The organism is Marmoricola sp. Leaf446, from assembly GCF_001424755.1.
Classification (GTDB): domain Bacteria; phylum Actinomycetota; class Actinomycetes; order Propionibacteriales; family Nocardioidaceae; genus Marmoricola.
The window spans coordinates 299,443-355,495 of sequence record NZ_LMRF01000005.1; the positions used below are offsets into that span (position 1 = coordinate 299,443).

53 protein-coding genes, 3 tRNA genes and 2 pseudogenes (1 of these 58 cut by a window edge) are annotated in these 56,053 nt (G+C 72.6%); 23 read left to right on the top strand and 35 right to left on the bottom strand.

From position 1 onward, the window contains the following. Positions 1–1,280 (top strand): peroxidase family protein (locus ASG49_RS14105; protein WP_200936335.1); only part of this gene is annotated, 1,280 nt, incomplete at its 5' end. Positions 1,281–1,404: 124 nt separating this feature from the next. On the opposite strand, the gene ASG49_RS14110 is transcribed toward ASG49_RS14105, so the two are convergent. From ASG49_RS14110 to ASG49_RS14165, 12 genes are all read right to left on the bottom strand, one after another. Next, complete coding sequence (locus ASG49_RS14110; RefSeq protein WP_056542912.1) at positions 1,405–1,632, bottom strand: hypothetical protein; 228 nt, start codon at positions 1,630–1,632, stop codon at positions 1,405–1,407. Then, complete coding sequence (locus ASG49_RS14115; protein WP_056542914.1) at positions 1,629–2,615, bottom strand: LLM class F420-dependent oxidoreductase; 987 nt, start codon at positions 2,613–2,615, stop codon at positions 1,629–1,631. Before ASG49_RS14115 ends, ASG49_RS14110 begins: the two co-directional genes overlap by 4 nt. Positions 2,616–2,640: 25 nt before the next feature. Beyond that, positions 2,641–3,321 (bottom strand): HAD family hydrolase, encoded by a 681-nt coding sequence (locus ASG49_RS14120; RefSeq protein WP_056542916.1) that lies wholly within the window; start codon positions 3,319–3,321, stop codon positions 2,641–2,643. 99 nt (positions 3,322–3,420) lie between these two features. Next, positions 3,421–4,869: an ethanolamine permease gene (gene eat, locus ASG49_RS14125; protein ID WP_056542918.1), complete on the bottom strand. Its 1,449-nt coding sequence runs from the start codon at positions 4,867–4,869 to the stop codon at positions 3,421–3,423. Between the two features lie 99 nt (positions 4,870–4,968). Continuing rightward, entirely contained in the window at positions 4,969–5,943 is a 975-nt protein-coding gene (locus tag ASG49_RS14130) for an NADPH:quinone oxidoreductase family protein (protein ID WP_056542920.1), read from the bottom strand. 45 nt (positions 5,944–5,988) lie between these two features. Next, complete coding sequence (locus ASG49_RS14135) at positions 5,989–7,236, bottom strand: M15 family metallopeptidase (RefSeq protein WP_056542921.1); 1,248 nt, start codon at positions 7,234–7,236, stop codon at positions 5,989–5,991. 124 nt (positions 7,237–7,360) lie between these two features. Then, the gene (locus ASG49_RS14140; protein ID WP_056542923.1) at positions 7,361–7,939 is read right to left on the bottom strand and encodes a TetR family transcriptional regulator; all 579 of its coding nucleotides are present in this window, start codon (positions 7,937–7,939) and stop codon (positions 7,361–7,363) included. A 38-nt stretch (positions 7,940–7,977) separates the two neighbouring features. Then, a complete protein-coding gene (locus ASG49_RS14145) occupies positions 7,978–9,426 on the bottom strand; it encodes a fatty acid desaturase (protein ID WP_056542925.1) in 1,449 nt (482 codons plus the stop codon). Between the two features lie 203 nt (positions 9,427–9,629). Further along, positions 9,630–10,580 carry a type IV toxin-antitoxin system AbiEi family antitoxin domain-containing protein gene (locus ASG49_RS14150; protein ID WP_056542927.1) on the bottom strand — a complete coding sequence of 317 codons (951 nt, stop codon included), beginning with the start codon at positions 10,578–10,580 and terminating at the stop codon, positions 9,630–9,632. 207 nt (positions 10,581–10,787) lie between these two features. Then, a complete protein-coding gene (locus ASG49_RS14155; RefSeq protein ID WP_056542930.1) occupies positions 10,788–11,783 on the bottom strand; it encodes an alpha/beta hydrolase in 996 nt (331 codons plus the stop codon). Further along, entirely contained in the window at positions 11,780–13,327 is a 1,548-nt protein-coding gene (locus ASG49_RS14160) for an NAD(P)/FAD-dependent oxidoreductase (protein WP_056542932.1), read from the bottom strand. The genes ASG49_RS14155 and ASG49_RS14160 overlap by 4 nt, the downstream gene beginning before the upstream one ends. A gap of 57 nt (positions 13,328–13,384) precedes the next feature. Beyond that, the gene (locus tag ASG49_RS14165; protein ID WP_056542934.1) at positions 13,385–15,931 is read right to left on the bottom strand and encodes an ExeM/NucH family extracellular endonuclease; all 2,547 of its coding nucleotides are present in this window, start codon (positions 15,929–15,931) and stop codon (positions 13,385–13,387) included. A gap of 150 nt (positions 15,932–16,081) precedes the next feature. On the opposite strand from ASG49_RS14165, the gene ppgK reads away from it, so the two are divergent. From ppgK to ASG49_RS14185, 4 genes are all read left to right on the top strand, one after another. Then, complete coding sequence (gene ppgK, locus ASG49_RS14170) at positions 16,082–16,825, top strand: polyphosphate--glucose phosphotransferase (protein ID WP_056542937.1); 744 nt, start codon at positions 16,082–16,084, stop codon at positions 16,823–16,825. A 36-nt stretch (positions 16,826–16,861) separates the two neighbouring features. After that, the gene (locus ASG49_RS14175; protein ID WP_056542938.1) at positions 16,862–18,052 is read left to right on the top strand and encodes an acyl-CoA dehydrogenase family protein; all 1,191 of its coding nucleotides are present in this window, start codon (positions 16,862–16,864) and stop codon (positions 18,050–18,052) included. Continuing rightward, on the top strand, positions 18,049–18,978 hold the full coding sequence (locus tag ASG49_RS14180; protein ID WP_082534142.1) for an oxidoreductase: 930 nt from the start codon (positions 18,049–18,051) through the stop codon (positions 18,976–18,978). Before ASG49_RS14175 ends, ASG49_RS14180 begins: the two co-directional genes overlap by 4 nt. Before the next feature lie 91 nt (positions 18,979–19,069). Next, positions 19,070–20,197, top strand: a complete 1,128-nt coding sequence (locus ASG49_RS14185; protein WP_156384350.1) for a glycoside hydrolase family 6 protein — start codon at positions 19,070–19,072, stop codon at positions 20,195–20,197. 80 nt (positions 20,198–20,277) lie between these two features. Here ASG49_RS14185 and ASG49_RS14190 read toward each other — a convergent pair. Beyond that, positions 20,278–20,361: transfer RNA gene (locus tag ASG49_RS14190), tRNA-Leu, on the bottom strand. 119 nt (positions 20,362–20,480) lie between these two features. Here ASG49_RS14190 and ASG49_RS14195 point away from each other — a divergent pair. The 7 genes from ASG49_RS14195 to pknB are packed head-to-tail and all read left to right on the top strand — an operon-like array spanning position 20,481 to position 29,259. Then, positions 20,481–21,200 (top strand): DUF3662 and FHA domain-containing protein, encoded by a 720-nt coding sequence (locus tag ASG49_RS14195; protein ID WP_056542941.1) that lies wholly within the window; start codon positions 20,481–20,483, stop codon positions 21,198–21,200. A 7-nt stretch (positions 21,201–21,207) separates the two neighbouring features. After that, positions 21,208–21,699 (top strand): FHA domain-containing protein, encoded by a 492-nt coding sequence (locus tag ASG49_RS14200; RefSeq protein WP_056542943.1) that lies wholly within the window; start codon positions 21,208–21,210, stop codon positions 21,697–21,699. A 7-nt stretch (positions 21,700–21,706) separates the two neighbouring features. Further along, positions 21,707–23,146 (top strand): PP2C family serine/threonine-protein phosphatase, encoded by a 1,440-nt coding sequence (locus ASG49_RS19530; protein WP_082534143.1) that lies wholly within the window; start codon positions 21,707–21,709, stop codon positions 23,144–23,146. Then, positions 23,139–24,548, top strand: a complete 1,410-nt coding sequence (locus ASG49_RS14210; protein WP_056542945.1) for an FtsW/RodA/SpoVE family cell cycle protein — start codon at positions 23,139–23,141, stop codon at positions 24,546–24,548. Before ASG49_RS19530 ends, ASG49_RS14210 begins: the two co-directional genes overlap by 8 nt. Further along, on the top strand, positions 24,545–26,038 hold the full coding sequence (locus tag ASG49_RS14215) for a penicillin-binding protein 2 (protein WP_056542947.1): 1,494 nt from the start codon (positions 24,545–24,547) through the stop codon (positions 26,036–26,038). The genes ASG49_RS14210 and ASG49_RS14215 overlap by 4 nt, the downstream gene beginning before the upstream one ends. Then, positions 26,035–27,507, top strand: coding sequence for a serine/threonine-protein kinase (locus tag ASG49_RS14220; protein WP_056542949.1), 1,473 nt, complete (start codon positions 26,035–26,037; stop codon positions 27,505–27,507). Before ASG49_RS14215 ends, ASG49_RS14220 begins: the two co-directional genes overlap by 4 nt. A 6-nt stretch (positions 27,508–27,513) precedes the next feature. After that, complete coding sequence (gene pknB / locus ASG49_RS14225) at positions 27,514–29,259, top strand: Stk1 family PASTA domain-containing Ser/Thr kinase (protein ID WP_056542951.1); 1,746 nt, start codon at positions 27,514–27,516, stop codon at positions 29,257–29,259. Between the two features lie 4 nt (positions 29,260–29,263). On the opposite strand, the gene ASG49_RS14230 is transcribed toward pknB, so the two are convergent. After that, complete coding sequence (locus ASG49_RS14230; protein WP_056542953.1) at positions 29,264–30,058, bottom strand: DUF881 domain-containing protein; 795 nt, start codon at positions 30,056–30,058, stop codon at positions 29,264–29,266. An 88-nt stretch (positions 30,059–30,146) separates the two neighbouring features. Between ASG49_RS14230 and ASG49_RS14235 the strand changes: the two genes are divergently transcribed. Beyond that, positions 30,147–30,623, top strand: a complete 477-nt coding sequence (locus tag ASG49_RS14235; protein ID WP_235562090.1) for a cell division protein CrgA — start codon at positions 30,147–30,149, stop codon at positions 30,621–30,623. Between the two features lie 102 nt (positions 30,624–30,725). On the opposite strand, the gene ASG49_RS14240 is transcribed toward ASG49_RS14235, so the two are convergent. Both ASG49_RS14240 and ASG49_RS14245 read right to left on the bottom strand, forming a co-directional pair. Beyond that, positions 30,726–31,607 (bottom strand): rhomboid family intramembrane serine protease, encoded by an 882-nt coding sequence (locus tag ASG49_RS14240; protein ID WP_056542957.1) that lies wholly within the window; start codon positions 31,605–31,607, stop codon positions 30,726–30,728. After that, a complete protein-coding gene (locus tag ASG49_RS14245; protein WP_056542959.1) occupies positions 31,604–32,119 on the bottom strand; it encodes a peptidylprolyl isomerase in 516 nt (171 codons plus the stop codon). Before ASG49_RS14245 ends, ASG49_RS14240 begins: the two co-directional genes overlap by 4 nt. Positions 32,120–32,290: 171 nt before the next feature. Here ASG49_RS14245 and ASG49_RS14250 point away from each other — a divergent pair, with 171 nt between their 5' ends. After that, complete coding sequence (locus tag ASG49_RS14250; protein ID WP_056542960.1) at positions 32,291–32,941, top strand: hypothetical protein; 651 nt, start codon at positions 32,291–32,293, stop codon at positions 32,939–32,941. Positions 32,942–32,990: 49 nt separating this feature from the next. On the opposite strand, the gene ASG49_RS14255 is transcribed toward ASG49_RS14250, so the two are convergent. The 4 genes from ASG49_RS14255 to ASG49_RS14270 are packed head-to-tail and all read right to left on the bottom strand — an operon-like array spanning position 32,991 to position 35,981. Continuing rightward, on the bottom strand, positions 32,991–34,004 hold the full coding sequence (locus ASG49_RS14255) for a 1-acyl-sn-glycerol-3-phosphate acyltransferase (RefSeq protein ID WP_235562091.1): 1,014 nt from the start codon (positions 34,002–34,004) through the stop codon (positions 32,991–32,993). Beyond that, positions 33,998–34,831 carry a patatin-like phospholipase family protein gene (locus ASG49_RS14260; protein WP_056542962.1) on the bottom strand — a complete coding sequence of 278 codons (834 nt, stop codon included), beginning with the start codon at positions 34,829–34,831 and terminating at the stop codon, positions 33,998–34,000. The genes ASG49_RS14255 and ASG49_RS14260 overlap by 7 nt, the downstream gene beginning before the upstream one ends. Further along, positions 34,828–35,223, bottom strand: coding sequence for a DUF3817 domain-containing protein (locus ASG49_RS14265; protein ID WP_056542964.1), 396 nt, complete (start codon positions 35,221–35,223; stop codon positions 34,828–34,830). The genes ASG49_RS14260 and ASG49_RS14265 overlap by 4 nt, the downstream gene beginning before the upstream one ends. After that, positions 35,220–35,981: an SURF1 family protein gene (locus tag ASG49_RS14270; RefSeq protein ID WP_235562105.1), complete on the bottom strand. Its 762-nt coding sequence runs from the start codon at positions 35,979–35,981 to the stop codon at positions 35,220–35,222. Before ASG49_RS14270 ends, ASG49_RS14265 begins: the two co-directional genes overlap by 4 nt. 245 nt (positions 35,982–36,226) lie before the next feature. On the opposite strand from ASG49_RS14270, the gene ASG49_RS14275 reads away from it, so the two are divergent. Then, a complete protein-coding gene (locus ASG49_RS14275) occupies positions 36,227–36,805 on the top strand; it encodes a TMEM165/GDT1 family protein (protein WP_056542967.1) in 579 nt (192 codons plus the stop codon). Here the strand turns inward: ASG49_RS14275 and ASG49_RS14280 are convergent. The 5 genes from ASG49_RS14280 to ASG49_RS14295 form a co-directional block, all read right to left on the bottom strand. Further along, on the bottom strand, positions 36,802–37,293 hold the full coding sequence (locus ASG49_RS14280) for a GNAT family N-acetyltransferase (protein ID WP_056542969.1): 492 nt from the start codon (positions 37,291–37,293) through the stop codon (positions 36,802–36,804). The two genes, ASG49_RS14275 and ASG49_RS14280, sit on opposite strands and share 4 nt — an antisense overlap. Positions 37,294–37,305: 12 nt before the next feature. After that, on the bottom strand, positions 37,306–37,872 hold the full coding sequence (locus ASG49_RS14285; protein WP_056542971.1) for a GAF domain-containing protein: 567 nt from the start codon (positions 37,870–37,872) through the stop codon (positions 37,306–37,308). Between the two features lie 125 nt (positions 37,873–37,997). Next, a tRNA-Ala gene (locus ASG49_RS14290) sits at positions 37,998–38,073 on the bottom strand. A 12-nt stretch (positions 38,074–38,085) separates the two neighbouring features. Then, positions 38,086–38,211: a DLW-39 family protein gene (locus tag ASG49_RS19395; RefSeq protein ID WP_235562092.1), complete on the bottom strand. Its 126-nt coding sequence runs from the start codon at positions 38,209–38,211 to the stop codon at positions 38,086–38,088. 26 nt (positions 38,212–38,237) lie between these two features. Then, a complete protein-coding gene (locus tag ASG49_RS14295) occupies positions 38,238–38,711 on the bottom strand; it encodes a MarR family winged helix-turn-helix transcriptional regulator (RefSeq protein ID WP_235562093.1) in 474 nt (157 codons plus the stop codon). Between the two features lie 78 nt (positions 38,712–38,789). Here ASG49_RS14295 and ASG49_RS14300 point away from each other — a divergent pair, with 78 nt between their 5' ends. From ASG49_RS14300 to ASG49_RS19405, 4 genes and pseudogenes are all read left to right on the top strand, one after another. Continuing rightward, positions 38,790–39,296, top strand: a complete 507-nt coding sequence (locus tag ASG49_RS14300; protein ID WP_056542975.1) for a VOC family protein — start codon at positions 38,790–38,792, stop codon at positions 39,294–39,296. Further along, entirely contained in the window at positions 39,296–39,580 is a 285-nt protein-coding gene (locus ASG49_RS14305; protein ID WP_056542976.1) for a GNAT family N-acetyltransferase, read from the top strand. The genes ASG49_RS14300 and ASG49_RS14305 overlap by 1 nt, the downstream gene beginning before the upstream one ends. Positions 39,581–40,181: 601 nt before the next feature. Beyond that, positions 40,182–40,649 (top strand): annotated as a pseudogene (locus tag ASG49_RS19620) (hypothetical protein); the annotation flags it as partial. Positions 40,650–41,173: 524 nt separating this feature from the next. Continuing rightward, the gene (locus tag ASG49_RS19405) at positions 41,174–41,329 is read left to right on the top strand and encodes a hypothetical protein (protein ID WP_235562095.1); all 156 of its coding nucleotides are present in this window, start codon (positions 41,174–41,176) and stop codon (positions 41,327–41,329) included. Between the two features lie 131 nt (positions 41,330–41,460). Here ASG49_RS19405 and ASG49_RS19410 read toward each other — a convergent pair whose 3' ends face one another. From ASG49_RS19410 to dnaA, 10 genes and pseudogenes are all read right to left on the bottom strand, one after another. Continuing rightward, complete coding sequence (locus ASG49_RS19410; protein ID WP_235562096.1) at positions 41,461–42,303, bottom strand: hypothetical protein; 843 nt, start codon at positions 42,301–42,303, stop codon at positions 41,461–41,463. Positions 42,304–42,373: 70 nt separating this feature from the next. After that, a tRNA-Ile gene (locus tag ASG49_RS14320) sits at positions 42,374–42,447 on the bottom strand. A gap of 49 nt (positions 42,448–42,496) precedes the next feature. Then, complete coding sequence (locus tag ASG49_RS19535; RefSeq protein WP_082534146.1) at positions 42,497–43,297, bottom strand: DUF3566 domain-containing protein; 801 nt, start codon at positions 43,295–43,297, stop codon at positions 42,497–42,499. Continuing rightward, on the bottom strand, positions 43,297–45,975 hold the full coding sequence (gene gyrA / locus ASG49_RS14330) for a DNA gyrase subunit A (protein WP_056542982.1): 2,679 nt from the start codon (positions 45,973–45,975) through the stop codon (positions 43,297–43,299). Before gyrA ends, ASG49_RS19535 begins: the two co-directional genes overlap by 1 nt. A gap of 12 nt (positions 45,976–45,987) precedes the next feature. Further along, on the bottom strand, positions 45,988–48,156 hold the full coding sequence (gyrB, locus tag ASG49_RS14335) for a DNA topoisomerase (ATP-hydrolyzing) subunit B (RefSeq protein WP_304437959.1): 2,169 nt from the start codon (positions 48,154–48,156) through the stop codon (positions 45,988–45,990). A 228-nt stretch (positions 48,157–48,384) separates the two neighbouring features. After that, complete coding sequence (locus ASG49_RS14340; protein ID WP_056543174.1) at positions 48,385–48,948, bottom strand: DUF721 domain-containing protein; 564 nt, start codon at positions 48,946–48,948, stop codon at positions 48,385–48,387. Then, positions 48,941–50,071 (bottom strand): DNA replication/repair protein RecF, encoded by a 1,131-nt coding sequence (gene recF, locus ASG49_RS14345; protein ID WP_056542984.1) that lies wholly within the window; start codon positions 50,069–50,071, stop codon positions 48,941–48,943. Before recF ends, ASG49_RS14340 begins: the two co-directional genes overlap by 8 nt. Positions 50,072–50,092: 21 nt before the next feature. Further along, positions 50,093–51,013: pseudogene (gnd, locus tag ASG49_RS14350) on the bottom strand (phosphogluconate dehydrogenase (NAD(+)-dependent, decarboxylating)); the annotation flags it as partial. Between the two features lie 37 nt (positions 51,014–51,050). Beyond that, entirely contained in the window at positions 51,051–52,217 is a 1,167-nt protein-coding gene (gene dnaN, locus ASG49_RS14355) for a DNA polymerase III subunit beta (RefSeq protein ID WP_056542988.1), read from the bottom strand. 341 nt (positions 52,218–52,558) lie between these two features. After that, positions 52,559–54,025 carry a chromosomal replication initiator protein DnaA gene (gene dnaA, locus ASG49_RS14360; protein WP_235562106.1) on the bottom strand — a complete coding sequence of 489 codons (1,467 nt, stop codon included), beginning with the start codon at positions 54,023–54,025 and terminating at the stop codon, positions 52,559–52,561. A 436-nt stretch (positions 54,026–54,461) separates the two neighbouring features. Here dnaA and rpmH point away from each other — a divergent pair, with 436 nt between their 5' ends. The 4 genes in view from rpmH to yidC are tightly spaced (at most 18 nt apart) and all read left to right on the top strand, a layout consistent with a single transcriptional unit that may run on beyond the window. Continuing rightward, entirely contained in the window at positions 54,462–54,599 is a 138-nt protein-coding gene (rpmH, locus tag ASG49_RS14365; protein ID WP_056542990.1) for a 50S ribosomal protein L34, read from the top strand. Between the two features lie 18 nt (positions 54,600–54,617). Further along, a complete protein-coding gene (gene rnpA / locus ASG49_RS14370) occupies positions 54,618–54,995 on the top strand; it encodes a ribonuclease P protein component (RefSeq protein ID WP_056542992.1) in 378 nt (125 codons plus the stop codon). After that, positions 54,992–55,213, top strand: coding sequence for a membrane protein insertion efficiency factor YidD (gene yidD, locus ASG49_RS14375; protein ID WP_056542994.1), 222 nt, complete (start codon positions 54,992–54,994; stop codon positions 55,211–55,213). The genes rnpA and yidD overlap by 4 nt, the downstream gene beginning before the upstream one ends. A gap of 14 nt (positions 55,214–55,227) precedes the next feature. Next, positions 55,228–56,053, top strand: partial view of a membrane protein insertase YidC gene (yidC, locus tag ASG49_RS14380; protein ID WP_235562097.1) — the 5' portion only. The gene runs 194 nt beyond the window's last position; 826 of the gene's 1,020 nt are visible here — the first part of the coding sequence; its start codon is at positions 55,228–55,230; the stop codon falls past the right edge of the window.

Here is a 56,053-nt window from a genome sequence, read left to right on the forward strand (position 1 = left end):
GCGGCGAGGTCGACCCCGCCACGATGCTGAGCGGCCGCTCCCCCTCGCTCGACCTCGACAGCCTGTACGGCGCGGGGCCGGCCAGCGAGGGGTCCGTCGGCTTCTTCGCCCCCGACCGCGTGCACCTGCGCACCGGCGACACCCAGCGCGAGGGCGGTCTGAGCGTCAAGGCCGGCCGCGACCTGCCGCGGGTCGGCACCGGCGCGCTCAGCAAGGCGCGCCGGGCCAACATCCCCGACCTGCGCAACGACGAGAACCTCGCCGTCGGGCAGACCCACCTGGCCTTCATCCACTTCCACAACCGCGTCGTCGACACCCTGCCCACGGGCACCCCCGAGGCCGAGCGGTTCCGTCGGGCCCGCCGGCGCGTGACGCTGCACTACCAGTGGATCGTGCGCCACGACTACCTGCCGCGCATCTGCGACGCCGCCGTGCTCGACGACGTGTTCACCCGCGGTCGCCGGGTGTTCGAGCCCGACGCGACCGCGATGACGATGCCGACGATGCCGGTGGAGTTCTCCGTCGCGGCGTTCCGGATGGGCCACAGCATGATCCGCGACGCCTACAACTGGAACTCCGTCTTCTCCGACGGCGGCGGGTCGCTCGACCTGCTGTTCTTCTTCTCCGGCACCGGCGGCGACCTGGGCGGCAACAAGAAGCTGGTCAGCAGCTGGATCGCCGACTGGCGACGCCTCTACGACTTCCCCGCCGGCGGCCGCCCGGCCCTGTCCGCGCCCGACAGCGGCGTCAACCGCGCGATGCGGATCGACACCCGTCTGACCGACCCCTTGTCGTTCCTCCCGGCCGGCAGCTTCGGCGGCGACGACTCCACCCCGCCGATGCAGCACAACCTCGCCTTCCGCAACTTGGTCCGGGGCTCGCTGGTCCGCCTCGCCACCGGCCAGCAGATGGTGGCGCGCCTGCGCAGCGCCGGCGTCACCGTCGCCCCGCTCACCCGGGCGCAGATCATCAACGGCAAGGGCGGCGCCAAGCTCGACCACCTCACCGACGCCGAGCGCGACGTCGTCGCGGCCCGCACGCCGCTGTGGTTCTACGTGCTGCGCGAGGCCGAGCTCAACAATGGAAGGATGACCGGGGTCGGCGCCCGCATCCTCGCCGAGACCTTCCACCGCGTCATCGAGGGCAGCCGCACCAGCATCGTCCGCGAACCGGACTGGCGTCCCTCGATCAGCAGCACCAGCAAGGGCGACTTCACGATGACCGACCTGCTGTTCTTCGCCTTCGGCGGCACCAAGGCGGGCCTCGCGCCGGTCGGCTGAGCGGCAGCGTCCGGCGTACGACGGGATGAAACGGGCGCCGAGCGGGGGAAACTGCCCGCAGGATCGGACATCCCGGACGTCGACGGGCAGTTTCACCGGCTGGCCGGTGAAAATGCCCCCCGCGTCACAGCAGCTTGGCGACGTCCTCGCGCCCACCCCGGTCGTCGATGTGCTGGGCGAGGGTGTGGCGGGTCTCCTCGCTGACGTCGATGCCGGCCTCGGCGATGGCCTCGTCGAGCTCCTTGCGGATCATCTCGGGGGTGGCGGACTCCTCGTAGGAGTTCACCCGGTCGTAGACGGCCTGGAGGACCTCCACGCGGGGGTCGTCGGAGGAGGGGACGGACTGCGTCATGACGATGCCTTTCTGAGCTTCTCGAGCAGGGGCTGGGCCACCTCGGCGAGGAAGGCCTCCTGGGTGTCGCCGCCGATCTGGACGAGGGCGACGTCGGTGAAGCCGTTCTCCCAGAACGGCCTCACCGCCTCCACGATCGCGTCGAGGTCGGGCCCGCAGGGGATCGACGCAGCGACGTCCTCGGGGCGGACGTACTGGGTGGCGCCGGCGAACCCGGCGGTGGTGGGCAGGTCGGCGTTGACCGACCAGCCGCCGGCGAACCAGCGGAACTGCTCGTGGGCGCGCTCGACCGCCTTCTCCTGGGAGGGGTCCCAGCAGATCGGGATCTGGCCCACCGCCCGGGCCCGCTCGCCCACGCGCGGGGCGCCGTCGACGGCGTTCCAGGCGGTGACCAGCTCGCCGTCGGGCTCGGTCGCTACCAGGTGGTCGGCCAGCGGCGCGAGCGCCTCGATGGCGCGCTTGCCGCCGGCGGCGACGCCGATGTCCACGCCGCCGTCAGGCAGGTCCCAGATGCGGGCGGAGTCGACCTGGAAGTACTCCCCGCGGTAGTCGGTGAGCTCGCCGGTGTGCAGCTCGCGGATGATCTCGATCGCCTCGCGCAGCATCGCCTGGCGGTCCTGCACGGCCGGCCAGCCGGTGCCGACGACGTGCTCGTTGAGGTTCTCGCCAGTGCCCAGGCCGAGGGTGAAGCGGCCCTCGGCCAGCAGCTGCACGGTCGCGGCCTTCTGCGCCACGACGGCCGGGTGGTAGCGCACGGTCGGGCAGGTCACGTAGGTCATCAGCCCCACCCGCGAGGTCGCGTGGGCGACGGCGCCGAGCACCGACCAGGCGTACGGCGCGTGCCCCTGCGCCGAGAGCCACGGCGAGTAGTGGTCGCTCATCACCTCGAAGTCGAAGCCGGCGTCCTCGGCGCGCACGGCGTGCTCGACGAGGGCGCGGGGCCCAGCCTGCTCGGTCATCAGGGTGTAGCCGAAGGACGTCATCGTGGTCTCCTCATGGGGTTCGGGGTCAGGACGTGGCGACCGGGCGCAGGTGCTGCTCCCAGTCGAGGTCGAGCAGGTCGGCGGGCGTCCCGGCCACGTGCACGGCACCGGCCTCGGTCAGCTCGGCCTCGCCGAAGCCGCCCGAGCGCAGCGCGACGCAGGCCAGCCCGGCGGCGGTGGCCGCCTGCACGTCGTACGGCGTGTCTCCCACCATCACCGCGCGGGAGACGCCGAGCCGCTCCAGCGTCACCCGGAGCAGGTCGGGCTCGGGCTTGGAGGCCTCGACGTCGTCGTTGGTGACCAGCACGGCGACGTCGTCGCGCACACCGAGGGAGTCCAGCGCCTTCTCGGCGAACTGCGGCTCGCCCGAGCTCGCCAGCGCCACGTGCCAGCCGTCGGCGGCCAGCGCCCGGACCAGGTCGCGGGCCCCGGGCAGCGGGTCGACCTCGGCCTCGAGCTCGGCGTACTCCTCCTGCCACGCGTCGCGCAGGTCGTCGCCGAGCCGCTCCTCGACCTCGTCGCCCGCGACCTCGCCGACCAGCTTGTCGCCGCCCATGCCGACGGTGCGGTGGATCCGCCACAGCGGGAAGTGCAGCTCGTGGCGGTCGAAGGCACGCTGCCAGGCCACCGCGTGGTGGTAGGTCGAGTCGACGAGGGTGCCGTCGACGTCGAACAGGACGGCGGCGTCTCGCTGCGGGGAAGTGATCGCGGGCTCCTACGGCGGGGGGTCGGGGCCCCGACCGAGTACCCACCCGGGCCCGGCCTGCGCAGGCGGGTTCGACGCGGCTCGCACGCGCCGCCGCGGTCAGTGCAGGTCGGACTCGCCGCTCTCGATCGCGGCGAACTCCTCCTCGGGCGCGGAGGCGACGAGGTGGTGGCGGCTGTAGAACCAGAAGTACGCCAGGGCCAGCACGAACACCCCGGCGGTGATGCCGGCCGCGCGCTCGTCGACGAAGAACGTCGCGACCACGGCCACCACGCTCAGCACCAGGGCGACGCCGGTCGTCACGACCCCACCGGGCGTGCGGTAGGGCCGCTCGAGGTCGGGCTCGCGGCGACGCAGCATGATGTGGCTGAGGTTGAGCAGCACGTAGGAGACCGTGGCGCCGAAGACCGCGATGTTGATGAGCAGCGCGCCCGCGTCGGCGCCCATGTTGGCCTCCAGGACGCCCGCCAGCACGAAGCCGATGGTGCCCGGCACCAGCAGCGCCACCCACGGGGTCTTGCGCGACGACGTCAGCGACATCACCCGCGGCAGGTAGCCGGCCCGGGAGAGCGCGAACAGCTGCCGGGAGTAGGCGTAGATGATCGAGAAGAAGCTCGCCACCAGGCCCGCCAGACCGGCCCAGTTGACGAAGTCGGCCAGCAGCGAGCCCTCCCCGCGCACCGCGCGGATCGCCTCCGGCAGCGGGTTGTCGCTCGCCCGGATGGTCTCCGAGCCCGCCGATCCGGGGAGGATGAAGAGGATCAGTGCCGCGAACAGCAGCAGCGTCAGCATCGCCGCGATGATGCCGCGGGGCATGTCGCGGGCCGGGTTGTCGGTCTCCTCGGCAGCCAGCGGGACGCCCTCGACGGCGAGGAAGAACCAGATGCCGTAGACCAGCGCCGCCACCACGCCCGCGAAGCCCATCGGCAGGAAGTCGCTGGCCCCGGCCGCGCCGGTCGGGGCGATGTCGAGCATCTTGGAGGTCGAGAACGACGGCAGCAGCCCGATCAGCGCGGCCACCAGCGCCACGACGGCGACCGCGGTGATGGCGAACATCAGCTTGAGCGCCTCACCGACGCCGTAGAGGTGGATGCCGATGAAGACCAGGTAGGCGATCGCGAACACCAGCCAGCCGCTGGTCAGCCCGAACAGGCCGAGCGCCTCGACGTAGCCACCGATGAAGACCGCGATGGCGGCGGGAGCCACGGCGTACTCGATGAGGACGGCCATGCCGGTCGCGAAGCCGCCGAGCGGACCCATCGCGCGCCGGGCGAAGCCGTAGCCGGCGCCGGCGACCGGGAGCGCGGAGGACATCTCGGCGAGGCCGAAGACCATGCAGGTGTACATCAGCCCCATCAGCAGCGTGGCGATCAGCAGACCGCCCCAGCCGCCCTCGTCGAGGCCGAAGTTCCACCCCGCGAAGTCACCGGAGATGACGTAGCTGACGCCGAGGCCGGCCAGCAGCACCCATCCCGCGGCGCCGCGCTTGAGCTTGCGGTGCTCGAGGTAGCTGTCGTCGACCCCGCGCTCGTCGTACGTGGACGCCATCGTCGCCTCCTGGGCAGGGATCGGTACCGGGTCCCGAGCCTGCGCTGAGTCTGGGCCCGGGGGGTGGCCCGGTCAAGGACCCGACGCGGCCGGGTGCGGCTAGAAGGTGACGACCGACTTGCCGAGCGTGCGTCGCTCGGCGAGGTCGGTGAGCGCGCGGCCGAACTCGGTCACGTCGTACGTCGCCCCGATCGGCGGGTCGATGACGCCGGACTCCATCATCGGGAGCAGCTCGTCCCACTGCCAGCGCATGTAGCCGGGGCGGGCCATCGCGTAGGCGCCCCAGCCGACGCCGCGGACGTCGACGTTGTTGAGCAGCAGCCGGTTGACCTTGACCTGCGGGATGGTGCCGCCGGTGAAGCCGACCACCAGCAGCCGGCCCTCGGGGGCGAGCGAGCGCAGCGAGTCGGTCATCAGGTCGCCACCGACGACGTCCATCACCACGTCGACGCCGCGGCCCTCGGTGAGCTCCTTGACCGACTCGCGGAAGCCGTCGACGAGCACGACCTCGTCGGCCCCGGCGCGACGGGCGACCTCGGCCTTCTCCTCGGTGGAGACCACGGCGATGGTGCGGGCGGCGTACCCCTTCGCGACCTGGATCGTCGCGGTGCCGACGCCGCCGGCGGCGCCGTGGACCAGCACGGTCTGGCCCTCGCGCAGGTCGCCGCGCACGGCGAGCGCGAAGTGGGCGGTGAGGTAGTTCATCGGCAGCGCCGCGCCCTGCTCGAAGCTGAGCGAGTCGGGCAGCGGGAAGACGCTCTCGGCGCCGCAGGCGACCACCTCGGCGGCACCGCCCTGGCCCAGCACGGCCGCGACCCGGTCGCCGGCGGACAGGCCCGAGCCCTCGGGGGCCGAGCGCACCACACCGGCGAAGTCGACGCCGAGGGTGAAGGGGAGGTCGGGCTTGAGCTGGTACTCGCCCTTGCTCAGCAGCAGGTCGGGGAAGGAGATGCCCACGGCGTGGGTCTCGACCAGTACCTGGGGGCCGAAGGGCCCGTCGGCCTGCGGCTCCTCGACCTCCTCCACGGTGATGGCGTCGGGTCCGTCGAGGCTGGTGACTCTCACTGCGCGCATGCAGGGGAGGCTAGCGGTGGGCGGGGACGGCCGGTGGCCGGTGGGTCAGGCCTTGCGCAGCTTGGCCAGCTCGAAGTGCATCGGGTCGGTGTAGTTCCAGTCGCCGCCCCAGGCGAAGCCCCAGCGCTTGAAGATGGCCACCACCTGACGGTCCATCGCCCCGGCGATGCCGCGGTAGTTGTCGGCGGCGTTGAGGTCGATCGCGGTGCCGTAGGTGTGGAAGCTCAGGCCCCGGGAGGGGTCACGGCCGATGAACCGCGGCACGTAGCAGCCGTCGTAGGTGTAGATCTTGCTCGACAGGCCCTGCGTGACGACCTCCTCGAGCGCACCCTTGAGCTGCGGCAGCATCACCCGGTGGCCGGTCACGTCGCCGATGATCGGCATCTGCATCGAGCGGATGTTGGCCGAGACCCACCCGGGGTCGGGCGCCACCGAGCCGTCGGGGTTGGCGCGGTAGGAGAAGGACCCGACCGCCTGGGCGACCGAGCCGCCGGAGAGCACGACCGTCTGCTTGGCGTCGATGTCGAAGTTGGGTCCGAGGATCAGGATGCTCGCCCCGTCGCCGGCCGCGGCCTGCAGCTTCTTGCGGACCTTCTGGGGCGAGGTGGAGCCCAGGCCGACGAGCGCGGCGTTGCCGAGCTTCATGCCGAGCTCCTCGCCCCACCGCACGTTGACGACGGCGTCGATGCGACGGGCCACGGTCTCGGGCAGCAGGCCGGCGTAGGCGCCGACGTGGATCCGCTTGGAGTCGGAGTCGTTGCCGATCTCGAGGTAGCCGTCCTTGCTCTGCAGCTTGCGGCCGATCTTGGGCTCGACGGCGATCTCGCCGCCGGCGACGCGGTTCCAGACCTCCGGGGTCTGCGCGGTGCCGGCCATCGTGAAGCGGCGGAACGTGGCGGGGTCGACGGCGGCGCACGTCACCTGGGTGTCGTCGACGTAGAAGGACGCGAGCGCGATCGGCTCGACCTGCTGGACGCCCTCGATGTCGAGCATCTTCTCCACGGCGCCCTTCTCCAGCGGGCCCTCGCCGTAGACGAGGAAGTCCGAGGAGCGCAGCGCGCCCGTGAGCTTGCCGGGCGGGTCGACCGCCATGTCGGGCTCGGCGACCGGGGCGGCGTCCTTGCCGCTCCCGCCGCCGTCGCCACCGGCGGCGTCGGGGGTGGTCGGCGCCGACGCGCGGCGCTGGTCGTCACCGGCCGAGCTGCCGCAGGCCGTGGTGACCGCGCCCAGGCCGAGCATCGCGAGCAGCGGGCGGCGTCCCACACCGGCCCCGCTCTGGTGCTCCTCGCACATGTGCTCCGACCCTCCCCAGGGCACCCCTCACCGGCAACGGGGGCGTCGTCGGGCGAGCCTAACTCGCGAGTAGCAAGCCGGTCAGGCGATCTCGCCGCGGGCTGGGACGCCGGCCCCGACGAGGTCAGGCCGCGAGGACGCGCTCGGCGATCCAGGCGATGGTGGCCGCGGTCTCGCGGGGCTCGCCGGCGGGCTGCATCACGTGGCTGAGGACCAGCCGGATCACCATGTCGACCATGACCTGCATCCGCTCGCGGTCGAGCGGCACGTCGTAGCGGCGTACGTGCTCACCGATCACGGCGCCGGCCGCGTCGAGCAGCGCCTCGGAGTGCGTGGTGAGCAGCGGCAGCAGGTCGGACTCGGCGCCCTGGCTGCTGCGGACCACCATGTGCAGCAACGGGTCGGTGCGGGCCAGCTCGAGCACGTTGACCGCGGCCGCCTCGATCGCGCGGACCAGGTCGGTGGGGTTGTCGGAGAACGCGGCGTCCACGCGCGCCAGGAAGGTCTCCAGCTCGCGCAGGATCATCGCCTCGGCGAGCTGCGGCTTGCCGCCGATCTCGTTGTAGACCGTCTGCCGGCTCACCCCGACGAGCTCGGCCAGCTTGGCCATCGTCAGCGCGCTCCAGCCGTGCTCGGCCGTGAACTGCGCCGCCGCGCCGAGCAGCCGCTCCCGGTGGGAGACGGGGGCGACGAAGGGGCGCATGCCCCTCAGCCTAGGTGCCCGCTGCGCGAGCCCCGTCCTCACGACCCCGTCAGGCGCCCGGCGTCGACGGGCACGAAGTCGACCTTCTCGCGCACGCCGCAGTCGGGGCAGCACCAGGAGTCGGGCACGTCGGCCCACGCGGTGCCGGCGGCGAAGCCCTCGTGCTCGTCGCCGCGCTCGACCTCGTAGGTGTAGCCGCAGCCGGGGCACTCCGCGGCCAGGACCTCCTCGGCCGCGGCCAGCGCGGCCGCGTCGGCGGCGTCGCGGGCGGCCTTGTCCTGCGCCGCCCGGGTGTCCGCGGCGTAGCGGGCCAGGATGCGCTCGCGCTTGCGTGGCTGCAGGTTGGCGCGGGTGATGTCGCCGTCGAAGTGCGCCAGCACGCGGGGGTCCATCACGCGGCGCCACAGCGGGGGCACGATGGCGAGCACGATCATCCCGGCGTACCCCGTGGGCAGGACCGGGGACTCCTCGAAGTCGCGCAGCGTCTGGTAGCGACGGGTGGGGTTGGCGTGGTGGTCGCTGTGGCGCTGCAGGTGGTAGAGCAGCACGTTGGTGGCGATGTTGTTGCTGTTCCAGCTGTGGCTGGGGTCGACGCGCTCGTAGCGCTCGCGGTGGCCGACGCCGACCTTCTGGCGCAGCATCCCGTAGTGCTCCATGTAGTTCACGACCTCGAGCAGCGAGAAGCCGACGACGGCCTGCACCACGAGCAGCGGCAGGACCTGCCAACCGAGCACGGCGACCATCGCGCCCCAGAGCACCGCCGACATCAGCCAGGCGTTGAGCACGTCGTTGCCCAGCCGGAACGGGTGCTGGTGCTTGCGGGCGTACCGCCGCTTCTCCAGGCGCCACGCGCTCTTCAGCGACCCCACGACGGTGCGCGGCCAGAAGGCGTAGAACGTCTCGCCGAAGCGGCTGCTCGCGGGGTCCTCGGGGGTGGCGACGCGGACGTGGTGGCCGCGGTTGTGCTCGATGTAGAAGTGGCCGTAGAAGCTCTGCGCGAGCGCGATCTTGGACAGCCAGCGCTCGTGGCTCTCCTTCTTGTGGCCGAGCTCGTGGGCGGTGTTGATGCCGATGCCGCCGATGCAGCCGATGGAGACGGCGACGCCGATCTTCTCCCAGGTGCTCAACGCCTCCACGCCCAGCCACTCGGGGTGGGAGACCCAGACGAAGGCCATCACGAACCCGGCGTACTGGATGGGGAGGTAGGCGTAGGTGATCCACCGGTAGTAGCGGTCGGCCTCGAGCCGCTCGATGACGTCGTCGGGCGGGTTGGTGCGGTCGAGCCCGGCGATCAGGTCGATGGCCGGCACGACCACCAGGATCACGATCGGCCCGATCCACACCCACACCGGCCAGCCGGTCAGCTGGTGCATCACGAACGCGACCAGCGCCAGCGACGGCACCACCAGCCCGATCAGCCACAGCCGGCGCTTGCCGTCCTGCCACTCCTCGGTCGACCCCTGCGGGACCGTCGCACTGCTCGCCATCGCCTGCTCCTCTCGCTTGACATCTGGGGCTCAGATGTCAAAGGAATGGACAGGAACGTAGCGTTTGTACAGAAGTTCGACAAGGGATTCTCGAATGTAAAGCGGGGGCAGTTTCACCGGCTGGCCGGTGAAACTGCTCGCCAAAAGCGGCGCATCGGACATCAGCGGGCAGTTTCGCCTGTCCGACCGCCCGATCTGTCCGCTCAGGCGGCCACCGGACCACCCGCCAGCGCGGCGGCGATGCGAGCCACCACCCGGTCCGGGTCAGCCAGGTCGCGCCAGGTGACGCGGATGCAACGCCAGCCCGTACGCCGCGCGATGTCCTCCTCGCGCCGCTTCTCGCGAAGCACCACGTCCACCACCGACTCCCCGGGACGCAGGTAGCTGACGTACTTGTCGCGGCCGTCGAACTCCAGCCACACCCCGAGCTCGGGCCACGCGAGGTCCAACCGGTAGAGCACCCGACCGCCGGCCGTGACCGCGAGCTGCGGCACGGGGGAAGGCAGCCCACCTCGCCACAGCAGGTAGCGCAGGCGCGTCTCGCCGACGGACTCCGAGCGGCCGTCGGCCAGCGACAGCGTCAGACCGGTCGTCAGGGAGCCCGGGCCGTACGGCATGTCACGGCTCCGTCGGAGGAGGTCCTGCCTGCTGACCTCGCCCCGGTGCAGCAGGTGGTCGACGACGACGAGCGAGGGTTCGACACCGGTGATGGTCGTGAGGTCGAGACAGGTGCGGGCTGGGGCCGTCACCACGAGGCCGTCACGCATGACGAGGTCCTCCTGGGCGTAGGACTGGTGGTGCTGGCAGACACCGGCCTCCCGCCGGCCGCCTCGACCGTCGAGTCGCAGGAGGTGGACGTCGTCGAGCGCGATCCCCCACACAGGGCACCCCATCGCGAGCGCGGCGGAGGTGTGCGAGAGCGCCACGTCGGCGCGTGCCGCCCGGACGGCGCACCTGGCGCGGAGGAGGTGTCGCCCAGCGCGGTCCAAGGAGCGCCAGTGCGAGCGCCGCGTGTAGGCGCCGTGGCGGACACGGTGGAGGACCCCCTCGCGGCGCAGCCTCGCCAACGCCTTGTCGCCCAGGCCGCGGGCCAGCGCGTCACGACGGAGGAAGAACAGGTCGTCCCCGAGCAGCTCGCAGATGAGATCGTCCACACCAGAAGCGTGGTCGACCTACCGCGCCTCGACAGTCATCACCGGCGGCCTGTGGACGAGCAGCGGGCCAGAGGAGGGTGTGGACGCCGAGCGGCAGTTCGCACCGGGCGGCGTACGACTGGGCCCAACTGCTCGAAACGGACGGGCAGGCAGCCAAAACTGCCCGCATCCGTCCGATTCACCCCTTTCTCCGGGCAGTTTCACCGGCTAACCGGTGAAACTGCCCTCCCCCAACCCGTGCTCCCGCAACCACCGCCCCACCCGGTCGTACGCCGCGGCGCGGGGGGTGGGGAGGGACAGGAAGACGTCGTGGCGGGCGTCGTCGAGGACGGCGACCTCGACCTCGCCGCCGAGGCAGCCGGCCCAGCGGGACATGTGCTCGACGTCGAGGACGATGTCGGCGCGGTCGCTGGCCTCGGAGTACGACGAGGAGAAGTCGCTGCGCCGGGAGCGGAGCACCAGGGAGGGGACGCCGACGTCGAGGCCGCGGTGCAGCCGGGCCTGGCCGCGGCGTACGGCGTTGAGCCAGCCCCAGGTGACCGGGCAGCCCTCGAGCGGCTTCATCGCCGGGTCGAAGTCCCACTCGCCGGTGCCGCTGGTGTGCAGCGAGGGGCCGTAGATGCTCAGCCCCGCGGTCAGCTCCTGCAGCGGCCGCACCTTGCTGAGCAGCCGCAACGCCTGCGTGACCGGGCCGCGCTGCAGGTCGGTGCCCTGGAGGTCGAACCACGGGCTGTTGAGCACCAGGCCCGCGACGGGGCCGACGTCGCCGAGGCGGCGGCGTCGTCGGTCGAGCCACAGCGGGGTGACGAGCCCACCGGTGGAGTGCGCGAGGACGACGACCGGGAGGCCGGGGTGCTGCTCGGCGACGACGGCCAGCGCCGCGTCGAGCTCCTCGTCGTGGCGGGCGAGGTCGGTCGTGTAGTGCGCGGTCTGGCCCTCGCGCCGCGCCCGCCCGGACTTGCGCAGGTCGACGGCGAGGAACGCCAGCCCGTGGCCGGCGAAGAAGTCGGCCAGGTCGGTCTGGAAGAAGTAGTCGGTGAAGCCGTGGACGTAGAGCACGGCGCCGCGGACGTCCTCGCCCTCCCGCGGCGTACGACGCACCACGACCGCGGCGACCTCGCCCTCCCCGTCGGGGTCGGGACCGAGCTCCAGGACCTGCTGCTCGTAGCCCTCCCCGAGGACGTCGGGGACCCAACCGCTCACGCCACCGACTCCGACGCCGACGAGGTGGCGGACGTGGAGGCGGGCGAGGCGGCGGACGACAGCGACGCCCGCGGCACCACGCGGAGCTCCCGGTCGAGCTCGCCGTGCAGCGTCTGCCGCCGGTCGATCGGGTAGCTCTGGGTGATCAGCCACGGCCGCCGGTGCCCCTGCTGCGGCAGCTGGTGCGCGGAGCGCTTGATGTAGCCCGAGGCGAGGTCGAGCAGCGGCTGCGGGCGCAGCTCGCCGTCGGGCTCCGGGACGACGTACGCCGCCTCCCGCTCGCGCATCAGGTTGAGCACCCGCGTCGCCAGCACCCCGGTGACGTCGGCCCGCAGCGTCCACGAGGCGTTGGTGTAGCCGATGACGCGGACGTAGTTGGGCACGCCGGTCACCATCGCGCCGCGCCACATGAACTCCCGCCCCAGGTCGACCTCCGCGCCGTCGACGGTGAGGGCGATGCCGGCGCTGACGTCGAGGCTGAGCCCGGTCGCGGTGACGATCACGTCGGCCTCGAGCAGGCGCCCCGACGCGAGCCGGATGCCCTCGGGCACGACCGCGTCGATGGTGTCGGTGACGACCTCCGCGTCGCCCCGCTTGATGGCCTTGAACAGGTCGCCGTCGGGGACCACGCACAGCCGCTGGTCCCAGGGGTCGTACGGCGGGGCGAAGCTGTCGGCCGCCGCCTCGGCGCTGAGGTGACGCGCCACCCCGCTGGCCAGGATCTTCTTGCCCAGCTCGGGGAAGCGCCGGAAGAAGGCGTAGGTGCCCGCCTGGTAGGCGATGTTCTTGACCCGGATCGCGCGGTAGGCCGCCATCTCGGGCAGGAACCGCTGCGCCAGCCCGGCGAGCTTGTCGCGCCGGGGCAGCGCCGCGATGTAGGTCGGGGTGCGCTGCAGCATCGTCACGTGCTCGGCCTCGTCCGCGACCGAGGGCACGATCGTCACCGCGGTCGCGCCGGAGCCGACGACGACGACCAACTTGTCGGCCAGCGAGAGGTCCTCGGGCCAGAACTGCGGGTGCACGACCTCGCCGGCGAAGTCGTCGAGGCCGGTCAGCTGCGCGTCGTACGGCGCGTCGTAGCTGTAGTAGCCGTGGGAGCCGATGACGAAGTCGCAGGTCAGCTCGGCAGGACCCGACGGCGTCTCGACGGTGAGCGTCCACCGGCCGGTGCCGGTGTCGAACGCGGCGCCGACGACCTTGGTGGAGTAGCGGATCTTCTCCTCGATGCCGAACTCCGCGGCGGTGTCCTTGACGTACTGCAGGATCCCGGGGCCGTCGGCCAGCGCCTGGTCGCCCTCCCACGGGCGGAAGGTGAACCCGAAGGTGAAGATGTCGGAGTCCGACCGGACGCCGGGGTAGCGGAACAGGTCCCAGGTGCCGCCCATCGACTCCCGGCCCTCGAGGATCAGGTAGTCGCGGTCGGGGCACTCGGTCTGCAGCCGGTAGCCCGCCCCGATGCCCGACAGGCCGGCGCCGATGACGACGACGCCGACGTGGTCGGGCAGGGGGCGGGACGCGCCGGTGTCGGCGGGTGAGGTCGTCATGCCCCCATGATGCCCGGCGCTGCTACCGGTCGGTAGGTGCGTCCGGTCACCGTCGCACTACCGACCCGCGCCCACGCCCGGTCGCGGGTCCAGCCCCACGACGAGGGGGTCGTGGTCGGAGGACCGGTAGGGGTCCGGGGCGAAGAAGTCGGTCGCGTTGTAGTTGTAGCGGCTGTACTCCAGGGCCACCGACTCGACGGCGTTGAGGTTCCACACGTGGGCACCGGTCACGGTCCGCATCGCCGCGGCGTTGCCGAGCACGTGGTCCAGCGAGCCCACCCGGCCGCCGAAGAGGTAGGTGAACTCCCCGGGCGCCCGGTCCGCGCCGATGTCGGTGTAGCCGGCGTCGTACAGCACCTGGAGCGGGTCCTCCTGCGTGTAGGCGTTGAGGTCGCCGGCCAGGAAGACGCGGCCGGTCGCGACGGTGTCCTCCAGCCCGTCGGCGAAGCGCACCAGCTCCCGGGCCTGGGCGACGCGGGCCTGGTTGGACGCGCCCTGGCCGGTGTCGCCGTCGCCGGGGGCTCCCGAGCCCTTGGACTTGAAGTGGTTGACGACCAGCACGAACCGGCTCTGCGGCCCGCCGCTGCGGCGCGGCTCGAAGACCTGGGCCAGCGGGTCCCGGGCGTTGTCGAACGTGGGCACGTCGTCGATCACCGACTCCCCGACCGGGCGCACGGCGTCGGGCCGGTAGACGAAGCCGGTGCGGATGACGTCCTCGTCCTCCTGCGCGGCTCGCGAGTTCGCCGAGGCGGGCGAGCGGACGTAGTCCCACGTGCCGGCACCGGCGGCGTCGTTGAGCGCGGCGGTGAGGGTGGCCAGGGCGGCGTCGCGGTCGAGGCCGAACTTCGCGGAGTTCTCCAGCTCCTCCAGCGAGACCACGTCGGCGTCGAGCCCGTTGAGCGCGGCCACCAGCTTGGCCTGCTGGCGGGCGAGGTCGTCGGCCTGCGCGGCGCCGCGCGGACCGTCGCCGCCGTCCGCGGTCTCGCAGCTGTCCACGGTGTCGGGGTTGCCGGCCCGGTCGGTGAAGTAGTCGCAGTCACCGCCGGCGGCCTCGACGTCCTCACCGGTGGTGGTGAAGTAGTTGAGGACGTTGAACGACGCGATCCGCATCCGGCCGCCCACCGGCTCCGGCGCGGCGGTGCGGGTGTCGGTCACGCTCACCGGCAGCGGGTCGGTCGCGGTGAGCTGGTCGGTGGGCTGGAACCGCCAGGCGTTGAAGCGGTAGTCCAGGACGACGGGCTGCTCGAACGACACCGGTGCCCCGACCCGGAGCTCGCGGTCCTGGGTCAGGTAGGGCAGCGGGGTGTCCTTCGCGGTGAAGAAGTTGGTCGTCGCGCCGTCGTCGAGCGTGACCGCGCGGGCGGCGTTGTCCTCGACCACCGCGCGGATCGCCGCGGCGTCGGCCGGGTCGGCCACCTCGGTCGGCTGGAAGAGCGGGGTCGTGCCCGAGGCGAGCCCGAGCTCGGCGTACTGGTTGAGGGCGTAGTTGTCGGCGACCGTGAACGGGCCCTGCGGGGCCAGCAGCATGCCCTCCAGCCGCTCGCGCTCGGCGTCGGTGCGGGGCCAGCCGGTGGCGGTCGGGGTGACGGTCGCCGCGCCGGGGAGGTCGGCGACGTCGGCGGCCGAGCCGGGGGTCAGCTGGGTCATGCCCTGGTACTCCGAGACCCGCCCGGTCACCTGCACGTGGTCGCCCACCGCCACCTCGCGCGTCGCGGCGGAGCCGTAGACGAACAGCGCGTCGGAGGCCGTCCGCGCACCGGCGGTTCCGCCCGTGCCGGCGGTCTGGAGGAAGAAGCCGTTGAAGCCCCCCGTGGGGTACGCCGCGGTGACGACGCCGCTGGTCCGGACCTGCCGGCCGGCCAGCGGGCTGGTCGTGCCGGTGCCCTGGACCTCGGCGACGGTCGCGTCGGTGGCCGGGGCGGGCGGCTCGGGCGTCGACCCGGCGGGCGCCGCGTCGGGGGTGGGGGCACCGGCGACCAGGTCCGCGGCGTTGTCGTCGGTGTCCTTCCCGGCGGCGTCACGAGCGAGCGCGGTGGACGCCGAGCCGGCCGGGGCGGGCGCCTTCTCGAAGGTGTTGCTCGTGCCGTAGCCCACCAGGTCGACCACCCGCGGGTCGGCGGTCAGCGACCCGGTGGGCGGCGCGGTGAGCGCCGTCGTGCCGCGGGCCAGGAACACGGTGCCGGAGCCGGCGGCCAGGGCCGTGGTGCCGCTGGCGTCCGGGGTGGGCAGCGGCGCGGCGGAGGTGCCGCTGCCGCTGCTGCTCAGCCCGACGAGGTAGCGACCGCCGGCCGGCACGGTGCCGGTGAGCGCCGTGACGCCCGAGGGGTTGGCCGTCCCGGTCGCCGAGCGGTACTGCACCGACAGCCCGTCGACCGACAGCGGCGCCGTGGTCGGGTTGTGCAGCTCCACGAAGTCGCTGGCCACGGTCGAGGACGGCGAGCCGCCCCCGCCGTACACCTCGGAGATGACGAGCTGGTCGCCGGCGGGCGCGGCGCTGGCGGGCGCCGCCACGAGCGGGGCGACGCCGACGGCGAGCGCGGCCAGGGTCGGCAGGACGAACGGGCGCAGGGCAGGGCGCAGGGATGGGCGCAGGGTGGGGCGCATGGCGGACTCCTCGAGAACGTGACGCCGCCCGAGGTGGGGCGCCACAGCCGTCGTCCTTCCTATCCCGATCCGCCGGGTTCGGGGAGGTCTGGGCGGTTAACGTTTCGGCAACCATGGGCATCACGGCGGCGCCCGGCTAGGTTGTCGCGCATGGCAGACCCCATCGGCATCGACTTCGGCGGCAGCGGCATCAAGGCGGCTCCCGTCGACCTGGCCACCGGGGAGTTCTCCGCCGAGCGCGAGCGGATCGACACCCCCGAGAAGTCCACCCCCAAGGCGGTGGCCAAGGTGATGGCCGAGCTGCTGGAGCGCTTCGAGGACACCACCAGCCCGGTCGGGGTCACCATCCCGGGCGTGGTCCGGACCAACGGCGTGGTGGCCTCGGCCGCCAACATCGACTCCGACTGGATCGGCACCGACGCCGACGACCTGCTCGCCAACGAGCTCGGCCGTGAGGTGCACGCGATCAACGACGCCGACGCCGCCGGCCTCGCCGAGGCCCGCTACGGCGTGGCCCACCACCGCCCCGGCCTGGTCATCGTCACCACGCTCGGCACCGGCATCGGCTCGGCCCTGCTGTACGACGGCGTGCTGATCCCCAACTCCGAGCTCGGCCACCTCGAGATCGAGGGCCACGACGCCGAGAAGCGCGCCGCCAACTCGGCCCGCAAGGGCGAGGACCTCTCGTGGGAGAAGTGGGCCGGCCGGCTCACCACCTACTACCGCACCCTGGAGCGCCTGTTCTCCCCCCAGCTGTTCGTGGTGGGCGGCGGCGTGAGCAAGCACGCGGCCGAGTTCATGCACCTCATCGACGTCGAGACCGAGATCATCTCGGCCACGCTGCGCAACACCGCGGGCATCGTCGGGGCCGCCGCGCTGGCCTCGGAGCGCTGAGCCCACCGGCTGGATTCCCGGGCTAGGTTCGGTGTCATGCCGGCGACCCGCGTGCTCCCCACCGAGGAGGCCACCGCGCTCCTCGGTCTGACCCGCGACCTGTGCGAGGGCGAGCTGCTGCCCCGGGTGGCCGAGGCGGAGGCGACCGAGACCTTCCCGCGCGAGGTGTTCCGCACCCTCGGGCGAGCCGGCCTGCTCGGGCTGCCGTACGACGAGGAGCTGGGCGGCGGCGGCCAGCCCTACGAGGTCTACCTGCAGGTCGTCGAGGAGATCGCGAGCGTCTGGGCGAGCGTCGGCGTGGGCGTCAGCGTCCACGCGCTGTCGTGCTTCGGCCTCGCCACGGCCGGCACCGAGGAGCAGCAGCAGCGCTGGCTGCCCGACATGCTCGGCGGCGAGCTGCTCGGCGCCTACTGCCTCTCCGAGGCCCACGCCGGCTCCGACCCGAGCGCGATGCGCACCCGCGCCCGGCGCGAGGGCGACGACTACGTGGTCGACGGCGCCAAGGCGTGGACCACCCACGGCGGCCAGGCCGACTTCTACAAGCTGATGGCCCGCACCTCGGACGAGCGCAACGGCATCTCGTGCTTCCTGGTGCCTGCCGACACCGCGGGCCTCGAGGCCGACCCGCCGGAGAAGAAGATGGGCCTGACCGGCTCGGCCACCGCCACGATGCGCTTCGAGGGCGCCCGGGTGCCGGCGGACCGGCTGCTCGGGGCCGAGGGCGACGGGCTCAGGATCGCGCTGTCCGGGCTCGACGCCGGCCGGCTCGGCATCGCCGCGGTGGCGGTCGGGCTGGCCCAGGGGGCGCTCGACCACGCCGTGGCCTACGCGAAGGAGCGCCAGCAGTTCGGCCGGCGGATCATCGACTTCCAGGGTCTCGGCTTCCTGCTGGCCGACATGGAGGCCGCGGTGGCGAGCAGCCGGGCGACCTACCTCCACGCGGCGCGGCTCAAGGACCGGGGCCTGCCCTTCTCGCGCGAGGCCTCGGTGGCCAAGCTCGTCGCCACGGACGCCGCGATGAAGGTGACCACCGACGCGGTGCAGGTGCTCGGTGGCTACGGCTACACCCGCGACTTCCCGGTCGAGCGCTTCATGCGCGAGGCCAAGGTGACCCAGATCTTCGAGGGCACCAACCAGATCCAGCGCATGGTCATCGCCCGGTCGCTCGCGCAGGGCGGCACCGGTGCGCTGCTGACCGACCCCACCCCTCCGAGAGGCACCGCATGAGCACCCCCACCCGCACGCCCGACCTCGCCCGGTTCGGCCCCGACGACCTGCCCGACCTGACCGGCAGGCGGGTCGTGGTGACCGGCGCCAACTCCGGCATCGGGTTCCACGCCGCGAAGGCGTACGCCGCCCACGGCGCCCACGTCACGCTGGCCTGCCGCAACCTCGACTCCGCCCGCGAGGCGCAGGGCCGGGTCACCGGCGACACCGCCGTGGCCGAGCTCGACCTCGCGTCGCAGGCCTCGGTCGAGGCGTTCGCCGACGCCTGGCAGGGCCCGCTCGACCTGCTCGTGGCCAACGCCGGCGTGATGACGCCGCCGCGCTACCGCGAGACCGCCGACGGCCACGAGCTGCAGTTCGGCACCAACCACCTCGGTCATTTCGCGCTGACCGGCCGGCTGCTGCCGCGGCTGCTCGAGGCCGACGCCCCGCGCGTGGTCGCGGTGTCCTCGATCGCCCACCACCGCGGCGACGACTCCGTGCTCGAGGGCAACCCGCGGGCGACGTACAGCTCCAACAAGGCCTACGGCAACTCCAAGCTGGCCAACCTGCTCTTCGCCCACGAGCTGCAGCGTCGCGCCACCGCGGCGGGCAGCCGGCTCACCGTCACCGCCTGCCACCCCGGCGTCTCCAACACCGGCCTGGTGACCAGCCCCGACGGGCTCGGCTCGCTGCCCGGCGTCAAGCAGCTCGCCCCGCTCGTGATGCCGCTGGTCGTGCAGTCCTCGAAGGCCGGCGCCAACCCGACGCTGTGGGCGGCGACGTACGCCGCTCCCGGCTCCTACACCGGTCCCACCGGGCTGATGGAGAGCCGCGGTCGGCTGGGCGAGGCCAAGCAGAGCCGGTGGGCCCGCGACGAGGCGCTGGCCGCCCGGCTGTGGGACGTCTCGGTCGAGCTGACCGGGGTCTCGCCCGAGCTCGGCTGAGCCCGCTGCCGGGGCCGTCGAGGTCCCGGCAGCCCGGGCGAATGGTGCGAAAACCGTGCACCGGCGTCCCGCGCGGCGCACGCTGGAGCGCATGACCTCTCGTGGACGCTCCCCCCGCGCCGCCCGCTGGGCCGCCGTCGCGGCGACGGCCGCCCTGGCCCTGCTGGGCTCGCTCGTCGCCCCGCCGATCGCGGGCGCCGAGGCCCGACCCACCGCCGGCGCCGCCGCGCTGACCGCCGCCGACGGTGCGACGAACCCGTTGGCGGGCCGCCGGTGGGGTGTCTACAAGGGCAACGGCGACCAGTCCTGGGCGCCGTACGTCAAGGCGACGGGCACCGAGAAGGCGCTGCTCGGCAAGATCGCGCTGCGCCCGAAAGCCAAGTGGTTCGGGGCGTGGATCCCCAGCTCCGACATCGGCCGCACCGTCGACGCCTACATCGCCAACGCCACCGGCGGCGACCCCGAGGTGCTGGTGCAGATGACGGTGTTCCGGATGACGCCGTGGGAGCACGAGGCGTGCCGGCGGCTGCCCACCGCGGCCGAGCAGGCGTCGTACAAGCAGTGGGTCGACCGGTTCGCCGCCGCCGTCGGCGACGCCCACGTCGCGCTGGTGCTGCAGCCCGACGGCCCCTTCGCGCAGTGCGTCCCGGGACGGTCGCTCGTCCCCTCGCGGCTGATCGCCTACTCCGCCAGGAAGTTCTCGGCGCTCCCGAACACCGCGGTCTACATCGACGGCGGTGCCTCGGACTGGCCCGAGGACGACCCCGCCGCGGCGGTGGACTTCCTCGTCCCGGCCGGCATCGCCCACACCCGCGGCTTCGCGCTCAACTCCACGCACTACACCTCGGTGGGCAGCGACATCGCCTACGGCGCCGCCATGGTCGAGGAGCTGGCCCGCCGCGGCATCCCGGGCAAGCACTTCGTGGTCGACACCGCCAAGAACGGCAAGCCCTTCACCTGGAAGCAGCGGCGCAGCAGCAACTTCGACAACTCCCCGGTCTGCCGCTCACGCACCGACACCCGCTGCGTCACGCTCGGCATCCCCCCGACCGTCGACGTCACCAACGCCAGGTGGGGGCTGTCCGCGACCAACCGCGCCTCGGCCGGCAGGCTCGTCGACGGCTTCCTCTGGTTCGGCCGGCCCTGGCTCTACATGCAGGCCGACCCGTTCGTGAAGAGCCGCGCGCTCCAGCTCGTGCGCACCTCGCCCTGGCACTGAGGCCGCACCCCCGACCCCCTGGAAACAGTGGAGCCCCCGACCGGTGACCCGGTCGGGGGCTCTGCTGGTGCTGCAGACGGTGCGCGAGGGGGGAGTTGAACCCCCACGCCCTTTCGGGCACACGGACCTGAACCGTGCGCGTCTGCCTATTCCGCCACTCGCGCGTGAAGCAGGCGTCAGGTTATCCCACGCCCGGCCCGCCGCCCAAACCGGCCCCGGGCGGGCCCACCCCGACCGCTACGATCACCATTCCGCGTCCCGAGCATGGTGGAGAGGAGTCGGCATGAGTGCGTTGCAGCGCTTCGAGAACAAGCTCGAGCAGCTGGTCTCCGGCGTCTTCGCCCGCACCTTCCGCAGCGCGGTGCAGCCGGTCGAGATCGCCTCCGCGCTCGCGCGCGAGGTCGACAACTCCGCCCAGATCCTCAGCCGCGACCGCCGCCTGGTGCCCAACGACTTCCACGTCGAGCTGGCCGACACCGACCACGAGCGGCTCGACGCGCTCGGCCCGCAGCTGACCCGCGAGCTGACCGAGATGCTGCGCGAGCACGCGGCCGACCAGTCCTACGTCTTCACCGGCCCGGTCTCGATCACCCTGGAGCAGGCCGACGACCTCACCACGGGCCGGTTCCGGGTCCGCAGCGCCTCCCACTCCAGCTCCCGGCTGGCCGGCGGCGACCCCACCCCCACCGCCGTGCGCCGCGCCACGGCCGCGCTGGTGCTCAACGGCGAGGCGGTGCCGCTGTCCCCGCCCGGGCTGGTGCTGGGCCGGGGCAACGACGCCGACCTGCGCATCGACGACCCGGGCGTCTCGCGGCGCCACGCCGAGATCCGGGTGGAGGCGCCGCAGGAGCCCGACGGCGAGCCGCGCGTCTCGGTCATCGACCTGGGCAGCACCAACGGAGTGTCGGTCAACGGCAAGCGCGTCGAGCAGGCGAGGCTCACCGACGGTGCCACCATCAGGATCGGCACCACGACCATGTCCCTGCGGCTGCGACAAGGATGAGCCCTAGTTGTCCGAGCTGACTCTCGTCCTGATCCGCTTCGCCTACCTCGCGATCCTGTGGATCCTGGTGCTCTCGTGCATCTCGGTGATCCGCTCCGACATGTTCGGGGCCCGGGTCGCCCGCGAGGGCGCGCGTGGCGGCGGCCGGCAGCGTCCGGACCGCGGCGAGAAGCGGGCCCGGTCCAAGCCGGCCAAGCCGCGGCGCGGGGCCCCGACCCAGGTCGTCATCGTCGAGGGCGGCAACCAGGGCGAGACCGTGTCGCTCCAGGACGCCCCGCTGCTGATCGGCCGGGGCAACGACGCCGCCATCCGGCTCGACGACGACTACGCCTCGACCCGTCACGCACGCATCGCCAGCTCCGGCGAGCAGTGGTACGTCGAGGACCTCGGCTCGACCAACGGCACCTACGTCGGCACCAGCCGCATCACCCAGCCCACCGCGATCCAGCTCGGCACCCGGGTCCGCATCGGCAAGACCGTGCTGGAGCTGCGCAAGTGAGTCGTCGATGAGGCTGCGCTACGCCGCGTTCTCCGACGTCGGGAGGGTGCGCAAGGACAACCAGGACTCCGGGTACGCCGGCCCCCACCTGCTCGTCGTGGCCGACGGGGTGGGCGGCTCGGCGCGCGGCGACGTGGCCAGCGCCGAGACCGTCGAGGTGCTGCGCCGCCTCGACACCCCGCCGGGCGACGACGTCCTCGGGGCGCTGGCCGGTGCCATCCACCTCAGCCACGACCGGATCGCCGAGCTGGTGGCCGCCGACCCGTCGCTGGAGGGCACCAGCACCACCGTGACCGCGCTGGTCCTCGACGGCGACCGGATCGCGGTCGGCCACGTCGGCGACAGCCGCGGCTACCTGCTCCGCGACGGCACCCTGGCGCAGCTGACCACCGACCACACCTTCGTGCAGAGCCTGGTCGACGAGGGCCGCATCACCGAGGACGAGGCGCGCGTCCACCCGCACCGTAACCTGATCCTGCGGGCGGTCGACGGCGTCCACGAGCCCGAGCCCGACGTCTTCACCCTCGAGGTCGCCCCCGGCGACCGCATCCTGCTGTGCTCCGACGGGGCGTCGGGGGTGCTCACCGACGAGCAGCTGAGCCGCCTCCTGGCCGAGGGCACGCCCGACAGCGCGGCGTACTCCCTCGTCGACCGCTCGCTGGACGCCGGCAGCTCCGACAACGTCACCGTCGTCGTGGCCGACCTCGTCGAGGACGACGCGGTCGACGACCCCGAGACCCACGCGGCGGCCACCACCGGCCCGATGCTGGTAGGCGCCGCGGCCGAGGGGGCCCGCAGCCGCGGCCCCGGCGGCCCGGTCCCCGGCGCCCGCGACACCGGCGAGCTGGAGCCGGTCGGCGACACCGCGCCGATGGCCGTCGAGGCGCGCCGCGGGTCGGACCGGTCCGCCGGGCACCACGACGACGACCTCGATCCCGAGGAGGCCCGCTACGCCCCGCGTCCGCCCAAGCGGTTCGCCTGGGCCCGCCGTGCCGTCCTCGGGCTGGTGCTCCTGCTCGCCCTGGCGCTGATCGCGGTCGCGGCCTACCGCTGGACCCAGGACCAGTACTACGTCGGCGAGGACGCCCAGACCGTCGCGATCTACCGCGGCATCGAGGCCGACGTCCCCGGGCTGTCCACGCACCGGGTCCAGGAGCCCAGCGAGCTGCGCCTGGACGACCTGCCCGACGCCTACGCCCGCGAGGTCAGCGAGGGGATCAGCGCGAGCAGCCTGGCCGACGCCCGCGACATCGTGCAGCGGCTCGAGCGCCGGGTCACCTGCCCCGACCCCGCGCCCAGCCCCAGCCCGTCGGCGAGCCCGAGCGGGACCGCGTCACCGCGCCCGTCGGCCCGCCCCAGCCCGTCGCGCACGCCCTCGACCAGCGCCTCGGCGAGCCCGTCGGCCGGCGCCACCACCCCGGCGCTGTGCACCGAGGCCGATGAGTAGCCCCGGCCCCTCCACCGCGTCCCGCGGCTCCGGCTTCGTGCACCGCCGCCGCCGCGGTGCCGAGCTGGTGCTGCTCCTGCTCAGCCTGGTCGTCGGCGTCGGGGCGTACGCCGCGGTGGGGCTCGGCGTCGACGGCACGCTGCCCGTCGACCTGCTGACCCACGGGCTGTGGCTGACGGTGCTGCTGCTGGGCTGCCACGTCGTGCTGCGCCGGTTCGCGGCGTACGCCGACCCGGTGCTGCTGCCGATCGTCGGGGCCCTCAACGGGCTCGGCCTGGCGATGATCCACCGCATCGACCTCGGCCGGCAGGCCCGCAACCCGGACGCTGCCGCCTTCGCCTCCACCCAGCTGATCTGGATGACGCTCGGCGCGATCCTGTTCGCCACCGTGCTCGTCGTGCTGCGCGACCACCGCCGGCTGCAGGCCTTCACCTACACCGCCGGGCTGGCCGCGATCGTGCTGCTGCTGCTCCCGCTGGTGCCGGGCCTGGGCCGCACCATCAACGGTTCGCGCATCTGGATCGGCATCGGCCCGCTGAGCTTCCAGCCCGGTGAGGTGGCCAAGGTGCTGCTGGTCGTGGCGTTCGCCGGCTACCTCGTGCTGCACCGCGACGCGCTCGCGCTGGCCGGGCGCCGGCTGCTCTTCGTCGACCTGCCGCGCGGCCGCGACCTCGGCCCGATCCTCGGCATGTGGCTGGTCTCGCTGGGCATCCTGGTCTTCCAGCGCGACCTCGGCTCCTCGCTGCTCTTCTTCGGCCTGTTCCTGGTGATGCTCTACGTCGCCACCGAGCGACCGGGCTGGCTGGTGGTCGGCGGCTCGATGTTCGCGGTCGGCGCCTACCTCGGCTACCTGTCGCTGGGCCACGTGCAGACCCGCGTCGCGGCCTGGCTGGACCCCTTCGACCCCGACGTCAACGCCTACCAGCTGGTGCAGGGCCTCTACGGCATGGGCTGGGGCGGCCTCGTGGGCCGCGGGCTCGGCCAGGGCCAGCCGCAGATCACGCCGCTGGGCTTCTCGGACTTCATCATCGCCTCGATGGGCGAGGAGCTCGGGCTGACCGGCGTGATGGCGATCATCCTGCTCTACGGCATCTTGGTGGAGCGCGCGCTGCGCACCGCCCTGATCTGCCGCGACAACTTCGGCAAGCTGATGGCCACCGGCCTCGGCGTGGTCTTCGCGCTCCAGGTCTTCGTCGTGATCGGCGGGGTGACCCGGCTGATCCCGCTGACCGGCCTGACCACGCCGTTCCTGTCCCAGGGCGGCTCCAGCCTGGTCGCCAACTGGGCGATCGTGGCGCTGCTGCTGCGCATCTCCGACCAGGCCCGTCGTCCCCCGCCCGAGCTGGTGGCCGGCGACGACGAGCTCGACTCCGACGCGACCCAGGTGGTGAACCTGCGGTGAACCGCCCCATCCGCGCGATGTCCGTGGGCTGCCTGCTGCTCTTCGCGGCGCTGCTGCTCAACGCCACCTACGTGCAGTACTGGCAGGCCGACGACCTGACCTCGCTGTCCGAGCACCCCGACAACATCCGGGTGCGCGACGCCGAGTTCGCCCGCGAGCGCGGCTCGATCCTGGTCCGCGGCCGGGCCGTCGCCGAGAGCAACCCCTCCGACGACGCCTACGAGTTCCAGCGCACCTACCCCCGCGCCCTGCAGTACGCCCACCTCACCGGCTACTTCACCCGCGACAACGGCCTCGGCGGCGTCGAGGCGACGCGCAACTCGATCCTGTCGGGCAGCGACTCCGCCCTCTTCGTCAACCGGGTGGTCGACCTCGCCGACAACGAGGACCCCAAGGGCGGCAGCGTCAGCCTCACCATCGACCCGCAGGCCCAGCAGGCGGCGTACGACGGGCTGCAGGCGCTCGGCGACGACGTACAGGGCTCCGTGGTGGCGATCGAGCCCAGCACCGGCAAGATCCTCGCGATGGTCTCCAACCCGACCTTCGACCCCAACCGCCTCGCGACCCACGACTTCAGCGCGGCGGGCGCGTACAAGACCCGGCTGCTCGAGGGCGGTGGCGCCTCGCCGCTGAACAACAAGGCGATCGAGGGCGTGCTGCCCCCCGGCTCGACCTTCAAGCTGGTCACGGCGGCTGCGGCGCTGGAGTCCGGCGACTACGACCCGGAGAGCTCGGTGCCCGGCGGCGCCCGGCTCGACCTGCCCCAGACCAGCACCGACCTGATCAACGACGGTGGCGGCTCCTGCGGGGGCGAGGAGATCACGCTGACCCGCGCCCTCGAGGTCTCCTGCAACGTCTCCTTCGGCTCGGTCGGCCTCGACCTCGGCGCGGACGCCCTGCGCGAGCAGGCCGAGAAGTTCGGCTTCGGCACCCGCACCTTCTCCGACCTCGACGACGCGCTCACCCGCCAGGCGGTCAGCCGCTTCCCCGAGGACCCCGACGACCCGCAGACCGCGCTCTCGGCCATCGGTCAGTACGACGTCGCGGCCACCCCGCTGCAGATGGCGATGGTCGCGGCCGGGATCGCCAACGACGGCACCGTGATGCGGCCCTACCTCGTCGACGAGACCCTCTCGCCCAAGCTGGAGACCATCGAGCGCACCGAGCCGGAGGAGATGCCCGACCAGCCCGCGATGGACGCGGCGTCGGCCCGCGACCTGCGCCAGATGATGGTCTCGGTGGTGGAGAACGGCACCGCCCGCACCGCCGCGATCCCCGGCGTCGAGGTCGGCGGCAAGACCGGCACCGCCCAGAGCGCGCCCGACCGGCCGCCGTACGCCTGGTTCGTCTCGCTCGCCCCGGCCCAGACCCCGTCGGTCGCCGTCGCCGTGCTGGTGCAGGACGCCGGCGTGGAGCGCAACGAGATCTCCGGCTCCGGCCTGGCCGCCCCCGTGGCGCGCGCGGTGATGGAGGCGGTGGTCGGCCGGTGAGCGAGCAGGCCGAGCGCTACGAGCGACGCCACCGGATCGCCACCGGCGGCATGGGCGAGGTGTGGGCCGCCCACGACACCCTGCTGGGTCGCGACGTGGCGCTGAAGGTCCTCAAGGCCGAGTACGCCGCGGACCCCGGCTTCCGCTCCCGCTTCTCCACCGAAGCCCGCAACGCCGCCGCGCTGCACCACCCCGGCATCGCCTCGGTCTTCGACTTCGCGACCGAGGGGGCCGACGGCTCGCCGTACCTCGTGATGGAGCTGGTCGACGGCAAGCCGCTCTCCGAGCTCCTCTCCGGGGGGCGCGCGCTCGACCCCGAGCGGGTGCGCGAGCTGGCGCTCCAGGTCGCCGAGGCGCTGTCGGTGGCCCACGCCGCGGGCGTGGTGCACCGCGACGTCAAGCCCGCCAACCTCCTGGTCACGCCGCAGGGCCGGGTCAAGATCACCGACTTCGGCATCGCCCGCGCCACGGGCGACGCGGCGATCACCCGCACCGGCGAGATCATCGGCACCCCCCACTACCTCTCCCCCGAGCAGGCCTCCGGCAGGCCGGCGACCGCGGCCAGCGACGTCTACGCCCTCGGCGTGGTGCTCTTCGAGTGCCTGGCCGGCAGTCGGCCCTTCCGGGCCGACACCGCGGTCGGCCTGGCCATGGCTCACCTGCGCGACGACGTGCCCGAGCTGCCGGCGGGGGTGCCGGCCGGACTCGCCGCGGTCACCTACCGCGCCCTGGCCAAGGACCCCGCCGAGCGCTACGCCGACGGTGGCGAGATCGCGCGGGCGCTGCGGGAGGCCGCCCACGGTGGCGTGCCCGCCGGCCCCGAGCCCACCCGGGTGATGACCGCGGTCGCCCCCGCCGGTCCCGCGACGCGCCCGACCCGGGTCGCGCCCGCCGCCGCGGCCGTCCCGCCCGGGCGCGACCGGGACCGGGATCGCGACCGACGCGGCACCCCCTGGGCGGCGTACGCCGTGGCGGGGCTGCTCGCGCTGCTGCTGGTCGTGCTGCTCCTCACCCGCCCCTGGGCCGATGACCCCGGCACGACCGCCGCGAGCGAGCCGACGCCGACCCCGTCGCCGTCGGCGACGCCCAGCGAGACCGCCGAGGAGCCGACCACGATCGAGCTCGACCCCGACGACTACGTCGGCCGCCCGGTCGGCGAGGTCGAGGCGGCGCTGGCCGACCTCGGCCTGGAGACCACGACGCGCCCGGTGACCAACGACGGCAGCGGCGACCAGGGCGACGAGGGCGACGTCACCTCCCTCTCGCCGACCGGCGACGTCGAGGAGGGCGAGAGCATCACCCTCGACGTCCTCGGCGCCGCGCCCGCGCCCAGCCCCACCCCGACGCCGTCGGAGACCGCCACCGAGGAGCCGGTCGACCCCGGCAACAGCGGCAGCGGCAACAGCAGCAGCGACGGGGCACCGGGCAAGCCCGACGACAAGGCGAAGCCCGACAAGAAGGGGGACTGAGCCCGGATGACGCAACCGCACCGCATCGGTGGCCGCTACGAGGTCGGGGAGCTCCTCGGCCGGGGCGGCATGGCCGAGGTCCGCAAGGGCACCGACGTGCGCCTGGGCCGCACGGTCGCGATCAAGCGGCTGCGCACCGACCTGGCCAGCGACTCCACCTTCCAGGCCCGGTTCCGGCGCGAGGCGCAGTCGGCGGCCTCGCTCAACGACCCCTCGATCGTGTCGGTCTACGACACCGGCGAGGAGATGGCCACCGACGGCAGCAACGTCGCCCAGCCCTACATCGTCATGGAGTACGTCGCCGGACGCACCCTGCGCGACGTGGTGCGCGACGGCCGCAAGATCCTGCCCGAGCGGGCCCTGGAGATCACCTCCGGCGTGCTCCGCGCGCTCGACTACAGCCACCGCGCCGGCATCATCCACCGCGACATCAAGCCCGGCAACGTGATGCTGACCCCGGCCGGCAACGTCAAGGTGATGGACTTCGGCATCGCCCGGGCCGTCAGCGACGCCTCCTCGACGATGACGCAGACCGCCGCCGTCGTGGGCACCGCCCAGTACCTCTCCCCCGAGCAGGCCCGCGGCGAGAGCGTGGACTCCCGCTCCGACGTCTACTCCACCGGCTGCCTGCTCTACGAGCTGCTGACCGGTCGACCCCCCTTCGTGGGCGACAGCCCGGTCTCGGTGGCCTACCAGCACGTCCGCGAGCAGGCCCAGCCGCCGTCGGCGCTCGACGAGGACCTCACGCCCGAGATCGACGCCATCGTGATGAAGGCGCTGGCCAAGGACCTCGACGAGCGCTACCCCAGCGCGGCCGCGATGAAGGACGACATCGACCGCTACCTCGCCGGCCAGCCCGTCGAGGCGCCGGCGGTGGCGGCCGCCGCGACGACGTACCTCCCCACGGCCGGTCCGGCCACCCGCGTCACCACCCGCCAGCAGGACGACGACGAGGAGCCCGAGCGCAAGCGCCGCTGGCCCCTGGTGCTCGGGCTGCTGGCGCTGCTCGCGGCCATCGTGGCCGGCGTGCTGCTGCTGCCCCGCCTCGCCGACACCGGCCCCGAGCAGGTGCCGGTGCCGAGCGTGACCGGCATGACGCAGCAGCAGGCCGAGCGCACCATCACCCAGGCCGGCCTCGAGGTCGGCGAGGTGACCCGCTCCGAGAGCGAGCAGGTGGTCCGCGGCCGCGTCATCTCCCAGGACCCCCAGGCCAGCGACCAGCGCGACGCCGGCTCCGCGGTCGACTTCGAGGTCTCCCTCGGCCCGCCCCAGATCACGCTGCCCGACGTCGTGGGCGACGACAAGAACGAGGCGGCCGACGCGCTGCGTGCGGAGGGGGTGCGCGTGGTGCTGAGCGAGCGCGGCTCCGACGAGCCCGCCGACCGCGTCGTGGAGATGCAGCCCCCCGCCGGCACCGACGTCGCCCAGGACTCCCGGGTCACCCTGTTCTGGTCCGACGGCCCCGAGCAGGTGCCCGAGGTGGTCGGGCTCAGCGAGGCCGACGCCCGCCGCCGCATCGAGGCGGCCGGGTTCGAGGTCTCGGTGGTCACCGACTCCACGACCGAGGCCGAGCGCGGCACCGTGCTGCAGCAGGCGCCGCCCGCGGGGCAGAACGCCTCGGCGGGCAGCACCGTGACCATCGTGGTCTCGGCCTTCGAGCGCCCGACGCCGACACCGACGCCGACCCCGACCGAGTCACCGTCGCCGACCGAGGAGCCGAGCCCGACGGAGGCCCCGGTGCCGACGCCCTAGGGGCCTAGGGTCGCCCGCGGGTCTCGTCGTCGGGCGCGTCGCGCACGGCGGTGGCGTGGCGCAGCTCCGAGGCCCCGTCGTACGCCGGCAGCGTGACCTCCGGGTCGGTGCGCACCGCGAAGCCGAGGTCGTAGGCCACGGCGTAGTCGCGGTAGTCCGCGATCCGCTCGGAGGTGTCGAGCGCCCGGCGCATCTCGGTCACGCCGCCCACGGCGGTGATGACGTAGGGCGGGGCGTAGGGCACCCCGTGCAGCACCACCGTGTTGCCCACGCACTTGATGCCGGTCGTGCTGACCACCCGCTGGCCCTGGAGCGTCATCGCCTCCGCGCCCCCGATCCACAGGGCGTTGACGACGGCCTGGATGTCCTGCTGGTGCACCACGAGGTTCTCGGCCTCGACCTCGCCCTGCTCGGTGGCCTGCTCGATCACCTCGGCGGGAGCGTCCTCGAGGGTGACGGTGAGGGCCGGCCCGCGGACCGCCTCGAATCCGGCCGGCTCGGACAGCTGGCGCACCTGCGCCTGCAGCTCGCGGACCTCGGCGTCGCCCACCGACCGGCCCAGGGTGTCGACCTCGTCGGTGAGGTCGGCGACCCGCTGCTGCAGCTGGTCGGTCCGCTCGCGCTCCTGGCGGACCACGGTGTCGAGGTCGGTGACGCTCGAGGAGCGGAGGTCCAGGCCCCCGGCGTTGAGCGAGCTGGTCACGAACAGCGCCCCTGCCACCACGAAGCCGCCCACGGCGGCGGCGCGCCACGGGGGCACCGGGGTGGCCCGGGGACGGCGGCGGTGACGGCTGGGCACGGGGAGCTCCGTCCTGGACATCGGCGCGGCGGGTGGCCCGACTACGCTAGCCCACCAGGTCACACCCCCCATGCCACCGAGGAGCCCCGTGTCCAAGCGAACCGCGCGTCAGCCGAAGGTCACGGTCAGTAGTGGCTACGAGACCTCGGTCGTGCGCACCGCCCTCGCCGTGCTGCTCGTCGTCGCCGGCATCGCCTGGATCGCGGTCTACGTCAACGTGGCCAAGGACGCCGCCGTGTTCGTCGACTTCCCCGGTGCCAAGGCACCCAAGGACCCGCTGCCCTGGATGTCCGACCTCGGGCGCTACAACTTTCTGATCGGCTTCCTGGCCGTCTTCCTCGGCCTGACCGTCGCAGCGCACCCCACGACCCCCCTCGGCCGCGCGCGCGGCGTGGTGGTGGGCATGCTCGGCTGCTTCCTGCTCGGGCTGGTCTGGATCGTCACGTTCTACTTCGTCGGCCAGGACGGCGCGATCCCGGTGATGAAGGACCTCGACCAGTACAACCTGCTCGTCGGCATCGGCTTCATGGCCGTCGGCTTCACCTTCGCCACCAAGTGGGAGTGAGCCCCACGACGGAATGACACCGGTGTAGTTGTCCACAGGGTTCTCCCCAGGTGTGGACAACTACACCGGTGTGATTCGCTCGTGTCCTTCGACGGCGCAGGGTCAGGCGAGCGTCAGGGCCCGGATCGCGATGGCGACCACGGCCAGCAGGGCGACCGCCGCGACGGCGCCCCACTGCACCAGCGAGCGCCGCTGCTTGGGCGCGTAGACCATCGCCGCGCCGATCGCCGCGCCTGCGGCCAGGCCGCCGAGGTGCCCCTCCCAGGAGATGCTCGGGAGGGTGAAGGTGATGACCAGGTTGATCGCGATCCACACCAGCACCTGCTGGGCCTCGCCCCGCACCTTCAGCGCCACCACCGCCAGCGCGCCCATCAGCCCGAAGATCGCGCCCGAGGCGCCCAGCGTCTGGGTGTTCTCCGGCGACAGCAGCATCACCACCGCCGAGCCCGAGAGTGCCGAGACCAGGTAGAGCGCGAGGTAGCGCGCCCGGCCGAGCACGCTCTCCAACGTGGGCCCGAGGAAGTAGAGCGCCAGCATGTTGAAGGCGATGTGCAGGGGCTGCACGTGGGTGAAGGCCGAGGTCACCAGCTCCCACACCGCGCCGTCGGAGACGCCGCGGACCAGCTCGACCGAGCCGTCGCCGTAGCGCTTGACCGCCGACTGCGGCAGCAGGGCGAGGTAGTCGGTCAGCCGGCTCGAGCGCCCGCCGGTGGCCAGCACGGCCAGCCAGACCAGGACGTTGAGCCCGATCAGCACGAAGCTGGTCAGCCGGGGGTCGGAGACCCGCTTCCCGCCGTACGGCGTGAGCAGCTGGCGCGTCGACCGGGCTCCCTCCGCCACGCACTCGGGGCACTGGAAGCCCACCGCCGCCGAGCGCATGCAGTCCGGGCAGATCGGCCGGTCACAGCGCTGGCACCGGATCCAGGTCTCGCGGTCCGGGTGGCGGTAGCAGGTCGGCGGCGCCTCGGGGCCGCCCTGGGTCACGGGCGCTCGATCTCCACCGACTCGATGACCACGGCGTCGACCGGGCGGTCCATGGCGCCGGTGCGGGTGGTGGCGATCGCGTCGACGACGTCGCGGCTCTCCTGGTCGGCGACCTCACCGAAGATGGTGTGGCGACGGTTCAGGTGCGGCGTCGGGGTGACGGTGACGAAGAACTGCGAGCCGTTGGTGCCCGGGCCGGCGTTGGCCATGGCGAGCAGGTAGGGGCGGTCGAACTGCAGCTCGGGGTGGAACTCGTCCTTGAACTTGTAGCCCGGGCCGCCGGTGCCGGTGCCGAGCGGGCAGCCGCCCTGGATCATGAAGTTGGGGATGACCCGGTGGAAGCCGAGGCCGTCGTAGAACTTCACCCCGGACCGGCCGGCGTCGTCCTGGTAGTCCTTGGTCCCCTCGGCGAGGCCGGTGAAGTTCTCCACCGTGGCCGGCGCGTGGTCGGGGAAGAGGTTGATGACGATGTCGCCACGGTTGGTCTTGAGCGTGGCCTTGAGGTCGGACATGTCTGCCTTTCGGAGGCGGGTGCGTGAGTCGGCACCGATCCTCCCACGCGGCACCTACCCATCTCCCCTCGCGTGACACGGGTTTAAAACTCCCCACCACCCAGGCATGATCAGGGCTGACGCCCGCGCCCACGCGCGTGGGCCACACCTGCAGAGAGGGACCTCGCACACATGTTTCGCAAGAGCCGCAAGGACAAGCTCGTCGACCAGGCCCAGAGCCTGGCCCACGACCTGACCGAGGCCATCGTCCCCCGCGTCGAGAAGGCGCGCGAGGACCTCAAGCCCGTCCTCAGCGACGTCCGCGACGCCGGGGCCGCCCGCCTCGCCGACGCCCGTGACGCCGTCGCCCCCAAGCTGGCCGACGCCCGCGACGCGGTCGCCCCCAGGCTGGCCGACGTCCGTGACGCCGGGGCCTCGCGCCTCGCCGACGCACGCGACAACGCGGCGCCCTACGTCGAGACCGCGCGCGACCGCACGATCCTCGGCGTGCAGCAGGTCGTCCACGACGTGCGCGACCAGGCCCACCAGGCAGCCGCGGAGGCCGACCGCCGCCGCGTGCTGGCGACCGCCGCGCTCAAGGGCGAGGACGTCAAGAAGGGCGGCAAGGGCAAGAAGGTGCTGCTCGTCGTCGCGCTCGGCGTCGTCGGCGCCGTCGTGGGCAAGAAGCTCGCCGGCGGCGACCAGAGCGACAACTGGCAGTCCTCCTACACCCCGTCGCCCGCCCCGGCCGCTCCCGCGGCACCGGCGACCCACCCGGTCACCACGCCGGAGGACCCGGCCGAGCAGGTCGACGTGACCGACACCCCGGACCCCAAGGTCTGAGCTCCGCACCACCCCGCACCACCCGCACGTCCCGGCCTGCCCCGTCCGCTCAGCGGCGGGGCAGGTCGACCGGTCGGTGCTCCTGCACCCAGTCGTCGACCCGGTCCCACCAGTCGAAGAGCCACTCGATGCGCTCCTCACGCCCCTCGGGGATCTCCTCGCGCGGGATCCGCCACCAGCCCATGCTGATCCGCTTGTCCATGGGCAGCGCGTGCCACACGTCGCGGACGCTGACCACGTGGTCGAGCCCCGTGTGCGCCACCAGCAGCACGTCGGTCCCCGGCGACGCGTCGAGCGCCGCCAGCACGCCGCCCGGACGGGGTGCCAGCACGTGGACCATCTCCTCGGCCCGCCGTGCCATGCCGTGCAGCCCCAGCCGGTGCAGCCGGGCGATCGAGCGCTCCCGGCGCTCCGGGGTGAAGTTGCCACCCTCGGGGAAGATCACGAACGCGTCGTTCTCGTCGAGGCCGCGAGCGAGCTCACCGACCTCGGTCTCCCGGTCCTGACCCGGGCGCGGGGCGGAGACGAACCGGCTCGGCAGCCGGTGCAGCAGCACCCCGAGCGCGGGGTCCCACGCGAGCGCCGCCTTGAGCACGACGCGCGGCTCGCGGCCGTACCAGTGCATCAGGGTGTACATCAGCGTGAACGAGTCGCCCGGGCCCGCGTGGCGGCAGAACACCAGCAGTGGCTCCCCCGGGTGGGCGTCCGGGGTCGGGCCGACGGTCTCGATCTGCAGCCGCAGCACCCGCCGTGCCTCGTGGAAGAAGATCCACAGGTAGGCCTGGACGATGTCGTAGTGGATGCGCTCGAAGAACGGCCGGCGCAGCCACAGCCCGAACCCCGAGGCGATCCACAGCCCGAACAGCTCCACCAGCGCGAGGCTCTCCAGGGTCAGGTGCACCACCAGCAGCCACAGCAGCCGGACCGGCCGCAGCCAGCCGGGGGCGAACGGCGAGAGCAGCCCGGCCGCCACGAGCCACAGCGGCAGGCCGACCCACATCGCGACCGTCAGCGCGACCGTGGCCGGGGCGACCACGACCCGCTGCGCGACGCGGGTCAGCACCCGTGCTCCTCGAGGTAGGCGCTGCTCTGCTCGTACGCCGCCTCGATCCGCCGCGCGACCCGCCGGGTGTCGCGGTAGGCCAGCGGGGAGTCGTCGGCCGCGGTGCTGCCCGAGGGCAGCACGTGGGCGGTGACGTGGTCGGGCAGCTCGGCCAGCTCACGAACGAACCGGTGGCGCCGGGCGATCTCGAAGGACACCCGGGCCACCTCCCACGGCCGCCGCGGGACCGTCAGTGGCCGCTCCACCCGGCCCACCTGGAGCACGAAGACCCGCTCCGCGCCCAGCTCCACGGCCTTGCCGAGCGGCACCGAGTTGACCACGCCGCCGTCGAGGAAGTGCTCGCCGTCGACCTCGGCCGGGGGCAGCAGCCCGGGGACGGCCGCGCTGGCCATGACCGCGGGCACGACCGGTCCGGAGTCGAACCAGTGCTCGGCCGAGCGCTCGATGCAGGCGGCCACGCAGCGGAACTCCACGGCGAGGTCCTCGAAGCGGGTGTCCCCGAGCTCGGCCTCGAGCCGGCGGCGCAGCGGCAGCGCCGACTGCAGGTGGGTGCCGGTGCGCACGGCCCGCCCGACCTGGCGCAGCGGCCCGTCGGCGTACACCGGGTCCTCGCCGGAGACCGAGCGCCACAGCTCGAGCAGCCGGTCGACCGCGGTCGGGGTGGGGTCGGCCGCGACGACGAGGCCGTTGAGGGCGCCGACCGAGGTGCCCAGCACCAGGTCGGGGCGTACGCCGCGCTCCAGCAGCGCCCGGAGCATGCCGACCTCGACCGCGCCCAGCAGCCCGCCGCCGCCGAGGACGAAGGCGGTCCGGGGCGCGCCGCTCACGAGCGGACCGGGGCGGCCTCGGTGGTCGCGAGCGTGCGGGCGGTGGCGCGACGCTCAGCCCAGAAGCTCAGCAACGGGACGGTGCCGCACAGCAGCGTCACCAGGGTGAAGCCGATCGGCCAGCGCGCCCTGCGGGAGAGCAGGAAGGCGGCGACCAGGAAGATCATGTAGAGCCAGCCGTGGGCGACGCCCAGCACCGAGGTGATGAACTCGCCGATGGCGTGCGGCCGGCTGCCGACCGTGGTCCACACGGGCGTGCTGGGGAAGACCCCCCACATCTCGGTGCCGTCGAAGTTGGCGAGCGGCACCCCGACGAGCACCAGCACCACCAGCAGCACGCCGACGATGGTGGCCATCACCTGGTAGAACCGCAGGTTCGCGCTGGTCGTCACACCGGCGAACCTACCTGCTCGACCTCGGCCTCCTGCTCCCGCTCCAGGGCCTCGACGGTGTCCCGGCACCACCGCCACCAGACGTAGACCGCGAAGCCGCCGAAGACCCACCACTGCACGGCGTAGAGCAGGTTGCGCAGCGACGTGACGGCCGAGACCTCGGGGATGCTCTCCGGGCTGACGGCGGCCAGGCCGCTGGTGCCCGAGGAGGCGTCCCGGGCGACCACGAACCCGCTGTAGAGGTCGGCCTCGACCCGCTGGGTGATGCTCGCGACCCGCATCTCGGGGATCACGTCGTCCGCTGCGTCGGTGTCGGGCAGGCCGCTGCCCTCCGAGGGCTGCAGCCACCCGGTCAGGTCGACCTCGCCGCGCACCGGGGCCGCGTCCGGGGTGGGCGACCAGCCGCGCACGACGGGCAGGGCGCTGCCGTCGCCGCCGTCCACGAGCACGGGCGTCACCACCCAGTAGCCGCGCTGCCCGCCCCGCTGCCCGTCCCGCAGCCGGTCGGCCACGAAGAGGGTGCTGGCGGGGACCCAGGTGCCGCGCAGCGCGACCGGCTGGCCGACGTACTGCCCGGGGAAGGGGTCGTCGGGCCCCATCGCGTCGGTGAGCGCGACCGGCGCCGCCGAGCTGAGGTCACGGGCCTCGGCCTCGCGCCCGTGCTGCCACGCCGAGAGCTGCCAGAACCCCAGCCACGTCGTGGCCACGAGGGCCACGACGAGCAGCAGGTGCCCGCCCCAGTGGCGGGGGCGGAGCATCTCGGTCACCGGTCCAGGCTACGTTCCCGCGCCTGGTGCCCTAGACTCGTGGCCGCCGAGAGGGAGTAGTCCCCAACAGCCGTGTCGACACACTGGTCCCCCCACGGGGATCCGGTACGGCGGGCCACCGCGAGGTGGCGGACGAGACTCTCGACCAGTCCGACGCACCCCAGAGATGCGCGTCCTGGTCGAGACGTGCCTCCCCAGGGCCCGCTTCGTCCCGGGCGCCGAGAGGAACCCCTCCGATGTACGCCTTCCTGCTGTCCACCGCGGTGATCTTCGTCGCCGAGCTGGGCGACAAGTCCCAGCTGATGGCGATGACCTTCGCGACGCGCTACCGCGTCCGCGACGTGCTCATCGGCATCACCGCCGCCACCGCCCTGGTCCACCTCGCCTCGGTCGGCATCGGCTACTGGGTCGGCGACGCGTTCGCCGAGTCCCAGGACACCATCGCGATCGTCGCCGGCGTCGCGTTCCTCGCCTTCGCGGCCTGGACGCTGCGCGGCGACGAGCTCACCGAGGCCGAGGCCAACAAGGCCAAGAGCGCCACCGGGGCGGCGATCCTCGCCGTCGGCGTCGCGTTCTTCCTCGCCGAGCTCGGCGACAAGACCATGCTCGCCACGATCACCCTGGCCACCCAGGAGGGCTGGCTCGGCACCTGGATCGGCAGCACCGTCGGCATGGTCGCGGCCGACGCGCTCGCCATCGTCGTCGGCGCGGTGCTCGGCAAGCACCTGCCCGAGCGGGTCATCAAGTACGGCGCCGCCGCCCTGTTCGCGATCTTCGGGCTGGTGCTGATCGCCGAGGGGCTGGGCTGGTTCTAGTCGCGGTCGCCGGCCTGGTCCGGAGCCGGGCGACGCATCCACACGTGGGGGATCCCGTCCTCGACGTAGCGCTCGCCCGGCACGAACCCCAGGCTCGCGTAGAACGCCTCCAGGTGGGCCTGGCCGCCCAGCTCGACCGGCAGGCCCGGGTGCTCGGTGGCGCACACCTCCAGCGCCCGCTCCACCAGCGCCCGGCCCAGCTGGCGACCCCGGCCGCGGCCGGCCACGATCACCCGGCCGATCCGCGGTGCGTCGTACGACGCGTCGGGCGCCAGCACCCGGGCGTAGGCCACCAGGTCGCCCCCCAGGTGGCCCAGCAGGTGGCGGGTGCCCGGCTCCAGGTCCTGGCCGTCGGGGTCGAGGTAGGCGCACTCCTGCTCGACGACGAACACCTCGGCGCGCAGCACCAGGACGTCGTACAGGGTGCGGACGTCGAGGTCGGCCGCGGGGACGACGGTCCAGGTGGGCGGCTCGGGCAGGTCGGTCATCGCCCGCCGAGCCTAGGCGACGGTGCGGCTCCAGCGCCGGACGCCGGCCTTGAGGGCGGCCAGCCGGCTCTCCTCGAGCTCGGCGACCACCCGGGCGGCCAACGCGTCCAGCGCGTCGACCTGGGCGGGGGCGAGCTCGCGGGGGTGGTCGTCGAGCACGCACAGCGTCCCGACGACGAGGCCCGAGGGGCTGACCAGCGGGTGCGAGCCGTAGAAGCGGACCCGCCCCCACCGCCCGTCGACGAACGGGTTCGCCGCCCAGCGCGGGTCGGCCGAGGCGTCGGCGACGTGGACGGTGCGGCCCTCGTCGATGATCGCGTGGCACAGCGTGTGCTGACGGGCCTGCAGGGTGACCTCGACCCCGACGGCCGCGACGGTGCGCTGCGTCGTGGACTTCATCAGGTTGATGGCCACGATCGGGACCTCGGCCACCCGGGCCGCCTCGAGCGCCAGGTCACGGAGCCAGGGTGCGCCCTGCTGCACGTGGTCGTAGCGCCCGACCTCGAGGTCGCGGTGCACCGAGGTGGCCAGCGGGACGGCCACCGACTCGGGGCGGGGCGGGGACTGGACGTGGGTCACGGCGACTCCCGACGGGTCGGGGACCTCGGGAAGTCCGGGTCCGGAGGCGTCGATAATGCCACTAAACCGGACAAACTGTCTCGGTCTGAGCCGTGTGGGCTAGCGGGTGGTCTACCCGCACGGGGTGGTGGAGCCTAGGGGACTCGAACCCCTAACCCCCTGCTTGCAAAGCAGGTGCGCTACCAATTGCGCCAAGGCCCCCGGTGGAGCGGCTCAGGCCTTGCGGACCGGGTCCGTGGCCTCGCGCCAGAGGTCCTGCTCGTTCTTGCCGTCGTCGAGCTTGCGCTTGGCGAACAGGGCTGCGGCGCCGGTGAGCGCGAGCACGAGGATCTTCTTCATTTCCGTGACCTCCTGGGACGACCGGGTCAGCCTAGACGACCCGAGACCCGCGCCAGCACCTTGGTGGTGACGCGGTCGAGCACCGCGAGCTCGTCGACGGTGAGGTCCTCGAAGACCAGCTCGCGCACCTCGCGCACGTGGTCCGGGGCGGCGGCCACGATGGCGTCGCGGCCGGCGTCGGTGAGCTGCACGAACCAGCCGCGGCCGTCGTCGTCGCACTCCTCGCGGCGCACCAGGCCGCGGGACTCCATCCGCTTGACGTGGTGGGAGAGACGGCTGCGCTCCCACTGCAGCTCCGCGGCGAGCACCGAGACTCGCACCCGGCCGTCGACCTGGTCGGTGAGCTGCACCAGCACGTCGAAGTCGGGCAGCGAGAGCCCGGAGTCCTGCTGCAGCTGGCGGTGCAGCGCGGCGGGCAGGGCCGCCTGGACGGCGAGCCACCGGCGCCATACCCGCTGCTGGTCGCCGGTCAGCCACGGGGCCTCGGAGGTGATGGACACCGGCGGATCGTACGTCGGTGGATGACACATCAACTAATCGTGTAGCGTGACGTCTCGCCCACCACCCGAAGGACGACCATGACCTCGGCGCCCGCACCGTCCCCCGACGACCTCGCCGAGCGCCGCGCCCGGCTCCGCGAGACCCACCTGCGCCCCCCGGGCGAGCGGCCGGCGTCCACCGCCCGCGGCCTGCACCACACCGCGCTGGTGAGCAGTGACGTGGAGCGGACCATCCGCTTCTACCAGGACGTGCTGGGCTTCCCGCTCACCGAGCTGATCGAGAACCGCGACTACCCCGGGTCCTCGCACTTCTTCTTCGACCTCGGTCACGACAACCTGCTGGCGTTCTTCGACTTCCCCGGCCTCGACGTCGGCCCCTACGCCGAGGTGCTCGGCGGCCTGCACCACTGCGCCATCTCCGTCGACCCCGACACCTGGGGCGCGCTCGTCGAGCGGCTCACCGAGGCCGGCGTGCCCCACGAGGTGCACAGCGGCGTCTCGGTCTACTTCACCGACCCCGATGGCGCCCGGATCGAGCTGATCGCGGACCCGCTCGGCGAGATGTACGGCGAGCAGGTGCTCTGATGGCCACCACCGTCACCCGCAACGAGGACGGGTCCCGCTGGGAGATCCGCGTCGACGACCAGCTGGTCGGGTTCGCGGCCTACCAGCGCACGCCCGACGAGATCGTCTTCACCCACACCGAGATCGACGACGGCCACGAGGGCGAGGGCCTCGGCGGTCAGCTCGTCCGCGCGGCCCTGGACGACGTCCGCGCGGAGGGGCTCAAGGCCCTGCCCATCTGTCCCTTCGTCCAGGCCTTCCTCAACCGCCACGAGGACTACCAGGACCTCGACTCCCGCCGCTGACCCGCACCACCGCGCCCAGCCGGCGCGGCCCACGTCATCAGCCGACCGGTGTGGGCGATGCCGTCGACCACGGCACGGGCCGAGCACCCAGTCCGAGAGAGCGCCCGATTCGGCTTGTCCAACGCGGCCGGGTGAACGCGGCTGCACCGCGCCGGGGGGACGGCCGTGGTCGGACCAGGTGGGAGACCACGCGGCCCCGCACGCTCGATCGGCTGGGGCAGGAGCCCGTCGCGGCGACCGATCGAGCTCCCGCGCATCCACAGATCGAGATCGACCCTGGTGTTCGAACACACGTTCGATATAGGTTCAGGGCATGCGATGGCAGCCGCGACCCCCCACCCCCGGGACCGCCGCCATCCTCACCCTCGCCGCTCACAACACCCGCGCCCACCGGCTCCTCGACGCCGAACGCGGCCGCATCGCCCTGGACTGGGCCCGCGCCCACGCCCTCGACCCCAACGACCCCGACACCAGGACGCTGATGAGCGACCCCCGGCTCGGGGTGATCACCCTGGGCGCGGCCGGGCTGGTCGTCGAACCGTGCTGCGACGCCGAGCTCGCCGTGGTGCTGCGCGTCCACCCCCTCGCCGCACGCGCCCTGATGGCCGACGCCGTCGACCTCGAGGCCCGCCTCCCCCAGACCTGGAACACCCTGCAGGCCGGGGAGGTCGAGCTGTGGGTCGCCCGCAAGGTCGCCACCGCCACCCGCGACCTCGCCCCCGACGCCGCTATGCACGTCGACGACGCCATCGCGCCCCTGCTCCCCACCCTGCCCACCGGACGCCTCCTCGACGTCCTCGCCGCCCGCGTCGTCGAGGCCGACCACGCCCTGGCCGAGGCCAAGGCCGGCGCCACCCGACAACGCCGCGGCGCCTGGCTCGGCCGACCCGACCCCGACACCGGCCTGCAGACCCTGATCGCCCGCGGCGACACCCACACCCTCACCCAGGTCTGGACCCGCCTGGACCAGGTTGCCCACCTCCTGGCCGAACACCGCCCCGCGACCCCAGCCAGCGGCGACGCCCCACCCACCCTCGAGGAGCTCCGCGACGACGCCCTCGGCCTGCTCGCCAACCCCCTGGCCGCCCTGAAGCTCCTCGTCGGCGCCGAGCACCACGACCTCCCCGAGCCCATCGCCGACGCGGTCCGTGACGCGTCCCCCGCCATGACCCGCCCCCGGGCGGTGGCCTACCTCCATCTCACCCCCGGACTCCTCCACGGCCACGGCGTCGCCCGCGCCGAACAGCTCGGGGCCCTGACCACGACGCAGCTCATCGACCTCCTCGGCCACCACCACGTCACGCTGAAGCCCGTGATCGACCTCGCCGAGGACATCGCCGCCGACTCCTACGAGATCCCCGCCGCGATCGCCGAACGCGTCCACCTGATCCGACCCGCCGACACCTTCCCCCACGGCACCAGCACCACCAGAAGCACCGACCTGGACCACGCCCAGCCGTACCAACACCCCTACGACGACACCGGCCCACCCGGCCAGACCCGCGTGTCCAACCTCGCCACCTCTCCCGCACCGGCCACCGCACCAAGACCCACCACCCCGGCTGGCACCTCACCCTGCACGACGGCAGATCCGTGTGGACCACACCCCACGGCTACGTCCTCGTCACCGACAAGCACGGCACCCGCCACCTCACCGACCACCCCACACACCACGCCACCGAACGCCCACGGCTCCGGGTCGACGTCATCCGCACCCCCCTGCAGCTCGCGTGGGCACCCGCGGCCTGACCCGTCAGGCGCCGAGCTCGGCTGGGCTCGTGCCGTGGCCTGCACCTACGGCGCGGTCACCCGAGTAGTGGTGAGGCGGGGCCTGTTCCACGCTCAGCCCGGCTGGGCGAACCCGCCGGGTGGGGGTGGGGTCAGACCAGCGACCGGTCCCCCGTCAGGAGCCCGGTGGCGCCATGGGCGAGGAATGATCTGCGACGTTCGAGGGTGCTGGCGGCTAGCTCACGGCACAGCACCATCACCGCACCGGGGGCGTCCAGGGCGACCACGGGGACGGCGAGCGTCGCGCGCGTCGGTCGGGGCTCGGTCGGCCAGATGATGCGGATGCGGTGGTGGCGCCACGAGGGAGCGTCGTCGCGCCCGTGCACGAGAACCGCCGGGCGGCGGCCTCGGGTCTCGAGGTCGACGCTGGTGACGTCGTCCCACGCGAGCGCAGCGGAGACGCCCCACCCTTCGAGGCGTGCTCCCTGGGGGTCGATGAGCAGCGCCCGCCGGCGCAGCAGGGTCATCACCGCATCCGGGACGAGCGAGGCGAACAGCAGCACGAACGGCAACAGGAACAACCCCCCGCCGTCCAGCCCCATGCCCAGCGCGGCCGTGACGAAGAAGACGGTGAACCCGACCCCGACCAACGCCACTGACCACGGCACCGAGGTTCGCATCCGGACACGCAGCACGGGCCCGCCGGCACCGGCCACACCGACAGGGCTGGCCGCACTGGCGGGGCTGTCCTCGGTGGAGACGGCCTTCGCGGGCCGTGGCAGCGCCAGGGCCCCGATCTCCATCGCGGCCGCGGCCGCGAGCATCGCGACACCGAGCGCGGGCAGCAGCAGCGGGTCACCGGCGTCGGGAGCCAGGAACGGTACGACGACGAGCAGCACGCCGATGGCGCCGATGACGGCACCGATCATCGCCGCACCCCACCGGCGGCGCTGCGGGGTGTGGTGGGTGGGGGGTCGCTGGTCAGAAGAGGGCATCCCGAGCACTGTCCCTACTGGAAAGCAAGAAGCCCAGGTCGATTGGTGCTTCGAACTGGGCTTTCTCGGGTGGGCCTAAGAGGACTTGAACCTCTGACCTCTTCCTTATCAGGGAAGCGCTCTAACCGTCTGAGCTATAGGCCCGTGAACCGCAGGAAGGCTATCCCATCGACCGGGAGCCCTACAAAACGGGTCAGCTGTCCTCGGCGAGGGTGACCTCGATGCCGCCGAGCAGGGCGGCGGAGAGGTTGTAGAGGAACGCGCCGAGGGTCGCGATCGCGGTGATCAGGATGACGTCGACCACCGCCACGATCATGGTGAAGCCCATCACCCGCGAGGTGCCGACGTAGTCGGTCACGTCGAACTGCGGGCCCGAGGCGTTGCCGACGGACTGCTGCACGATCGAGTTGATGGAGTCCCACACCCCGGCCGCACCGAGCACGGCCCAGACGATGGCCACGGCCACCACGAGCACGATGCCGAGGGCGATCGAGAGCAGGAACGACGTCTTCATGACCGACCAGGCGTCGATCTGCGTCAGCCGCAGCCGGGCGCGGCGTGTGCGGGGCTTGGCGCCCGCCTTCGCAGCACCGGCCCTCCCAGCACCCTTGGCGGACCCAGCGGGACGCCGGGCCGGGGCGGACGAGCCGGAGGAGGAGGTGGAGCCGGACGCAGCCGGCGCCGCAGCAGCTGCCGCCTTCTCCCGGTCGGCCTGCTCGCGGGCAGCCCGGTCCTGGGCGGCCTTCTCGGCCCGGTCGTCCTTGGCCGCCTGCTTGGCCTCGCGGCGCTCCTGGGACCTGGCCTCCCGCTCGCGGCGGGCGGCCTCCCTCTCGGCGCGGCGCTGCTCCTCGCGGGCCTCCTTGGCGGCCTGGGCCTCGGCGGCCCTGCGCTTCTCCTCGTCCTGCTGCGGCGAGGGCGGGGGCAGCACCGGGCCGCCACCACCCTGCAGCGTGCGGCGCGGAGCGAGCGGGCCGTCGTCACGACGCTCGGACATCAGTCCTCCCCGGATCCGTCGGTGTCGGTCTCGTCGTCGGTCGACGAGTCCTCGACCTCGGCGATTGTGTCATCCGGGTCAGGCGTCCCGGCGTCGGGCGCACCGGCGACGGCCTGCTCGACCGCCTCCTCGACGGCCTCCTCGACCTCGGCGTCGCGCTCGACGCTGCGGGCCACGACGGCGACCTCGTCGCCGTTCTTCGGGGTCACGAACCGCACGCCCATGGTCGAGCGGCCGGTGGGCCGGAACTGGTCGTCGATGGGGCTGCGGACGACCTGGCCGCCCGAGGTGATGGCCAGGATCTCGTCGCCCTCGACCACGATGAAGGCGCCGACGAGCACGCCGCGCTCCTCGTTGGCCAGCGACATCGCCTTGATGCCGAGGCCGCCGCGGGACTGGGTGCGGTAGTCGGTGATCGGGGTCCGCTTGGCGAAGCCGCCGTCGGTGATGGTGAAGACGTACTGCGGCTTGGCCGCGGTGTGCTCGGCCTCGGCCTGCACCTGGTCGGCACGGATCACCGACATCGACAGCACCGCGTCGCCCTCGCGGAACTTCATGCCCTGCACGCCCGACGTGGCCCGGCCCATCGGCCGCAGCTGGCTGTCGTCGGCGGGGAAGCGGATCGCCTGCCCCTTGCGGGAGACCAGCAGGATGTCGTCGCCGGCGTCGACCAGCTCCGCGCCGATCAGCTCGTCGTCGGCCTCGCGGAAGTTGATCGCGATGACGCCGGCCTGCCGGGGGCTGTTGTAGTCGCCGAGGCGGGTCTTCTTCACCAGGCCCGCGCGGGTGGCCAGGACGAGGTACGGCGCCTGGTCGTAGTCGCGGATCGCCAGGACCTGCGCGATCTCCTCGTCGGGCTGGAAGGACAGCAGCCCGGCCACGTGACCGCCCTTGGCGTCACGGGAGGCCTCGGGGAGGTTGTAGGCCTTGGTCCGGTAGACCCGTCCGGCCGTGGTGAAGAACAGCAGCCAGTGGTGGTTGGAGGTCGCCATGAAGTGCTCGACGACGTCGTCGCCACGCAGCGCCGCCCCGCGCACGCCCTTGCCGCCCCGCCGCTGGGTCCGGTAGTTCGAGGCCAGGGTGCGCTTGGCGTAGCCGCCCCGGGTGATCGTCACGACGAGGTCCTCGTCGGGGATCAGGTCCTCCATGGAGAGGTCGCCGTCGGCCGCGATGATCTGCGTACGCCGCTCGTCGCCGTACTTCTCCACGATCGCGGTGAGCTCCTCGCCCACGATCGAGCGCTGCCGCGACTCGTTGGCCAGGATGTCCTCGAGGTCGGCGATCTCGAGCTCGATCTCGGCCAGCTGGTCGATGATCTTCTGGCGCTCCAGGGCGGCCAGGCGACGCAGCTGCATGTCGAGGATGGCGTTGGCCTGGAGCTCGTCGATCTCGAGCAGCTCGATCAGGCCGGTGCGGGCGTCGTCGACCTCGGGCGAGCGCCGGATCAGCGCGATCACCTCGTCGAGCATGTCGAGCGCCTTGACCAGGCCGCGCAGGATGTGGGCCCGCTCCTCGGCCTTGCGGAGCCGGTAGCGCGTTCGCCGCTGGATGACCTCGATCTGGTGCGCCACCCAGTTGGTGACGAACTGGTCGATGGTCAGGGTGCGCGGCACCCCGTCGACCAGGGCCAGCATGTTGGCGCTGAAGTTGGTCTGCAGCTCGGTGTGCTTGAGCAGGTTGTTCAGCACCACCCGGGCGACGGCGTCACGGCGGAGCACGACGACGAGGCGCTGACCGGTGCGGCCCGAGGAGTCGTCGCGCACGTCGGCGATGCCCTGCACCTTGCCGCTGCGGACCAGGTCGGCGATCTTCTCGGCGAGGTTGTCCGGGTTGACCATGTAGGGCAGCTCGGTGATGGCCAGGCAGGTGCGGCCGCGGCTGTCCTCGTCGACCTCGATCACCGCGCGCTGGGTGATCGAGCCGCGACCGGTGCGGTAGGCCTGCTCGATGCCGTCGCGACCGACGATCAGCGCGCCGTTGGGGAAGTCGGGGCCCTTGACGCGCTCGATCAGCGCGTCCTGGAGCTCCTCGCGACTGGCGTCGGGGTGCTCCAGCGCCCACAGCGCGCCCTCGGCGACCTCGCGCAGGTTGTGCGGCGGGATGCTGGTGGCCATGCCGACCGCGATGCCGGCCGAGCCGTTGACCAGCAGGTTGGGGTAGCGCGACGGGAGCACCGTCGGCTCCTGCGAGCGCCCGTCGTAGTTGGGCTGGAAGTCGACGGTCTCCTCGTCGATGTCGCGCACCATCTCGAGCGCGAGCGGGTCCATCCGGCACTCGGTGTAGCGCATCGCGGCGGCGGCGTCGTTGCCCGGCGAGCCGAAGTTGCCCTGGCCCTGGATCAGCGGCGCGCGCATCACCCAGGGCTGCGCGAGGCGCACCAGGGTGTCGTAGATCGCGGTGTCGCCGTGCGGGTGGTACTGACCCATCACGTCGCCGACCACGCGGGAGCACTTGGAGAAGCCGCGGTCGGGGCGGTAGCCGCCGTCGTACATGGCGTAGAGCACCCGGCGGTGCACCGGCTTCAGCCCGTCGCGCACGTCCGGGAGCGCGCGGCCGACGATGACCGCCATCGCGTAGTCGATGTAGGCCCGCTGCATGGAGGTCTGCAGCTCGATCGGCTCGATGCGGCCGCCGCCTCCGCCGTCGCCGGACCCGAGGTTGTCGGTGGTCTCAGTCATGGGGTTCGTGTCCTAGATGTCGAGGAAGCGGACGTCTTTGGCGTTGCGCTGGATGAAGGAGCGTCGCTGCTCGACGTCCTCGCCCATCAGCACTGAGAACACCTCGTCGGCCTGCGCCGCGTCGTCGAGGGTGACCTGCAGCATCAGCCGCTGGTCGGGGTTCATGGTGGTCTCCCACAGCTCGTCGGCGTTCATCTCGCCGAGCCCCTTGTAGCGCTGGACGGGGTTCTCCTTGGGCAGCTTGCGGCCCTGGGCGAGCCCGTCGCGCATCAGCAGGTCGCGCTCGGAGTCGGAGTAGACGAACTCGTGCTCGTGGGGCTTGTTCCACCGCAGTCGGTAGAGCGGCGGCTGCGCCATGTAGACGAAGCCCCCCTCGATCAACGGCTTCATGAAGCGGAACAGCAGCGTCAGCAGGAGCGTGTTGATGTGGTGGCCGTCGACGTCGGCGTCGGCCATCAGCACGACCTTGTGGTAGCGCAGCTTGTCGATGTCGAACTCCTCGTGCACGCCCGTGCCGAGCGCCGAGATGATCGCTTGGACCTCGGTGTTGGCGAGCACCTTGTCGAGCCGCGCCTTCTCGACGTTGAGGATCTTGCCGCGGATCGGGAGGATCGCCTGCACCCGCGGGTCGCGGCCCTGGCGGGCCGAGCCGCCGGCCGAGTCGCCCTCGACGATGAAGACCTCGCACTCCTCGGGCACGTTGGACTGGCAGTCCGAGAGCTTGCCGGGCAGGCCACCGCCGCCGAAGAGGTCCTTGCGCGAGCGGGCCAGGTCGCGCGCCTTGCGGGCCGCGATCCGCGCCTGCGCGGCCGACTGCGCCTTGCGGACGATGTCCTTGCCCTCGGCGGGGTTCTTCTCCAGCCAGTCGCCCAGCTGCTCGTTGACCAGCCGCTGCACGAAGCCCTTGGCCTCGGTGTTGCCGAGCTTGGTCTTGGTCTGGCCCTCGAACTGCGGCTCGCCGAGCTTGATCGAGATGATCGCGGTCAGGCCCTCGCGGATGTCGTCGCCCTTGACGCGGTCCTCGGGCTTCTTCATCAGGCCCCACTCCTCGCCCCAGCTGTTGACCAGCGTGGTGAGCGCGGTGCGGAAGCCCTCCTCGTGGGTGCCGCCCTCGTGGGTGTTGATGGTGTTGGCGAAGCTGTGGACCGACTCGTTGTAGGAGGTGTTCCACTGCATCGCGAGCTCGAGGCTCATGTGGGCGTCGTGGCTCTCCGGCGTCTCGGCCTCGAAGCTGATGATGCTCGGGTTGGCCACCGTCTTGCTGCGGTTGAGGTGCTCGACGTAGTCGACGAGGCCGCGGTCGTAGCGGAACCGGCGCTCGACCGCCCCGGTGGCGGTGCCGCGGGCCAGGTCGGCGCGGTCGGCGTGCGTCCCGTCCTCGGCCTCGCCGGCGTCCTCGGCGTCGGTCACCGTCTCGTCGTTGACCGCCTCGGCGATCTGCGCGGCGGCGGGCCGCTCGTCGCGTACGACGATCTCGAGGCCCTTGTTGAGGAAGGCCATCTCTCGGAACCGGTTGGTGATGGTCTCGAAGGAGTACTCGGTGGTCTCGAAGATGTCCGAGCTCGCCCAGAAGCGGGTGGTCGTGCCGGTCTCCTCGGTCGCCTCGTGGCGCTCCAGCGGACCGGTCGGGACCCCGAGCTCGAAGGCCTGGGTCCACCGGTAGCCGTCGCGCTTGATGTCGACCTCGACGCGACGCGAGAGCGCGTTGACCACCGAGACGCCCACGCCGTGCAGGCCGCCGGACACCTTGTAGCCGCCGCCGCCGAACTTGCCGCCGGCGTGCAGCACGGTCAGCACGACCGTGACGGCGGGCAGCTCCTGGCCGGGGGGCACGTCGACGGGGATGCCGCGCCCGTTGTCGGAGACCTGGACCCCGCCGTCGGGCAGCACCGTGACCTCGACCCGGTCGCAGTAGCCGGCCAGCGCCTCGTCGACGGAGTTGTCGACGACCTCCCACACCAGGTGGTGCAGGCCACGCTCGCCGGTGGAGCCGATGTACATGCCGGGGCGCTTGCGGACCGCCTCGAGCCCCTCCAGCACCTGGATCGCGCTGGCGTCGTAGTTGCCCGCCTCGACGGCGTGGCCCTCCACGATGCTGGCGGGCACCACGGCGGGCACCTCGGGGTGGTCGGCCGGAAGATCGGCGGGAAGGTCGGCAGGGGTGGTGGGCTCGTCGGCCACGGACACGTCCTCAGGTCCTAGACATCACAGCGGCCGCCACGCACGAGGGCCGGCGACCTGGGGCAAGTCTACCCGCCCGGAGCCCTCACACCATGCCTCGCGGGCGCTAGTTGGGGACGACCGTGACCCGAACGTGCCCCTCAGAGGCCCGTGAGCGCCTCCGCTGGCCCGTGGGAGGGGGTCGGCTTAGTCCCCGTACGCCCCTCGACCTCCCAGCGGGCCCTGGGCTCAGCCGTAGGTGTCTCGCGGCCCGCGACCCTTGACACGCAGCCGACCACGGGTCCAGCTCGGTGCGCGGGGGCCCACGGGGTCGATGACGCGCACGGTCTCCTCGCCCAGCACCTCGTTGAGGCGGCGTACGACGTCGGGCGCCAGCAGCTTCATCTGGGTGGCCCACGCCGTGGAGTCGGTGCGTACGACGAGCCGGCCGTCGGCCAACGACTCGGGACGCACGTGCTGGCCGACCTCGCGGCCCACGATCGCCTCCCACCGGGCGAAGACCCCGTGCACGCGCAGCTCCGAGGCCCAGCCCTGGTCGGCGACGAACCGCGTCATCGAGGTGTCGAGGGTCTGCGGGTCGCGGTCGTCGGGACGCGCGCCGCTGACGCGGGGCTCGACCACCGGCCGCCGCCGGCCCCGGCCCGGCGCCCGGCCCAGCCCGCGGCCACCGGCAGCAGGGGTGCGACCGGCCAGGCCGCGCGCGACCGACCGGGCCAGGTCGAGCCCGGTCTCGTCGTGGGTCTCCCCGGGGGACTCCTCTTGGGACTTTGCGTGGGACTCCTCGTCACCCATGCGGCACCACCGCACCGTCGGCGACGTCGAACCGTCGACCGCGTAGCGCCTCGGGCACGTCACCGGCCACGGCCGCGGTGACCAGCACCTGCTCGGCGCCGGCCACCAGCTCGGCGAGCTGCTCGCGGCGGCCGGTGTCGAGCTCGGCGAAGACGTCGTCGAGCACCAGGATCGGGTCGTCGCCGGCGCTCCGGAGCAGGTCGTACGACGCCAGCCGCATCGCCAGCGCGAAGGACCAGCCCTCCCCGTGGCTGGCGTAGCCCTTCACCGGCAGCCCGCCGAGCTCGCAGAGCAGGTCGTCGCGGTGCGGTCCCACCAGAGTGACCCCGCGGTCGAGCTCGTCGCGTCGGCGCCGGGCCAGTTCCACGTGGAACAACGCCTCCAGGTCGACCGGCCCCTCGCCCTCGGTCACCTCGAAGCTGGGCCGGTAGGAGATCACCGCGTCGTCGCGGTGCGCGCCGCGGGCGACCGCCTCGTAGGCCTTGCCGAGCAGGGGGACCAGGTCCTCGACCAGCGCGGCCCGGGTCGTCATCACCTCGGCACCGAGCCGGGCCAGCCGCTCGTCCCAGACCTCCAGGGTGCTGAGCATCGACTCGCCCGCCGCACCACCTCGGGCGCGGGCGGTCTTGAGCAGCGAGTTGCGCTGCTTGAGCACGCGGTCGTAGTCGGCCCGCACCCCGGCGTACCGCGGGGCCCGGAGCACGAGCAGGTCGTCGGCGAAGCGGCGCCGCTCGGTCGGGTCGCCCTTGACCAGGGCCAGGTCGTCGGGCGCGAACACGACCGTGCGGACCAGTCCGACGAGGTCGCGCGCCTTGGGCAGCGGACCGCGGTTGACCCGGGCCCGGTTGGACCTGCCAGGGTTGATCTCGACCTCGAGGACGGCCCGACGCTCGTCGCGGACCACCGCGGCCCGGACGACCGCGCGCTCGGCACCGCGGCGCACGAGCGGCAGGTCGGCGGCGACCCGGTGGGAGCTGAGCCGGGAGAGGTAGTCGATCGCCTCGACGATGTTGGTCTTGCCCTGCCCGTTGCGGCCCACGAAGGAGCTGACCCCGGGGTCGAGGTCGATCTCCAGCGTCTCGTAGGAGCGGAAGTCGTGGAGCGAGAGGTGGGCGACGTACACCGGGAGGGCCGAGCTGCCCGGCTACTTCTCGGGCGGCGCGGCCGAGTCGCCGCCGGCCGGGCTGCCGGCCTGGGTGGCGTGGCCGCCGAACTGGTTGCGCATCGCCGCGACCGCCTTCATCGCCGGGCTGTCGTCCTGGCGCGAGGTGAAGCGGGCGAACAGCGACGCGGCGATGACGTGCATCGGGACGGCGTTGTCGATGCCGGCCTCGACGGTCCACCGACCCTCGCCGGAGTCCTCGGCGTAGCCGCGGATCTGGTCGAGGTGGGCGTCGTCCTTGAGGGCCACGACCAGCAGGTCGAGCAGCCAGGACCGGATCACGGTGCCCTCGCGCCAGGAGTCGAAGACCTCGGTGACGTTGTCGACGACGTCGACCTTCTCGAGCAGCTCCCAGCCCTCGGCGTAGGCCTGCATCATGGCGTACTCGATGCCGTTGTGAACCATCTTGGCGAAGTGGCCGGCGCCCGGCTTCTGGCCCGCGTGCACCATGCCGGACTCGCCCTCGGGCTTGAGCGTCTCGAAGGCGGGGAGCACCTTGGCGACCTCGTCGTCGGCCCCGCCGTACATCAGCGCGTAGCCGTTCTCCAGGCCCCAGATGCCGCCCGAGACGCCGCAGTCGACGAAGCCGATGCCCTTGCCGCGCAGCATCTCGGCGTTGGCCTGGTCGTCGGTCCAGCGCGAGTTGCCGCCGTCGACGATCACGTCGCCCTCGGAGAGCAGCTCGCCCAGCTCGGCGACCGTGCTGCGGGTGGCGTCGCCCGCGGGCACCATCACCCAGACCACCTTGGGCGAGGGCAGCGCCTCGACCAGCTCGGCCAGGCTGCCCACGTCGCTCACGTCGGGGTTGCGGTCGAAGCCGGTGACGGTGTGGCCGCCGTTGCGCAGCCGGGTGCGCATGTTGCCACCCATCTTGCCCAGGCCGATCAGTCCGAGGTGCATGGCGGTGCTCCTGTGTGCAGTGGTGGGTGAAGCGGGTGGGTCAGGAGAGCAGGCGGCGCGGCATCAGCAGGTAGCGGAACGCGACGTCCGCCTCCCCGTCGAGGCTGTCGACACCCGAGAGTACGACGGGCTTGCTGGCCTGGGTGAAGGCCAGCTCGACCACCGGGGCCTCGAGCGCGGTGAGGCCGTCGAGCAGGTAGGCGGGGTTGAAGCCGGTGGTGATGTCCTCGCCGGTGACGTTGGCCTCGATCGACTCGCTGGCCATCGCCTCCTCGCCGGAGCCGGCGTCCAGGGTCAGCACGCCCTCGGAGAAGGCCAGCTGCACCGCGGTGTTGCGCTCGGCGACGAGCGAGACGCGCTTGACCGAGTCGACCAGCGCGGCGCGGTCGACCCGGGCGACGGTGAGGTGCTCGGAGGGGAACAGCGAGCGGACCTTGGGGAACTCACCGTCCAGGAGCCGCGTCGTGGTGCGTCGTACGCCGCCCCCGGCGGAGCCCTCGAAGCCGATGATGCCCTCGCCGGCGCCCCCGCCGGAGGCCGAGGACAGCGCGATCCGGATCTCCGAGCCGCCGGTCAGCGCCTTGGCTGTGTCGGCCAGCACCTTGGCCGGCACCAGCGCGGCGGCGTCGATGTCGGGGGCGGAGGGGTCCCAGCCGAGCTCGCGCTGCGAGAGCCGGAACCGGTCGGTGGCGAGCATCGCGATCGAGCCGCCGTCGAGCTCGATCCGCACGCCGGTCAGCACCGGGAGCATGTCGTCGCGGCCGGCGGCGGTGACGGCCTGGGCGACGGCCTGCGAGAAGACGCCGCTCGGGACGGTGCCGCGGGCCTCCGGCATGGTCGGCAGGGTGGGGTAGTCCTCGACCGGCATCGTCTGCAGGCTGAACCGCGCCGAGCCGCAGACGAGCGTCACCTTGGCGCCGTCGATGTCGACGTCGACCGGCTTGTTGGGCAGGCTGCGGCAGATGTCGGCGAGCAGCCGGCCCGACACCAGCGCCCGGCCCTCCTCGCTGACCTCGGCGTTGAGGGTGGCGCGCGCCGAGGTCTCGTAGTCGAAGGTCGAGAGCCGCAGTCCCTCCCCGTCGTCCTCGAAGGAGCCGGCCTCGATCAGCAGGCCGGCCAGCACGGGGGCGCTCGGGCGTACGGGCAGCGCGCGGGCCGTCCAGGCGACAGCGTCGGCCAGGACGTCACGTTCGACGCGGAACTTCACGGCGATGGGTTCCTCTCCATCAGGTCCATCAGGTCGGGGTGAGCATCCTGCCACGGCCCGGCAGTCCACAGGCCGGGGCTCGTTCGGTGGTTGCTCGACGAGAGTCCATGGATAGATCTCGTCGTAGTAGTAGGTGGTGGGGATTCTGTGGACGACGGGCTCCGTCGCAGGTCAGCAGCGAGAAGTTGTGAGTCGGCGCCTGTGGACGGCGCCGGGGTGAACCACATCTTCCTGTGGTCCGCCGATCGGCCTGTGCAGCACGGGCAGGGCTCGTCCACAGGTCCCTCCCCACCCCGTCCACGGACTCGCCGAGCGGGAACCACATCTTGCACGCGTGTAGTTCAAGCCTGCTTGGCCTGCTGCTTGATCCGGGTCGTCAGCTCGGTCACCTGGTGGAAGACGTTGCGCCGCTCGGCGAGGTCCTTGCGGATCCGCCGGTCGGCGTTCATCACCGTGGTGTGGTCGCGGCCGCCGAACTGCTGTCCGATCTTGGGCAGCGAGAGCTCGGTCAGCTCGCGGCAGAGGTACATCGAGATCTGGCGGGCGGTCACCAGCGCACGGGTGCGGCTGGGGCCGGTGAGGTCCTCGATGGAGAAGCCGAAGTACGACGCGGTCTGGGCGATGATCAGCCCGGCCGTGACCTCGGGCTCGCCGCCCTCGGGGATGAGGTCGCGCAGCACGATCTCGGCCAAGGTCATGTCGACCTCCTGCTGGTTGATGCTGGCGAAGGCCGTGACCCGGATCAGCGCGCCCTCGAGCTCGCGGATGTTGGTCTGGATGCGCGAGGCGATGAACTCGAGCACGTCGGCGGGCGCGGAGAGGCGGTCGGCCGCGGCCTTCTTGCGCAGGATCGCGATCCGGGTCTCCAGGTCGGGCGGCTGCACGTCGGTGAGCAGGCCCCACTCGAAGCGGTTGCGCAGCCGGTCCTCGAGCTGGGTGAGGCGCTTCGGCGAGCGGTCGGAGGAGATGACGATCTGCTTGTTGGCGTTGTGCAGCGTGTTGAAGGTGTGGAAGAACTCCTCCTGCGTCTGCTGCTTGCCCTCGAGGAACTGGATGTCGTCGACCAGCAGCACGTCGACGTCGCGGTAGCGCCGCTGCAGCGCGGCGGTGTTGGCGTCCTTGATGGCGTTGATGACGTCGTTGGTGAAGGCCTCGGAGGAGACGTAGCGGATCTTCGCGCCGGTCCACAGGTTGCGGACGTAGTGGCCGATGGCATGGAGCAGGTGCGTCTTGCCGAGCCCGGAGTCGCCGTACACCATCAGCGGGTTGTAGGCCTTGCCCGGCGCCTCGGCGACCGCGACCGCCGCCGCGTGGGCGAACCGGTTGGAGGAGCCGATGACGAAGGTCTCGAAGGAGTAGCGCGGGTTGAGCGGGCTGTCGGGGATGCCGGTGGTCAGCGACGAGCTCGCCTTTGTCGACATGTCCCTGTGTCGATGAAGCGGCGAGTCGTCCTGTCGATCCCGGCGCTCGTCGCGATCCCGCTCCCGGTCGTGCTGCTCGCGGCGGCGGTCACGGGCCTCGCGGTCGTCGCGGTCGTCGTGCCCGTCGCGGTCCTCCCGCGGCAGGTCGCGGGGCTGCAGCGGCGTCACCGTGGCCGGCGAGGCGGCCTCGTCCGGCGCGACGGTGCGCTCCAGGGAGGTGTCGACGCTCACGACCAGGCGGACCGGCTTGCCGATCTGGTCCGACAGCGCGTCCTCGATGCGCGTGCGCAGCCGGCCCTCGAGCTGGGTGCGGGTGAACTCGTTGGGCACCGCCACGACGGCGGTGTTCTCGGCGAGCATGAGCGGCTGGCTGGTGGTGAGCCACATCCGCTGGTTGGGCGGGAGGTTCTCCACGATGCCGGGCCAGAGGACCTGGAGCCTGCCGGTGTGCGATCCGTCGTTGCTGCTGTCGTTCGCGTCCACGCCTGGTGGTGCTCCGTCCTGGGTCCGCTCGGCCGATCGGCCACCCGTGTCCACAGCTTTGTCCACAGGTTGTGCAATGTCGAAGGATGTCCGGGTCTGCGCCGATAGCGGCGGACCTCCGGAGGTCCAGGACGGGGACGCTAACAACCTCGTCCACAGGGCGGCAACCGGTCATCCACAGGCATCGGCGCCGTGATCCACAGGCCGCCGACGGCCGGTTTGACCCTGTCGCCGCGCGGCGCGTACCGTTGGGCGGTCGACCGGGTGTCGATGGCTTCGGCCTGTCCGCCTGGTCCCCCAGACTTCTGTCCAGCAACACCTCGAGTGGAGTGACGTTAAGTTGAGCAAGCGCACGTTCCAGCCCAACAACCGCCGTCGGCACAAGACCCACGGCTTCCGTCTGCGCATGCGGACCCGCGCCGGCCGGGCGATCCTGTCGGCCCGTCGGCGCAAGGGCCGCGGCCGCCTCGCCGCCTGAGGCGTCGGCCGCGCTCGCGTGCTGCCCTCGTCCCACCGCCTGACCGCCCCCCAGCAGTTCCGGGCGGTGGTCCGTCGCGGTCGCCGCAGCGGCGGTCCCGTCGTCGTCGTGCACCTGCTGGTGCCCGACTCCGGCGAGGTGGTCGCGACCCCGCGTGCGGGGTTCGTGGTCTCCAAGGCCGTCGGCAACGCGGTGACCCGCAACCTGGTCAAGCGCCGGTTGCGCCACCTCGTGGCCGACCGGGTCGACTGGTTGCCGGACCACTCGCTGCTGGTCGTGCGGGCGCTGCCCGCCGCGGCCGAGGCGTCGTACGACGACCTGGGGCGCGAGCTCGACCGTGGCCTGCAGCGCTGCCTGCCCCGCACCGACCCGGCGCCGGTGGGACCACCGGCGTGAAGCACGTCCTGATCGTGCTGCTGCGGGGGTATCGCTACGCGATCAGCCCGCTCTACGGTCAGGTCTGCCGCTACCACCCCACCTGCTCGGCGTACGCCTTGGAAGCCGTGACCCAGCACGGCAGTGTGAGGGGCAGCTGGCTCGCCGTACGCCGGCTGCTGCGCTGCCACCCGTGGGCCCTGGGCGGCTACGACCCGGTTCCTCCCCCAACTCGATGACTCGAGGAGTCTGAGTGGAATTCTTCAAGTCCATCGGCGGCTTCATCATGACGCCGCTGTACCTCGCCATCAGCGCCATCCTGCTCGGCTGGCACAAGCTGTGGGGCGGGCTCTTCGGGGACACCACGGGCGTGGCCTGGGTGCTCTCCATCATCGGGCTGACCCTGGTCATCCGGGCGCTGCTGATCCCGCTGTTCGTCAAGCAGATCAAGTCCAGCCGCAACATGCAGCTGCTCCAGCCCAAGGTCAAGGAGCTGCGCGAGAAGTACGGCCACGACCGGGAGCGGTTCGCCCAGGAGCAGATGAAGCTGTTCCGGGAGACCAAGACCAACCCGTTCTCCTCCTGCCTGCCGCTCATCATCCAGATGCCGGTCTTCCTGGCGCTGTTCCGGCTGATCGACCAGGCGGCCAAGGACCCGACGGTCGAGCGCGGCCTGATGACCGAGACGCTCAATCGGCAGTTCGGCGACGCCGTGTTCCTCGGCGCGAAGATCTCCGACACCTTCCTCACCACCGACAACGTGGGTGTGCGCGTGCTGGCGGCGGTGCTGGTGCTCGGCATGACGGCCACCACCTTCCTCACGCAGCGACAGCTGATGAGCAAGAACATGCCGGCCGACGCGCTGACCGGGCCCTACGCCCAGCAGCAGAAGCTGCTGCTCTACGTGCTGCCGCTCGTCTTCGCCGTCGGTGGCATCGCCTTCCCCATCGGCGTCCTCTTCTACTGGACCACCTCCAACCTGTGGACGATGGGCCAGCAGTTCTACGTGATCCGCAACAACCCGGCACCCAACACCGAGGCGTTCCGGGCCAAGCAGGAGCGCGACGCCGAGAAGCGCC

Excerpts from the sequence above, each read along its gene's own strand:
- ASG49_RS14110 (WP_056542912.1), bottom strand. The coding sequence starts at position 1,632 with ATGACGCAGTCCGTCCCCTCCTCCGACGACCCCCGCGTGGAGGTCCTC.
- ASG49_RS14115 (WP_056542914.1), bottom strand. The coding sequence starts at position 2,615 with ATGACGTCCTTCGGCTACACCCTGATGACCGAGCAGGCTGGGCCCCGC.
- eat (WP_056542918.1), bottom strand. The coding sequence starts at position 4,869 with ATGGCGTCCACGTACGACGAGCGCGGGGTCGACGACAGCTACCTCGAG.
- ASG49_RS14130 (WP_056542920.1), bottom strand. The coding sequence starts at position 5,943 with ATGCGCGCAGTGAGAGTCACCAGCCTCGACGGACCCGACGCCATCACC.
- ASG49_RS14135 (WP_056542921.1), bottom strand. The coding sequence starts at position 7,236 with ATGTGCGAGGAGCACCAGAGCGGGGCCGGTGTGGGACGCCGCCCGCTG.
- ASG49_RS14140 (WP_056542923.1), bottom strand. The coding sequence starts at position 7,939 with ATGCGCCCCTTCGTCGCCCCCGTCTCCCACCGGGAGCGGCTGCTCGGC.
- ASG49_RS14145 (WP_056542925.1), bottom strand. The coding sequence starts at position 9,426 with ATGGCGAGCAGTGCGACGGTCCCGCAGGGGTCGACCGAGGAGTGGCAG.
- ASG49_RS14160 (WP_056542932.1), bottom strand. The coding sequence starts at position 13,327 with ATGACGACCTCACCCGCCGACACCGGCGCGTCCCGCCCCCTGCCCGAC.
- ASG49_RS14165 (WP_056542934.1), bottom strand. The coding sequence starts at position 15,931 with ATGCGCCCCACCCTGCGCCCATCCCTGCGCCCTGCCCTGCGCCCGTTC.
- ppgK (WP_056542937.1), top strand. The coding sequence starts at position 16,082 with ATGGCAGACCCCATCGGCATCGACTTCGGCGGCAGCGGCATCAAGGCG.
- ASG49_RS14175 (WP_056542938.1), top strand. The coding sequence starts at position 16,862 with ATGCCGGCGACCCGCGTGCTCCCCACCGAGGAGGCCACCGCGCTCCTC.
- ASG49_RS14180 (WP_082534142.1), top strand. The coding sequence starts at position 18,049 with ATGAGCACCCCCACCCGCACGCCCGACCTCGCCCGGTTCGGCCCCGAC.
- ASG49_RS14185 (WP_156384350.1), top strand. The coding sequence starts at position 19,070 with ATGACCTCTCGTGGACGCTCCCCCCGCGCCGCCCGCTGGGCCGCCGTC.
- ASG49_RS14195 (WP_056542941.1), top strand. The coding sequence starts at position 20,481 with ATGAGTGCGTTGCAGCGCTTCGAGAACAAGCTCGAGCAGCTGGTCTCC.
- ASG49_RS19530 (WP_082534143.1), top strand. The coding sequence starts at position 21,707 with ATGAGGCTGCGCTACGCCGCGTTCTCCGACGTCGGGAGGGTGCGCAAG.
- ASG49_RS14210 (WP_056542945.1), top strand. The coding sequence starts at position 23,139 with ATGAGTAGCCCCGGCCCCTCCACCGCGTCCCGCGGCTCCGGCTTCGTG.
- pknB (WP_056542951.1), top strand. The coding sequence starts at position 27,514 with ATGACGCAACCGCACCGCATCGGTGGCCGCTACGAGGTCGGGGAGCTC.
- ASG49_RS14245 (WP_056542959.1), bottom strand. The coding sequence starts at position 32,119 with ATGTCCGACCTCAAGGCCACGCTCAAGACCAACCGTGGCGACATCGTC.
- ASG49_RS14250 (WP_056542960.1), top strand. The coding sequence starts at position 32,291 with ATGTTTCGCAAGAGCCGCAAGGACAAGCTCGTCGACCAGGCCCAGAGC.
- ASG49_RS14270 (WP_235562105.1), bottom strand. The coding sequence starts at position 35,981 with ATGCTCCGCCCCCGCCACTGGGGCGGGCACCTGCTGCTCGTCGTGGCC.
- ASG49_RS14275 (WP_056542967.1), top strand. The coding sequence starts at position 36,227 with ATGTACGCCTTCCTGCTGTCCACCGCGGTGATCTTCGTCGCCGAGCTG.
- ASG49_RS14280 (WP_056542969.1), bottom strand. The coding sequence starts at position 37,293 with ATGACCGACCTGCCCGAGCCGCCCACCTGGACCGTCGTCCCCGCGGCC.
- ASG49_RS19395 (WP_235562092.1), bottom strand. The coding sequence starts at position 38,211 with ATGAAGAAGATCCTCGTGCTCGCGCTCACCGGCGCCGCAGCCCTGTTC.
- ASG49_RS14300 (WP_056542975.1), top strand. The coding sequence starts at position 38,790 with ATGACCTCGGCGCCCGCACCGTCCCCCGACGACCTCGCCGAGCGCCGC.
- ASG49_RS14305 (WP_056542976.1), top strand. The coding sequence starts at position 39,296 with ATGGCCACCACCGTCACCCGCAACGAGGACGGGTCCCGCTGGGAGATC.
- ASG49_RS19410 (WP_235562096.1), bottom strand. The coding sequence starts at position 42,303 with ATGCCCTCTTCTGACCAGCGACCCCCCACCCACCACACCCCGCAGCGC.
- ASG49_RS19535 (WP_082534146.1), bottom strand. The coding sequence starts at position 43,297 with ATGTCCGAGCGTCGTGACGACGGCCCGCTCGCTCCGCGCCGCACGCTG.
- gyrA (WP_056542982.1), bottom strand. The coding sequence starts at position 45,975 with ATGACTGAGACCACCGACAACCTCGGGTCCGGCGACGGCGGAGGCGGC.
- ASG49_RS14340 (WP_056543174.1), bottom strand. The coding sequence starts at position 48,948 with ATGGGTGACGAGGAGTCCCACGCAAAGTCCCAAGAGGAGTCCCCCGGG.
- dnaA (WP_235562106.1), bottom strand. The coding sequence starts at position 54,025 with ATGTGGCTCACCACCAGCCAGCCGCTCATGCTCGCCGAGAACACCGCC.